44 protein-coding genes and 1 pseudogene are annotated in these 40,701 nt (G+C 74.2%); 34 read left to right on the top strand and 11 right to left on the bottom strand.

Annotation, left to right across the window (positions count from 1 at the left end; translation table 11 throughout):
- Both ACFP3R_RS34620 and ACFP3R_RS34625 read left to right on the top strand, forming a co-directional pair.
- Positions 1-200 (top strand): annotated as a pseudogene (locus ACFP3R_RS34620) (hypothetical protein); the annotation flags it as partial.
- A 6-nt stretch (positions 201-206) separates the two neighbouring features.
- Positions 207-941, top strand: a complete 735-nt coding sequence (locus ACFP3R_RS34625) for an ESX secretion-associated protein EspG (RefSeq protein WP_380642676.1) — start codon at positions 207-209, stop codon at positions 939-941.
- Here ACFP3R_RS34625 and ACFP3R_RS34630 read toward each other — a convergent pair.
- Positions 910-1,524, bottom strand: coding sequence for a TetR family transcriptional regulator (locus ACFP3R_RS34630; RefSeq protein WP_380642678.1), 615 nt, complete (start codon positions 1,522-1,524; stop codon positions 910-912). The two genes, ACFP3R_RS34625 and ACFP3R_RS34630, sit on opposite strands and share 32 nt — an antisense overlap.
- A 77-nt stretch (positions 1,525-1,601) precedes the next feature.
- Here ACFP3R_RS34630 and ACFP3R_RS34635 point away from each other — a divergent pair, with 77 nt between their 5' ends.
- On the top strand, positions 1,602-2,753 hold the full coding sequence (locus tag ACFP3R_RS34635; RefSeq protein ID WP_380642680.1) for an acyl-CoA dehydrogenase family protein: 1,152 nt from the start codon (positions 1,602-1,604) through the stop codon (positions 2,751-2,753).
- Between the two features lie 9 nt (positions 2,754-2,762).
- A complete protein-coding gene (locus ACFP3R_RS34640; RefSeq protein ID WP_380642682.1) occupies positions 2,763-3,932 on the top strand; it encodes an acyl-CoA dehydrogenase family protein in 1,170 nt (389 codons plus the stop codon).
- Positions 3,933-4,241: 309 nt separating this feature from the next.
- Here ACFP3R_RS34640 and ACFP3R_RS34645 read toward each other — a convergent pair whose 3' ends face one another.
- The gene (locus ACFP3R_RS34645; RefSeq protein ID WP_380642684.1) at positions 4,242-4,886 is read right to left on the bottom strand and encodes a GntR family transcriptional regulator; all 645 of its coding nucleotides are present in this window, start codon (positions 4,884-4,886) and stop codon (positions 4,242-4,244) included.
- Between the two features lie 74 nt (positions 4,887-4,960).
- Here ACFP3R_RS34645 and ACFP3R_RS34650 point away from each other — a divergent pair, with 74 nt between their 5' ends.
- The 10 genes from ACFP3R_RS34650 (at position 4,961) to ACFP3R_RS34695 (ending at position 15,722) form a co-directional block, all read left to right on the top strand.
- The gene (locus tag ACFP3R_RS34650; protein WP_380642686.1) at positions 4,961-5,908 is read left to right on the top strand and encodes an asparaginase; all 948 of its coding nucleotides are present in this window, start codon (positions 4,961-4,963) and stop codon (positions 5,906-5,908) included.
- A 36-nt stretch (positions 5,909-5,944) separates the two neighbouring features.
- The gene (locus ACFP3R_RS34655) at positions 5,945-6,271 is read left to right on the top strand and encodes a hypothetical protein (RefSeq protein ID WP_380642688.1); all 327 of its coding nucleotides are present in this window, start codon (positions 5,945-5,947) and stop codon (positions 6,269-6,271) included.
- A gap of 19 nt (positions 6,272-6,290) precedes the next feature.
- Positions 6,291-6,728, top strand: a complete 438-nt coding sequence (gene msrB / locus ACFP3R_RS34660) for a peptide-methionine (R)-S-oxide reductase MsrB (RefSeq protein WP_380642690.1) — start codon at positions 6,291-6,293, stop codon at positions 6,726-6,728.
- Between the two features lie 292 nt (positions 6,729-7,020).
- Positions 7,021-7,944: a TIGR04222 domain-containing membrane protein gene (locus ACFP3R_RS34665; protein WP_380642692.1), complete on the top strand. Its 924-nt coding sequence runs from the start codon at positions 7,021-7,023 to the stop codon at positions 7,942-7,944.
- A gap of 11 nt (positions 7,945-7,955) precedes the next feature.
- Entirely contained in the window at positions 7,956-8,912 is a 957-nt protein-coding gene (locus tag ACFP3R_RS34670; protein ID WP_380642694.1) for a TIGR04222 domain-containing membrane protein, read from the top strand.
- Entirely contained in the window at positions 8,830-9,771 is a 942-nt protein-coding gene (locus tag ACFP3R_RS34675; RefSeq protein WP_380642696.1) for a TIGR04222 domain-containing membrane protein, read from the top strand. The genes ACFP3R_RS34670 and ACFP3R_RS34675 overlap by 83 nt, the downstream gene beginning before the upstream one ends.
- A gap of 407 nt (positions 9,772-10,178) precedes the next feature.
- On the top strand, positions 10,179-10,976 hold the full coding sequence (locus ACFP3R_RS34680) for an MbnB/TglH/ChrH family RiPP precursor modification enzyme (RefSeq protein ID WP_380642698.1): 798 nt from the start codon (positions 10,179-10,181) through the stop codon (positions 10,974-10,976).
- Complete coding sequence (locus ACFP3R_RS34685) at positions 10,973-11,326, top strand: SCO6045 C-terminal-like domain-containing protein (RefSeq protein ID WP_380642700.1); 354 nt, start codon at positions 10,973-10,975, stop codon at positions 11,324-11,326. The genes ACFP3R_RS34680 and ACFP3R_RS34685 overlap by 4 nt, the downstream gene beginning before the upstream one ends.
- Positions 11,327-11,422: 96 nt before the next feature.
- A complete protein-coding gene (locus tag ACFP3R_RS34690; RefSeq protein ID WP_380642702.1) occupies positions 11,423-11,932 on the top strand; it encodes a hypothetical protein in 510 nt (169 codons plus the stop codon).
- A 544-nt stretch (positions 11,933-12,476) separates the two neighbouring features.
- Positions 12,477-15,722, top strand: a complete 3,246-nt coding sequence (locus tag ACFP3R_RS34695; RefSeq protein ID WP_380642704.1) for a S8 family serine peptidase — start codon at positions 12,477-12,479, stop codon at positions 15,720-15,722.
- Between the two features lie 198 nt (positions 15,723-15,920).
- Here the strand turns inward: ACFP3R_RS34695 and ACFP3R_RS34700 are convergent, their stop codons facing one another.
- Complete coding sequence (locus ACFP3R_RS34700) at positions 15,921-16,496, bottom strand: YbaB/EbfC family nucleoid-associated protein (RefSeq protein ID WP_380642706.1); 576 nt, start codon at positions 16,494-16,496, stop codon at positions 15,921-15,923.
- Positions 16,497-16,623: 127 nt separating this feature from the next.
- Here ACFP3R_RS34700 and ACFP3R_RS34705 point away from each other — a divergent pair, with 127 nt between their 5' ends.
- Genes ACFP3R_RS34705 through ACFP3R_RS34715 form a run of 3 tightly spaced genes read left to right on the top strand, consistent with a single transcriptional unit; the run spans position 16,624 to position 18,391 of the window.
- The gene (locus ACFP3R_RS34705) at positions 16,624-16,971 is read left to right on the top strand and encodes a hypothetical protein (protein ID WP_380642708.1); all 348 of its coding nucleotides are present in this window, start codon (positions 16,624-16,626) and stop codon (positions 16,969-16,971) included.
- Positions 16,971-17,795 (top strand): WXG100 family type VII secretion target, encoded by an 825-nt coding sequence (locus tag ACFP3R_RS34710; RefSeq protein ID WP_380642710.1) that lies wholly within the window; start codon positions 16,971-16,973, stop codon positions 17,793-17,795. Before ACFP3R_RS34705 ends, ACFP3R_RS34710 begins: the two co-directional genes overlap by 1 nt.
- Positions 17,795-18,391 carry a hypothetical protein gene (locus tag ACFP3R_RS34715; protein WP_380642712.1) on the top strand — a complete coding sequence of 199 codons (597 nt, stop codon included), beginning with the start codon at positions 17,795-17,797 and terminating at the stop codon, positions 18,389-18,391. The genes ACFP3R_RS34710 and ACFP3R_RS34715 overlap by 1 nt, the downstream gene beginning before the upstream one ends.
- A gap of 111 nt (positions 18,392-18,502) precedes the next feature.
- Here ACFP3R_RS34715 and hemQ read toward each other — a convergent pair whose 3' ends face one another.
- The 3 genes from hemQ to hemE are packed head-to-tail and all read right to left on the bottom strand — an operon-like array spanning position 18,503 to position 21,688.
- Complete coding sequence (gene hemQ / locus ACFP3R_RS34720) at positions 18,503-19,195, bottom strand: hydrogen peroxide-dependent heme synthase (RefSeq protein WP_380642714.1); 693 nt, start codon at positions 19,193-19,195, stop codon at positions 18,503-18,505.
- 25 nt (positions 19,196-19,220) lie between these two features.
- Positions 19,221-20,639, bottom strand: coding sequence for a protoporphyrinogen oxidase (hemG, locus tag ACFP3R_RS34725; RefSeq protein ID WP_380642716.1), 1,419 nt, complete (start codon positions 20,637-20,639; stop codon positions 19,221-19,223).
- Positions 20,636-21,688: a uroporphyrinogen decarboxylase gene (gene hemE / locus ACFP3R_RS34730; RefSeq protein ID WP_380642718.1), complete on the bottom strand. Its 1,053-nt coding sequence runs from the start codon at positions 21,686-21,688 to the stop codon at positions 20,636-20,638. Before hemE ends, hemG begins: the two co-directional genes overlap by 4 nt.
- A gap of 83 nt (positions 21,689-21,771) precedes the next feature.
- On the opposite strand from hemE, the gene ACFP3R_RS34735 reads away from it, so the two are divergent.
- Entirely contained in the window at positions 21,772-22,308 is a 537-nt protein-coding gene (locus tag ACFP3R_RS34735; RefSeq protein ID WP_380642720.1) for a DUF3000 domain-containing protein, read from the top strand.
- Between the two features lie 10 nt (positions 22,309-22,318).
- Here ACFP3R_RS34735 and ACFP3R_RS34740 read toward each other — a convergent pair whose 3' ends face one another.
- Entirely contained in the window at positions 22,319-23,476 is a 1,158-nt protein-coding gene (locus ACFP3R_RS34740) for a dipeptidase (RefSeq protein ID WP_380642722.1), read from the bottom strand.
- A gap of 254 nt (positions 23,477-23,730) precedes the next feature.
- Between ACFP3R_RS34740 and ACFP3R_RS34745 the strand changes: the two genes are divergently transcribed.
- Positions 23,731-24,447 (top strand): response regulator, encoded by a 717-nt coding sequence (locus ACFP3R_RS34745; RefSeq protein WP_015099292.1) that lies wholly within the window; start codon positions 23,731-23,733, stop codon positions 24,445-24,447.
- Positions 24,448-24,515: 68 nt separating this feature from the next.
- A complete protein-coding gene (locus ACFP3R_RS34750) occupies positions 24,516-25,769 on the top strand; it encodes an HRDC domain-containing protein (protein WP_380642724.1) in 1,254 nt (417 codons plus the stop codon).
- A gap of 143 nt (positions 25,770-25,912) precedes the next feature.
- On the opposite strand, the gene ACFP3R_RS34755 is transcribed toward ACFP3R_RS34750, so the two are convergent.
- Positions 25,913-26,548 carry a MerR family transcriptional regulator gene (locus ACFP3R_RS34755; protein ID WP_380642726.1) on the bottom strand — a complete coding sequence of 212 codons (636 nt, stop codon included), beginning with the start codon at positions 26,546-26,548 and terminating at the stop codon, positions 25,913-25,915.
- A 91-nt stretch (positions 26,549-26,639) separates the two neighbouring features.
- Here ACFP3R_RS34755 and ACFP3R_RS34760 point away from each other — a divergent pair, with 91 nt between their 5' ends.
- The 9 genes from ACFP3R_RS34760 to ACFP3R_RS34800 all read left to right on the top strand — a co-directional run bounded on the left by ACFP3R_RS34760 (position 26,640) and on the right by ACFP3R_RS34800 (position 34,577).
- The gene (locus tag ACFP3R_RS34760) at positions 26,640-27,551 is read left to right on the top strand and encodes a hypothetical protein (protein WP_380642728.1); all 912 of its coding nucleotides are present in this window, start codon (positions 26,640-26,642) and stop codon (positions 27,549-27,551) included.
- Entirely contained in the window at positions 27,548-27,997 is a 450-nt protein-coding gene (locus ACFP3R_RS34765) for an ABA4-like family protein (RefSeq protein ID WP_380642730.1), read from the top strand. The genes ACFP3R_RS34760 and ACFP3R_RS34765 overlap by 4 nt, the downstream gene beginning before the upstream one ends.
- A 44-nt stretch (positions 27,998-28,041) precedes the next feature.
- Positions 28,042-29,262 carry a thiolase family protein gene (locus ACFP3R_RS34770; RefSeq protein ID WP_380642732.1) on the top strand — a complete coding sequence of 407 codons (1,221 nt, stop codon included), beginning with the start codon at positions 28,042-28,044 and terminating at the stop codon, positions 29,260-29,262.
- Positions 29,259-31,370, top strand: coding sequence for a 3-hydroxyacyl-CoA dehydrogenase NAD-binding domain-containing protein (locus tag ACFP3R_RS34775; protein ID WP_380642734.1), 2,112 nt, complete (start codon positions 29,259-29,261; stop codon positions 31,368-31,370). Before ACFP3R_RS34770 ends, ACFP3R_RS34775 begins: the two co-directional genes overlap by 4 nt.
- 227 nt (positions 31,371-31,597) lie before the next feature.
- On the top strand, positions 31,598-32,050 hold the full coding sequence (locus ACFP3R_RS34780) for a hypothetical protein (protein ID WP_380642736.1): 453 nt from the start codon (positions 31,598-31,600) through the stop codon (positions 32,048-32,050).
- Positions 32,051-32,115: 65 nt separating this feature from the next.
- Positions 32,116-32,847, top strand: a complete 732-nt coding sequence (locus tag ACFP3R_RS34785) for a DUF72 domain-containing protein (RefSeq protein WP_380642738.1) — start codon at positions 32,116-32,118, stop codon at positions 32,845-32,847.
- A 105-nt stretch (positions 32,848-32,952) separates the two neighbouring features.
- The gene (locus ACFP3R_RS34790; protein ID WP_380642740.1) at positions 32,953-33,777 is read left to right on the top strand and encodes a DUF72 domain-containing protein; all 825 of its coding nucleotides are present in this window, start codon (positions 32,953-32,955) and stop codon (positions 33,775-33,777) included.
- Positions 33,770-34,150 (top strand): HNH endonuclease, encoded by a 381-nt coding sequence (locus tag ACFP3R_RS34795; RefSeq protein WP_380642742.1) that lies wholly within the window; start codon positions 33,770-33,772, stop codon positions 34,148-34,150. Before ACFP3R_RS34790 ends, ACFP3R_RS34795 begins: the two co-directional genes overlap by 8 nt.
- 70 nt (positions 34,151-34,220) lie before the next feature.
- Positions 34,221-34,577 carry a peptidase inhibitor family I36 protein gene (locus ACFP3R_RS34800; protein ID WP_380642743.1) on the top strand — a complete coding sequence of 119 codons (357 nt, stop codon included), beginning with the start codon at positions 34,221-34,223 and terminating at the stop codon, positions 34,575-34,577.
- Between the two features lie 90 nt (positions 34,578-34,667).
- On the opposite strand, the gene ACFP3R_RS34805 is transcribed toward ACFP3R_RS34800, so the two are convergent.
- Complete coding sequence (locus ACFP3R_RS34805) at positions 34,668-35,879, bottom strand: PP2C family protein-serine/threonine phosphatase (RefSeq protein ID WP_380642745.1); 1,212 nt, start codon at positions 35,877-35,879, stop codon at positions 34,668-34,670.
- Positions 35,880-36,052: 173 nt separating this feature from the next.
- On the opposite strand from ACFP3R_RS34805, the gene ACFP3R_RS34810 reads away from it, so the two are divergent.
- From ACFP3R_RS34810 to ACFP3R_RS34820, 3 genes are all read left to right on the top strand, one after another.
- Positions 36,053-36,688: a hypothetical protein gene (locus ACFP3R_RS34810; RefSeq protein ID WP_380642747.1), complete on the top strand. Its 636-nt coding sequence runs from the start codon at positions 36,053-36,055 to the stop codon at positions 36,686-36,688.
- Positions 36,689-36,706: 18 nt separating this feature from the next.
- Positions 36,707-37,795 (top strand): helix-turn-helix domain-containing protein, encoded by a 1,089-nt coding sequence (locus ACFP3R_RS34815; protein WP_380642749.1) that lies wholly within the window; start codon positions 36,707-36,709, stop codon positions 37,793-37,795.
- A gap of 221 nt (positions 37,796-38,016) precedes the next feature.
- Positions 38,017-38,673: a class I SAM-dependent methyltransferase gene (locus tag ACFP3R_RS34820; RefSeq protein ID WP_380642751.1), complete on the top strand. Its 657-nt coding sequence runs from the start codon at positions 38,017-38,019 to the stop codon at positions 38,671-38,673.
- Here ACFP3R_RS34820 and ACFP3R_RS34825 read toward each other — a convergent pair.
- Positions 38,640-38,840, bottom strand: a complete 201-nt coding sequence (locus ACFP3R_RS34825) for a hypothetical protein (protein ID WP_380642753.1) — start codon at positions 38,838-38,840, stop codon at positions 38,640-38,642. The genes ACFP3R_RS34820 and ACFP3R_RS34825 overlap by 34 nt on opposite strands.
- A 139-nt stretch (positions 38,841-38,979) precedes the next feature.
- On the opposite strand from ACFP3R_RS34825, the gene ACFP3R_RS34830 reads away from it, so the two are divergent.
- Positions 38,980-39,321 carry a nucleotide pyrophosphohydrolase gene (locus ACFP3R_RS34830; RefSeq protein WP_380642755.1) on the top strand — a complete coding sequence of 114 codons (342 nt, stop codon included), beginning with the start codon at positions 38,980-38,982 and terminating at the stop codon, positions 39,319-39,321.
- Between the two features lie 59 nt (positions 39,322-39,380).
- Here the strand turns inward: ACFP3R_RS34830 and ACFP3R_RS34835 are convergent, their stop codons facing one another.
- Positions 39,381-39,518: a hypothetical protein gene (locus ACFP3R_RS34835; RefSeq protein ID WP_380642757.1), complete on the bottom strand. Its 138-nt coding sequence runs from the start codon at positions 39,516-39,518 to the stop codon at positions 39,381-39,383.
- A 152-nt stretch (positions 39,519-39,670) separates the two neighbouring features.
- On the opposite strand from ACFP3R_RS34835, the gene ACFP3R_RS34840 reads away from it, so the two are divergent.
- Positions 39,671-40,609, top strand: coding sequence for an NAD(P)/FAD-dependent oxidoreductase (locus tag ACFP3R_RS34840; protein ID WP_380642759.1), 939 nt, complete (start codon positions 39,671-39,673; stop codon positions 40,607-40,609).
- Positions 40,610-40,701 lie beyond the last annotated feature (92 nt).

Below are 40,701 nucleotides of genomic sequence, written 5' to 3' on the forward strand. Positions count from 1 at the left end.
CGGGCGGGCACGGCGGACCGGCGGGCGGTCGCGGGGCGGCCGGGACGCCGGGCGCGGCGGGCGCCGCGGGAGGCGCGGGCGCCGGAGCGGGCGCCGGCCAGGGGGCCGAGGACCAGGAGCACCAGTCCAAGTACCTCATCCCCACCGACGACTACTTCGACGACGAGCGGCTCGTCGCCCCACCCACCATCGGCGAGTAGGGGCGAATGAGCACCATCGCGACGCTGTCCCCGCCCGCGTTCGAGGTCCTCTGGGAGGACCTGCGGGCGGGCTCGGTGCCCTACCCGTTCGACATCCCCCCGCACGGCGCGACCCTGGACGAGCGCGCCCGGATCCGGGCGGACGCGCACACCGACCTCGAACGCCGTGGCCTGGCCCGGCGCGGCCGCCCGGAACCGGACCTGGAGGACGCGCTGCGCCTGCTGGCCGACCCGGAGACCGCGATCACCGTGCTGGGCGTGCCGGACGTGGCGAAGGACGACCTGCTGCGCGCCCTGGTGGCGGCGCGCGGCCGGTACGCGGTGCTCGCCGTCCAGGGACCGGACGGCGTGCGGCTCGACCTGCTGCGCGACGTCGGCCTGGCCCAGGCGGCGGTGAGCGTGCTGCCGCCGCGCCCGCCGGGTCCCGGCCGGCCGGTCACCGTGCCGGCCTCGGCCCTCCAACCCCAGCCGCGGCAGGGCTTCCGGCAGACCGTGCGCGGCGGGAACGACGACGTCCGGGTGCTGCGGGAGATGCTGGCCGGCCCGATCACGGGCACCGGCCACCTCACCGCGACACCCCGGCGCCGACCGGACCGGCCCGCCCCGCCCGCCGTCACCTGGATCGACACGCCGCGCGGCCGGTACGCGAGCATGGGCACCGACTGGCTCACCGTCGCGCCGGCCGACCACGGGGGGCTCGTGCGCAGGCTCAGCCAGGCGCTCGCGCCGACAGCCCGGTGACGAACGACTCCAGCGCCAGCTCGAAGCTGTCGTGGTCCAACTCCTGCGCCACGCCCGGCAGCAGGTGGGCCTTGTCCAGGTTCGGGTACCGGCCCCGGTAGAGGGTCTGGTCCTCGGAGAAACCGCTGGAGAACGTGCTCAGCGCCGCGCCGAACACCAGGTACATCAGCCCGGCGGCGATCATGGTGGCCTCCCGCCGCGACCAGCCGGCCGCCACCAGCCCGCCGTGCACGAGGTCCAGGCGCCGCAGGGACGCCTCGCGGTGCGCGGGTCCGTAGGCGAGGAACGGGACGATGTTGGGGTGCCGGGCCAGCGCCGACCGGTAGGACCACGCGGCGCTGCGCAGGCCACCGCGCCAGTCGCCGCCGTCGAAGCCGGACACGTCGACCTTCTCCAGGATCTCCGCCGCGACCTCGTGCAGCAGGTCGTCCTTCGTGCTCACGTGCCCGTACAGGGACGCCGCCTGGACGCCCAGCTCGCCGGCCAGTTTCCGCATCGACAGGCCGTCCAGCCCGTCACGGTCGATGATGTGCAGGGCGGCGGTCCGGATGCGCGAGGCGCTCAGGATCGGGTTCCTCGGCATGTCGCTCCCCTTGCCCACGGGTCTGGTCCGCGCCTAGGTTAGATAACCTAACACCGTTCGTTTAGGAGGACACCGGGGTGGATCTGCGCATCTCCGACGAGCACCGGCAGCTGCGGGAGCTGGCGCACCGGTTCACCGAGGAGCGCGTCGTCCCGCACGCCGCCCGCTGGGACCGCGACGAGGCGATCGACCGCGACCTGGTGCCGGCGCTCGGCGAGGTGGGCTTCCTGGGCCTGGGCGTGCCCGAGGAGCTCGGCGGCTCGGGCGGCGACCACCTGGCGTACTGCCTGGTCCTGGAGGAGATCGCGCGCGGCGACTCGGCCGTGCGCGGCATCGTCTCGGTCTCCCTCGGCCTGGTCGCCAAGTCCATCGCCGGGTACGGCACCGACGCCCAGCGGCAACGCTGGCTGCCCGACCTGTGCGCGGGCCGCGCCCTGGGCTGCTTCGGCCTCACCGAACCCGGCACGGGCTCCGACGCGGCCTCCCTGACCACCAGGGCCGTGCGGGACGGCGACGACTGGGTCGTCACCGGCCGCAAGGTGTTCATCACCAACGGCACCTGGGCCGACGTGGCGCTCGTCTTCGCCCGGACGGGTGGTCCCGGCGCGCGGGGCATCACCGCCTTCCTCGTGCCGACCGACTCGCCCGGCTTCACCGCCACCGAGATCCGCGGCAAGCTCGGGATGCGCGGCCAGGCCACCGCCGAGCTGGCCCTCGACGGCGTCCGGGTCCCCGACGGGCACCGGCTCGGCGAGGAGGGCCGGGGCTTCCGGATCGCCATGGCGGCGCTGGACCGCGGCCGGATGTCCGTGGCCGCGGGCTGCGTCGGCGCGGCGCGCGGCGCGCTGGAGGCCGCCGTGGGCTACGCCAAGCAGCGCGAGCAGTTCGGCAAGCCCATCGCGAGCTTCCAGCTCGTGCAGGAGCTGCTCGCCGACATGGCCGTGGAGACCGACGCGGCCCGCCTGCTCACCTGGCGCTGCGCCGACCTGGCCGACCGGGGCGAGCCGTTCGGCACCGAGGCGTCCATGGCCAAGCTCTACGCCAGCGAAGCCTCCGTGCGGGTGGCCGACCGGGCGGTCCAGGTCTTCGGCGGCTACGGCTACACCGACGAGTACCCGGTGGGCAAGTACCTGCGGGACACCCGGGTCACGACCCTCTACGAGGGCACCAGCCAGATCCAGAAACTGCTCATCGGCCGGGCGCTGACCGGCATCAACGCGTTCGCCTAGGAGGACGGCATGGATTTCGGGCTCGACGAGGAGCAGCGGGAGATCCGGGAGTGGGTGCGGACCTTCGTGCGCCGGGAGGTGGCGCCCCTGGAACCGGAGGTGCTGCGCCGGGAGCGCGCGGGGCAGCCCGGCCTGACCCGGGACGAGCTGAAGGAGCTCCAGGACAGGGCCAAGGCCGCGGGCTTCTTCGGCCTGCTCACGCCCCAGGAGTACGGCGGCATGGAACTGGGCGCGGTGATGACCGCGCTGGTGGAGGCCGAGCTGGGGCGCACCTTCGTGCCGTTCCGGTTCGGGGGTTACGCGGACAACATCCTGTTCCACGGCAACGAGGAGCAGAAGCGGCGCTACCTGCTGCCCACGATCTCCGGCGAGCGGGTGTCGTGCTTCGCGATCACCGAGCCGGGCGCGGGCTCGGACGCCAAGGCCATCCGCACCTCCGCCCGCCGGGAGGGCGGCGACTGGGTGATCAACGGCGAGAAGACGTTCATCACCCAGGGCAACGAGGCCGACTTCGTGATGGTGTTCGCGGTGACCGACCGGGAGAAGGGCGCGGACGGCGGCGTCACCTGCTTCCTGGTCGACCGGGACATGGGGTGGAAGTCCGAGCCGATCCAGACCATGGGCCAGTGGGGTCCGGCGGCGCTGGTGTTCGACGAGGTGCGCGTGCCCGAGGAGAACGTGCTCGGCGAGGTCGGCAGGGGCTTCGACCTGGCCATGCAGTGGATCGGCCAGGGCCGCTACCTGCTGCCCGCGCGGGCGCTGGGCTCGTGCGAGCGGCTGGTGGAGATGGCGGTCGAGCAGGCCAACAACCGGATGACGTTCGGCCAGCCCATCGCCTCCTACCAGGCGATCCAGTGGATGCTGGCCGACTCGGCGGTGGAGATCGAGGCGCTGCGGTGGCTCGTGCTGCACGCGGCGTGGCTGGTGGACCAGGGCGCCGACTCCCGGCACGCGCAGAGCATGGCCAAGCTCTACGGCGGCATCAAGGCCAACGAGATCGTCGACCGGGTGCTCCAGATCCACGGCGGCATGGGGTACACGCGGGAGCTGCCGGTCGAGCGCTGGTACCGGGAACTGCGGCTGCTGCGGATCTACGAGGGCACGGACGAGATCCAGCGGCGCACGATCGCGCGCAACCTGCTCAAGGGGCACGCGAAGGTGACCGGCAGCCTGGGTTGAGCCGCGGGTGCCCGGCGCGGGTGGTCTCCCCCGCGCCGGGCACCGCGACGGCGGTCACGTGGACGACTCACCGCCGGCGCCCGGGTCCAGGTCGGCGAACCCCGCACGGGTCCGGGTCGAGCGGGTCCGGGTGGACTGGTCCGAGGTGGACAGGTCCCGGTCGGACCGGTCCGGAGTGGACGGACCGGTCGTCGCGGGTCCGGTGTGGTCGGTGTTCGTGGTGGCTCCTCACCGGTCCGGACGAGGACCGGCCTCAACGGCCCGCCCGAGCCCGCCGCGTGAACCGCCGGTGAACCCGCCGGGACGCCGTCAGCCCAGGCTGGTGAGCATCTGCGCGCACACCCGCGCCAGGTGCCGGCGCATCGCGTCCGAGGCGGGCCCCGGCTCCCCCGCCGCCACGGCGGCCACCAGCGCGTCGTGGTCGTCGAGGGAGGCGTGCTGGTGCGGCGGGTCGTCGCGGAGCCCGCTGCGCAGCAGCACCACCCGCTGCTGCACCAACCGCACCTGCTCGGCGATCCGGGGGCTGCGGGCCGCGTCCAGCAACGACTGGTGGAACGCCAGGTCCAGCCGGTAGGGGAAGCGCTCCCCCGCCGAGTAGGCCCGGCGCGACTCCTCGCACACCGCCCGCAGCCGCACCACGTCCGCCTCGGTCCGCCGCGACGCCGCGAGCCCGGCCGCCGCGCACTCCAGCGCCGTGCGCAGCTCGAACAGCGCCCGCACCTCGTCCGCGTCGGCGGTCGGCACGGACGCGCCCCGGTGGGGCACCAGCACCAGCAGCCCCTCCGACGCCAGGTGGCGGATCGCCTCGCGCAACGGCCCGCGCGAGATGCCCAGGCGCTGGGCCAGCTCGACCTCGTTGACCCGCGTCCCGGCCGGGATCTCGCCGGTCAGCACCAGCTCGCGGAGCACTTCCACGGCCTGGCCGGCCAGGCTCAGGTGCAGGGGTGGTGTCACGTACGTCTCCTAGCGCCGACGGACCACCCCCATGTTAACTGTCGACAGTTGGCAGCGGCGCTGTGGAGGGACGCATGGCACACGATCTGGTCGCCGAGGTCTGGCGGAACGGGTTCCTGGAGTCCGTGCACCACGGCTCGGTCATCGCGCTGGACCGGGACGGCCGCGAGGCGCTGGTCGTGGGCCAGCCCCACGACACCGCCTACCCGCGCTCGTCCAACAAGCCGGTCCAGGCGCTCGCCATGCTCCGCCACGGCCTCGACCTCGACGGCGAGCTGCTGGCCCTGGCGTGCGCGAGCCACTCGGGCGAGGACTTCCACGTGGCCGGCGTGCGCCGGGTGCTGCACGCGCACGGCCTCGACGAGGACGCGCTCCAGTGCACCCCCGGCCTGCCCATCGGCGAGGAGGCGCTGCGGGCCCACCTCGCCGCCGGGCGCGGCGCCGCCCCCCTCTACATGAACTGCTCGGGCAAGCACGCCGCCATGCTCGCCACCTGCGTGGTCAACGGCTGGTCCACGCGCGACTACCTCGACCCGGGCCACCCGCTCCAGCGCGCCGTCCGCGACACCCTGGCGGAACTGGCCGGCGAACCCATCGGCGCCGAGGGCGTGGACGGCTGCGGCGCGCCGCTGCTCGGCATCAGCCTCAAGGGCCTGGCCAGGGCGTTCAGCACGATCGCCGGCGCCGCCGAGGGCAGCCACGAGCACCGCGTCGCCCGAGCCATGAGCCGTTACCCGGAGTGGGTCGGCGGCACGGGCCGCGACGTCACCGAGCTCATGCGGGCCGTCCCGGGCGCGGTGGCCAAGGACGGCGCCGAGGGCGTGTACGCGGTGGGCCTGCCCACCGGGGAGGCCGTGGCCTGCAAGATCGCCGACGGCTCCAGCCGCGCGCGGGCCGTGGTCGTGGTGGCCGCGCTGCGCAGGCTGGCCGTGGACGCGCCGGACGGGCTGGCCACGTCCCCGGTGCTCGGCCACGGCCGCGTGGTCGGCGCGGTGCGGCCGTCACCCGTCCTCACCGGCTGACCCGGCACGGGTTGAAACGCCGGCTACCCTGGCTGCATGGCCAGTGCCCGAGCCGCCGACTTCCCCGACGACCGGCCGCGCGACCCGTCCGAGGACCGGTTGGACGACGAGCTGATCGGCTTGGACCCCGACGACCCGGAAACCAGGGCGTTCGCCGACCACCTGGGCCGGATGCAGCGCGTGCAGCCCAACTTCACCGTGGAGGGCTCCCTCGCGGGCGTCTCGGACTTCGCGGACTCCGCCAACCGGGCCGGTGGGCTCCGGCGGCTGATCGCCGTGGTCGTGGTCGGCCTGATGCTGCTCGGGGTGGGTGTGAGCGTCTGGTACTACCTCGGCGACCTGCTCGCCGTCCTGTTCGGCTGACATCGATTAATGTGGAGGTATGGAACCTGTCGTCGGCGCCACCCCGAAGGTGGTTCGCTCCGAACTGGAGTGGCGGGAGATCCTGTCCCCCAAGGAGTACGCGGTGCTGCGCGAGGCGGGCACCGAGCCCGCGTGGACCGGTGAGTACACCGACACCAAGGCCGAGGGCGTCTACGCCTGCCGCGGCTGCGGGACCGAGCTGTTCCGCAGCGAGACCAAGTTCGACTCGCACTGCGGCTGGCCGTCGTTCTACTCGCCGCAGGCCGGTGACGCGGTGATCCTGCGGGAGGACCGGGCCCACGGGATGGTCCGCACCGAGGTCCTGTGCGCCCACTGCCACAGCCACCTCGGGCACGTCTTCGAGGGCGAGGGCTACGCCACGCCGACCGACCAGCGCTACTGCATCAACTCGGTCAGTTTGCGTCTGGTCGAGCACCCCGCCGATCCAGCAGACTGATGGTCCTGCTCGGAACGATGGCGGAAGCCACACTGGGAGGAAACATGCTCATCTTCAAGGGCACGGACGGCGAGGGCTCCGGCGGCGTGGACGGCGCTTCGTCCTCCTGAGATCGATCGAGGCCCCGGGACCCGGACGCCCCGCGGCGTCCCCGGTCCCGGGGCCTTCTCGCGGGTCGGGCTGTCAACCCTAAGGCTTGCTCAAGCACTCTTGATGGCGTGTGGTCTTGAGCACACCATTACCTCCTGGCTGGTGGACCCCTGGTTCCACCAAGGCCCACAGGGGGTGGACCGTGGAGCGACCGTGGGGCTTGTCCGGCCCGGAGTTCCTGGAGTGGTACTGGATCGCGCTGGCGGTGTCGTCGGCGTTCGCGGTCCTCGTGCGGGTGTTCCTGAGGGGGACGCGGGGAGGCTTCTCCGCGCACGTGCCCGACCTGCTCGACATCGCCTACCTGACCGGCGGTCCGCGCCGGGTGGTGGAGGCGTCGGTGGCGCGGCTGATCGCGTCGGGCGCGCTGGTGCCGGCCCGGAGCGGGGCCGTGCGGATCGCGGGTGCGCCGGGGGCCGGGCACCCGGTCGACCGGGCCGTGCTGGCGGACGTGGCGCACTACCGCAAGAGGACGCTGCACCTGCTGTTCGAGTCGGCGTCGGAGCTCGCGGCGGCGCGGGCGGTGGGGAGCCGGCTGGTCCACGAGGGATTCCTGGTGGAGCCGGGTCGGGCCAGGTGGGCGGTGCGCCTGGGGGCGGTGCCCGCGGTGCTGGTCTTCGCGGTCGGCGTGGTGCGCTGGTCGACCGAGCTGGCCGCGGGCCTGGCGGTGTGGGGGTTGACGTTGTCGCTGCCGGTGGGCGGGTTGCTGGTGCTCCTGGTGGCGAGGGTCCGGGTGCCGATGCGCACCGCGCGCGGTGGTGCCGCGGTGTCGAGGGCTCGCGCGGGGGAGGTCGGCGGGGGGTGGGACTCGGCGGGGGAGGCCGAGGTGGTCGCCCTCAAGGGTTTCGACGCCCACCCCAACGTCGTGCTGCGCGTCGCGGCCCGCACGCACCCGTTCGCCGCGGCCCGGGTGTCGGTGGGCTCGCGCCCGGGGCGGTCGCGGTCGTCGGCGTCCGGTTCGGCGGTGCTGGGCACCAGCGGTTGCGGTGGGGGCGGCAGCAGTTGCGGCGGCGGTGGTAGCAGCTGCGGCGGTGGGGGCGGCTGTGGTGGCGGTGGCGGCGGCTGCTGAGAGGGTAGGCCGTGGGCTTCCCGTGGTGGTACGGCGCGGCGTTGGCCGTCGCGCTGGTGGTCGGGCTGCGGCTCAAGCGGGTCACCGGTGCCGCGCCCGGCCGGGTGCTCGGGTTCGAGGAGGTCGGGTACCTCGGGGGCGGGCCGGTGCGGGCGGTCGAGGTGGCCGTGGCGGGGTTGGTCGCCGACAACCGGGCGCGGGTCTCGGGCTCGGTGGTGACCGCGGTCCCGGCCGTGGCCGGTGACGGGAGCGGTCCGACGACGGCGTTGCAGGCGGCGGTGCTGGCCCGGCTGCCGCGGGACCTGGACGACCTGGTGGTCGGTGCGGCCACCAGCGGCCCGGCGCGGCGGATCGGCGCGCGCCTGGTCGCGGAGGGCCTGCTGGTGGCGCCCCGTCGCCGCCTGGTCCGGGCGGTGTCGGCCGTGCTGCCGCTCGGGCTGGTGGCGGTGGTGGAGGTGCTCGCCGGTCCCGGCGGTTGGCCGACGGTGACCGCGCTGTCCGTCACCGGTGTGCTGGCGGTCGTGCTGCTGTTGGGCCCGCCACCCGTGCTGACCAGGCACGGAGCGCGGGCGTTCGCCCAGGCCACGGCAGGTCTGGCCCCGGTCGACCCGGCCGAGGTGACGGCCCGTTACGGCCTGCCGCGAACCACCGCCCCGTCCGTGCCGCACAGGGGGTCGGCACGGACGGGGACGGTGGGTCACGACGTGGTGTTCGACGGGGAACGGGCGGAACCGATCACCCGTCCGGACGCGTCTGACGCACCGCGTCCGCGGCGCGGACGTGCGTCGGCGGTGGAACCGCGGCGCTGGAGCCGCCGCAACGGGTGGTTGGTCGCGGGTGGGTGGTTCGCGGGCGGGTGGTTGGCCGGCGAGTACCTGACGGGTGATGGGTGGGAGGGCGGCGACGGTGGTGGATTCGTGGATCCCGGCTCCGGCGGGTTCGACGGGGGTGGGGGGTTCGGCGCCTGAGCCGGGGGTGGAGGAGCAGGCGCTCCTGATGGCCGGCCCGGGACGCGCGGCGGAGGTCGCGCTGGTGTCGCTGGTCGAGGCGGGCGCGGCGCGGATCTCGCGCGACGGCAAGGTCAGCGCGGTGCACGTGCCCGGTCGGGCGTGGAGCCCGTTGCAGGCGCGGGTGCTGCGGACGCTGCCGCAGTCGATGGGCGCGACCGTCGCCGCGGTGGCGGCCGGCGAGGAGGCCCGGGTCATGTGGCAGGGCCTCGTGGCCCGCGGCTACCTGACCCCGCCGGGGCGACGGGCTGCGGTGCGGTGGCTGCGGCGGTCGCTGCTGCTGGCGGCGATCGTGCTGCTGGTGCTCAACTTCGTGCTGGACGTGCCGTTCGTCGTGGTCGCGGCGGGGCTGGTGGGCGCGCTGATCGCCTCGATCGTGGTCGGCCGGTCCGGGCGGCCGCTGACGGGGGCGGGGCAGGAGGTGGCGCGCCGGCTGCGGCTGGCGGCGGCGGCAGCGGCGGACCGGCAGGTGGGGTCACCCGGGCGGCCGAAGTCGGCTCCGGACTGGATGGCGTCCCCGGAGTGGACCGCGGCCGACCGGCTGGTGCTGGTGGCCTGCCACGGGCTGCTGGGTCGGATCGGGTCGCGGTACGTGTGGCAGGTGCTGCGCATCGAGGCGAGGGCGGCCGCGACGCTGCGCCGGCGACGGCGGGGGCAGGGCGGTGACGGCGGGGGATCCTCGTGCGGTGGTGGGTGCGGCAGTTGTTCGGGTGGTAGCAGTGGCGGCGGTTGTGGTGGTGGGGGTGACAGCGGGTCGAGCAGTGGTGGGTCGTCCTGCGGCGGCGGTGGGGGCTGTGGTGGCGGTGGTGGGGGCGACTGATCCGGCCGGGCCGGGCTGGCTGGGCGGCGGGGCTTGGCGGCAGGGCTTGGCAGCTGGCGGCGGGTTGGTCGGTTGGGGTTCGGCTGGCCGGTGGCCGGTCGGCGGGTGGTGAGATGGCCGGCCGGCGGGGCTTGGCAGTTGGCGGGGTGGTCGGCCGGCCGGGTGTGGTCGATTGGCAAGGCGGTCGGTCGGCGGCGAGGGTGGGTCGGCGGAGCGGGCGGTCGGGGTGGGGTGATTGATCGCGTGCGGGTCGGGTCCAGGTCGCGTGCGGGTCGGGTCGGGTCGGGTGGTGCGGTGGTTGGCGGGGGTTCCTTCATATTTAACCGAGTGGCTTGACCCCCGTTTCCGTACATCGATCACTCGATCGTGTAGCAAGAAGCACATAACAGCAGGTCAGGGAGGCAACCGTGCAGAGGCTGGGTGTGGGCATCGGGTGGCGGCCCGAGATCGACCTGACCGTTGAGCGCCTCCCCGGCGTGGATTTCGTCGAGGTGGTCGCCGAGAACCTCCACGTCGGCCACCTCCCCGAGTCCGTCCTGCTCCTGCGCGAGCGCGGCCTCCCCGTCCTCCCCCACGCGGTCTCCCTCTCGCTGGGCGGGGCCGACCCCGTGGACGCCGACCGGGTCGCCCACCTCGCCTCCCTCGCCGAGGCCCTGGACGCCCCGCTGGTCAGCGACCACGTCTGCTTCGTGCGCGCGGGCGGCCTGGACTCCGGCCACCTCATGCCCCTCCCCCGCACCCGCGACGCCCTCGACGTCCTGGTCGCGAACGTCACCGCGGTCCAGCGCGACCTGCCCGTCCCGCTCGCCCTGGAGAACGTGGCCGCCCTCCTTGAGTGGCCCGACGGGGAGCTGACCGAGGGCCAGTTCCTCGCCGACCTGGTCGAGCGGACCGGGTGCCACCTCCTGATCGACGTGGCGAACCTCTACGCCAACGCCCGCAACCTGGGCACCGACGTGGACCGCTTCCTCGACGAGATCCCGCTGGAGCGCCTCGCCTACGTCCACGTCGCGGGCGGTGCGGAGCACGCCGGGCTCTACCACGACACCCACGCCCACGCGGTCCCGCCGGAGGTCCTGGACGTGCTCGCCCGCCTCCGCGCCCGCGTCGACCCGCCGGGTGTGCTGCTGGAGCGCGACGACGACTACCCGTCCGACGCGGAGCTGGCCGGCGAGCTCGCCGCGATCCGGGCGGTGCTGGGGTGACCCGGCCCCAGCGCGACCGGCTGGCCGCCGCCCAGGCCGAGTTGCTCCGAGCCCTGCTGGCGGGTGGTTCCGCCCCGCCGGGGTTCGCCGCCGACCGCGTCGAGGTCGAGCGGCGGGCGCTGCTCAACAAGCGCCGCGGCATCGTGGCCTCGTTGCGGCCCGAGGTGGCCGCGGAGCTGGGGAACCGGTTCCGGCCGCTGTTCGACGAGTACGCGGGACTACACCCCAGGCGGGTGGGCACCCGGTTCCGGGAGGACGCCGCCGCGTTCGCCGAGTGGGCCGCCGCACGGGGTGAGCTGTCGCCCCCTCCGAGGAAGCGGTGGTGGCGGATCGGGAGCCGGGCCACCTGAAGCCGGGCCACCTGGGCGAGACCGCGCAACCTGGGCGAGGCCGCGTTCCGTCCTGCGGGTGTGTCCAAGCGAAGCTCGGGACGTAAGGCGGGCCAGGTGCCGGGGCGCACGGGAAACCGCCTGCCGAAGCCGGTCGCGGTGACGGCGCTGGCGCTGGCGCTCGCCTCGGGGTGCGGCGGGGAAGCCGCCCACGACTGCACGTTGATCGGCACGGCGGTGGGCATCGCGATCGACGTCCGCCACCCCGGTGTGGGGGACGTGGCCATCGAGGTCTGCCGGGACGGCTCGTGCGCTACCCCGGTCGTGGTGCTGCACCCGTCCGACCGGGTCGGCGAGACGACGTGCTCCGGCACCGCCCCGGACGACACGTGCGGCGCGCGGTCGGAGCCCACCGGTGAGCGGAGCGGTTTCGCGCAGGTGCCCGACCTGCCCGCCGAGCCGGTGCGCGTCCGCCTGTCGCTGACGGACCGATCCGGTTCTCCGCTGCCGGCGCGCGAGATCGTGGTGACGCCCGAAATGGCCTACCCCAACGGTCCGAACTGCCCAGCAGGTGGGCCACAGGCACGTATCTCCCTCGGGCCCGACGGCTCAGTCACCGAGCGGTAGGTAACCGGTTGCCGCGCTGAACCGGCCGGCCCTTCCGGCAGCTGGCGAACGCTCGCGTCGGGGACGGGCGTGCGCAAGGTGTGGCTGGACGGCGTGCGCAGGCGGGGCGGGCGGCAGGCGACCCGATGACCCCGGAGGGCGTCGGCGGCCGGGCGTGGACCGCGGCGCCGGTGTCGGGCGGGGTGGCGCAGGTCGCCAACCCCGGACGCGGCCGGGTACGGGTCGGTGCGGGTGAAGGCGACCGACAGCGCCGGGAACACCCTGGAGCACACCGTGGTCCGCGCCCACCGGATTCGGCCGGCGGGGAGGGGCGTGCCGGGAGGGCGGGGGTCCTCCCGGCACGCCGCCCACCACGCAACGCGACCACCGGTGGTGCGTTCGGGTGACCGAACACCCCTCCAAGAGACGCTGACCTCACCCTGACGGGTGGATAGCGTCGAGGGCCGTTGGGGGGCTCCGCCACTTCCGGTACACCGCCACCGCGGGTCTGCGGCGCCTCCCGATCGCGCGATCACCAGCGCACCACCGGATTCGGGAGACACCTGTGTTCAGACCACGAAAGCGCGGTAAAGCCCCCTGCGCGGCCGTCCTGGCGGCCGTGCTCGCCGCCGGCGCCGCCACCGCCACGACCGCGACCGCGACCGGCACCGGGGCCGCTCCCGGCGCGCAACCGTCGGGGGCGCCGCCGCAGCAGCACACCGTCACCCTGGTCACCGGCGACCGGGTCGTGGTGACCGGCGAGGCGATCGGCGCGTTCCGGCCGGGCCCCGGCCGCGGCTCGGTCGGCTTCCACTCGCTGCACCGCGACGGCCGGTTGCACGTCGTCCCGGACGACGTCGCGAAGGACCTCGCCCGGGGCAGGCTCGACCCGCGGCTGTTCGACGTCACCGGCCTGGTCGAGGCCGGCTACGACGACTCCCGGCGCGACACCGTGCCGCTGATCGTCACCGGCGACGCCGCCGGTCCCCTCGCCGCGACCGCCGCCGGCTCCCCCGCCGCCCTGGCGCTGCCCGCCGCCGACGCGGTGGCCGTGCAGGTGGCCAAGACCAGCGCGGTGTTCCGGGACCTGCTCGACGACCCGGGCGTGCGCAAGATCTGGCTGGACGGCGTGCTGCGCCCCACCCTGGACCGCTCCACCGCCCAGATCGGCGCGCCCACCGCGTGGCGGGCCGGCCTGACCGGCGAGGGCGTGAAGGTCGCCGTGCTCGACGGCGGCGTGGACGGCGACCACCCCGACCTCCGGGGCCGGGAGGTCGCCCAGCGGAACTTCACCGACCACCCGGACAGCGCCGACCTCGACGGCCACGGCACGCACGTCGCGGCCACCATCGCCAGTCGTGACCGCCGGTACCGGGGCGTGGCCCCCGACGCGCGCATCCTGGACGGCAAGGTCTGCGTCGACAACGGCTGCCCCGAGTCCTGGGTGCTGGCCGGGATGCAGTGGGCCGTCGAGCAGGGCGCGGACATCGTGAACCTCAGCCTCGGCGGCTACGACTCGCCCGGCGTGGACCCGCTGGAGGAGGCGGTCAACCGCCTGAGCGAGGAGACCGGGACGCTGTTCGTCGTCGCGGCGGGCAACTCCGGCCGGCGCGGCTCGATCAACTCGCCGGGCAGCGCGGACGCCGCCCTCACCGTCGGCGCGGTCCGACACGACGACGACCTGGCCCACTTCTCCAGCCGCGGCCCCCGCAACGGCGACGGCGCGGTCAAGCCCGACCTCACCGCGCCCGGCCTGAACATCGTCGCCGCCCGCGCCGCCGGGGCCACCATCGGCACCCCGGTCGGCCGGCGGCACCTGTCCCTGTCCGGCACCTCGATGGCCACCCCGCACGTCGCGGGCGCGGCCGCGCTGCTGGCCCAGCAGCACCCCGACTGGACCGGCGCGCAGCTCAAGTCCGTGCTGATGTCCTCCGCCAAGCCCCACCCGGACCTGACCGTGTTCGACCAGGGCACCGGCCGGGTCGACCTGACCCGCGCCATCTCCGCCACCGTCGGCGCCGCGCCGGTCGGCGTCACCTTCCCCGAGCAGCAGTGGCCGCACCACGACGACGCACCCGCCACCAGGACCGTCACCTACCGCAACAGCGGTGACCGGCCGGTCACCCTCGACCTCTCGGTCGACCTGCGCGGCCCCGACGGCCGGCCCGCGCCCGAGGGCCTGCTGACCGTCAGCCCGACCACGCTCACCGTGCCCGCCGGCGGCGAGGCCGCCACGACCGTCACCGCGGACACCCGCGTGGGCGCGGTCGACGGCGTGTTCTCCGGCGTCGTGGTCGGCGGGCCCACCCGCACCCCGGTGAGCCTGGCCCGGGAGGTCGAGAGCTACGACGTGTCGATCTCGCACGTCGACGCCGAAGGCAACCCCGCGGTGGACCACACGACCGCGATCGTCGGCATGGACAACGACGTCTACGAGACCCTGTACGACTTCGACGGCACGCCCACCGTGCGCGTGCCCAAGGGCGAGTACCTGGCGCGTTCGGTCGTGCGCACCGGGGACCGGGTCGCGGTGCTCGGCCGGCCGGTGCTGACCGTCGACGGCGGGCACACCTCGTTCGGCTTCGACGCGGGCGTGGCGCGGCCGATCCACGTCGCGCCGCCCGCGCCGGGGGCGGTGGCGGCGATCAGCGACATCAACCTCTCCCGGGTGTACCGGGGCCGGCGCGTCACCCTCAACACCGCGTTCCTGTCCGGCTTCGACGGCATGTCGCTGGGCCACGTCGGTCAAACGCTGCCCCCGGACGAGCTGACCGTCTCGGTCGGCGCGCAGTTCAGCACCCCGCCGGTCGACGGCACGCCGGTGCACTACCGGTTCCGCTGGGTCGAGCAGGGCGCGGTGCCCACCGGCTACACCCGCACGCCCACCGAGGACGAGCTGGTCGAGGTGCGCACCGACTTCGCGCCCGCCCCCGCCGACCGCCTGCACCTGCACAGCGGCAGCGCCGGTCCCCTGGACGGCTCGGGCGGCTGGTCGGCGCTGCTGCCCGTGCCCGCGGGCGGCGAGGTGGTCGACCGCGTCACGCCGGAGGGGCTGACGTGGGGCTGGTCCTACCTGAGGCAGGCCCCCGACTACCGGACCGAGGCCGACTACTCCGGGCCGAACCGCGCCTACCGGGCGGGCGGCGACTACGCGGAGCGGTTCCTGCACCCGGTGCTCGGCCCCGGCCTGTCCGCGTTCCCGGCCACCTACCTGGGCCTGCACGAGGACCGCATCACCTCGCAGGTGCCGCTGTTCAACGACCGCGACGGCAACCTGGGCCGCGCCAACGGCACCTCGGCGCGCACCGCCCTGTACCGGGACGGGCGGCTGGTCGGGCTGGCCAAGGCCCCGGTGGCCGAGTTCAGCGTGCCGGCGGGCGAGGCCCGCTACCGGGTGGAGCACGAGATCACCCGGGACCCCGCGGCGTTCGAGCTGAGCACGCGGGTCGACGGCGCGTGGACGTTCCGCACGGACGTGCTGCCCGACGGCCAGGGCCGCAGGCTGCCGCTGTCGGTGGTCAGGTTCACCCCGGAGCTGGACGACACCGGCGGCGCGCCCGCCGGGCGCGTGCTGCGGGTGCTGCTGACCGTGGAGCAGCAGGACGGCGCGGACAACGGCGAGGTGCGCCGGGTCCGGGTCGAGGTGTCCTTCGACGACGGCGGGAGCTGGTCGACGGTGCCCGTGGTGGGCGACGCCGCCCTGGTCCGGCACCCGCACCGGGCCGGCTACGCCTCGTTGCGCGCCAGTGGCTCCGACAGCGACGGCAACACCTTCGAGCACACCGTGATCCGCGCCTACCGGATCGGCTGACCGGCACGGGGGCGCTCGCCGCACGGTGGGCGCCCCCACCCCGGGAACGGCGTGCCGGTCACCGCCTCCCCGCGCGGACCACCGTGCCCGGCGGCGCGGCGGTTGGCCGGTCTGCCGGCTCGGCGACACCTCCGGGCACACCGCGGTCCGCGCCCGCCGGATCAGCCGCCGGGAGGCGTCACCACGTGCCCCGGGGGATCACCACGTGTCCCGGCGGAAGATCGAACCGGTGCCCTCGTCCGGGTCCTCCTCCGCCGGCCGCCGCGCGGGCCGCGCCTGCGGGGCCGGGGGCTGCGGGGCGGGCGGCTGCTGCACCGGGGGCTGGGCGGGCGGCGGGTAGGCGGCCTGCTGCGGCGAGGCCGACTGGAGGAACTGGCCCTGCTGTTGCGGCTGCTGCGGCGGCGGGAACCCCGGCGGCGGGGCCTGCACCGGCGGCGTGGCGGAGACGCCCAGCTGCGACGGGTCGATCGAGCTGTCCTCCAGCAGCGGCGCGGCCAGGCCCTGGACCTGCTGGGCCGCCGCCGACGACGCCTGGAAGACCAGGTTCAGCAGGGTCGAGGCGAGCTGGCGGCCGCCGGCGCGCAGCGCCCGGTCGTCGATGCGCAGGTCGACGAGCTGGCCGTTGGCGGTCACGGTCGCGGTCAGCGTCCCGTCGGGCGACTGCCGGGTGACCCGCAGGTCGGCCAGCTGCCCCCGCAGGTCGTCGGCCTGCTGCTGCTTCTGCGCGGCGAGCCGGGTCAGCCGGTCCAGCTTCTGCTCCAGGTCTTCCCGCATCGCACCCTCGCTCCGTGGTCGGTGTCGGGTGGCAGGCTAGTGCACCGAACGGTGGATGATTTCCGGATCCGGTGGAACCGGCGCGGGCCTCCCGCCGTCGGAGCAACCGCAGCCGAAAGGGGGCGTGATGACGGCGAAGTTCGACGTCAGGCTTGAGGGCATCCTCGATTTCGCGGGCACGTCGGACCAGCGCGGGGACCGGTTCGACCAGGTCGTGGCCGCGCTGGAGGCGGCCCGGGTGGGGCGCGAGTCGTTCGGGAAGATGCCGTCCAGCGGCGAGATCTACGCGACCTACGAGGAGCGGGTGAACTCCACGCTGGCCGACCTCAGGGAGTGCGCCGAGGCGATGCGCGACATCGCCGAGTCGGTGCGCGACACCCACCAGGAGTACGTCAACCACGACACCGGCCTGGGCGCGCTCATGGACCAGGTCGCGCAGGGCCTGTCCGGCATCACCGTCCCGAAGGTGGGTTGATGAGCCCCAGCACGACCGTCGAGGTCAACAACAAGATCGAGACCTTCCTCAACGGCTGCCCCGGCCCCGTCCAGGGCATCATCCGGCCGCTGCTCACGCCGTTCCTGGAGGCGATCGACTGGGTCGCCGGCGACCCGGACGACCTGATCCGCGCCGCGGACGCGTGGGAGAAGGCCGCCACCGACATCCGCGCGATCGTGTCCGACGAGGCGAGCGCCCGGCAGGCCGTCACCGGTGTGTGGCAGGGCCCGGCGGCGGACAGCTTCAACACCAGGCTCACCGAGATCGAGGAGCAGGTCGACCAGCTCGCCCAGAACGTGCAGGACACGTCCGGGATGCTGGTGGAGGCCGCCAAGGGCTGCGTCGACGCGGCCAACCTGATCATCGACCTGGTGATCGACCTGATCATGATGCTGGTGACCGACCTGCTGGTCAGCCTCTCGCTGTCGGTGATCAGCTTCGGCGCCTCGCTGGCCGCCGGCGCCGCCGCGGCCGCCGCGAAGGCCGCCGCCACGCTGGGCAAGGTCATGAAGATCGTGAAGAAGCTGGCCGACCTGCTGATGAAGCTGTCGAACCTGCTGCGCAAGCTCGCCGACGCCGCCAAGGCGTACAAGGAGGGCCTGAAGGCGATCAAGGCCCTGAAGAAGGCCGCGGGCACCTTCAGCAAGGAGGGCATCGCCCTCGGCGTGATGAAGTCGGTCTACACCGCGCCGGTGCGCATCCCGCTCGGCCAGGCGATCGGCGAGCCCGTGCCCGGCGGCCCCGCGGGCGGCCTGCTCAACATGGGCAAGGAAGTCTACGACTACGCCACGGACGACAACTGATGCCGTTGGTCGACGACCTGGAGGTGTGGGGCGAGGACGCGCGGGCGGCGCTGCCGCCCGGCGAGGCCCTGCTCGCCCTCGCCTCGGTCGGCGTGGCCTACGGGGCGCGAGGCGGGGCCGAGCCGGACTTCTGGACCACCCCGGTGGGCCGGGCGACCGACCGGCTGGCCCGCGCGGTGCCCACCGAGGGCTGGGTCGGCAAGGCAGTGTCCGGCATCGGCGGCGTGGCCTTCGCCGCGCCGTCGCTGGACCTGCCCGCCGACTTCCCGGAGCGCTGGATCGGCGGGCGCACCTGCTTCGGGCCCGCCGGGTCCCTGGCCAGGCGGGTCGAGGCCGCCGCCACCGGGCACAGCTTCCTGGCCGTGACCGCGCGGCGGGTGGTGGTGCTGGTCAAGGACGACGAGCGGCTGCGGGAGGTGTGGAGCGCGCCGCGCGGGGACGTGGTGGCCGCCGAGCGCCGCCCCCGGCTGCTCGCGCGGGGGCGGTTCGGCCTGGTCTTCCGGGACGGCTCGTGGCTGGTGCTCGGCACGTTCGGCGCGCACGTCGGCAGCGCCCACGCCCGGAGGGTCGTCGCCGCGCTCGGCGGGGCCGCGTAGCCGGTCGCGCTCGGCGGGGCCGCGTAGCCTGCCGCGCTCGGCGGGGCCACGTAGCCTGCCACGCTCGGGCCGCGTGATCCGGCCGCGCTCGGCACCGCGGCCCAGCCCGCCCTACGGCAGGTTCGTGACCAGCTCGGCGGCCGGCACCCGCGTGCCCGTGTAGAACGGGATCTCCTCGCGCACGTGGCGGCGCGCCTCGGTGCCGCGCAGGTGCCGCATCAGGTCCACGATCCGGTGCAGCTCGTCGGCCTCGAACGCGAGGATCCACTCGTAGTCGCCCAGCGCGAACGACGCGACCGTGTTCGCCCGCACGTCCGGGTAGTCCCGCGCCTCCTTGCCGTGGTCGGCGAGCATCTTGCGGCGGTCCTCGTCGGGCAGCAGGTACCACTCGTAGGACCGCACGAACGGGTACACGCAGATGTACTTGCGCGCCTCCTCGCCGGCCAGGAACGCCGGGATGTGGCTGCGGTTGAACTCCGCGGGCCGGTGCAGCGCGACCTGGCTCCACACCGGCGTCGAGGCGCGGCCCACCGCGGTGCGGCGGAACCCGGTGTAGGCGTGCTGGACCTGCTCGACCTCCTCGGCGTGCCACCAGATCATGAAGTCGGCGTCCGCGCGCAGGCCCGCCACGTCGTACACCCCGCGCACCACCACGCCCTTGGCGGCCAGGCCGTCCAGGTACTCCTGGGCCTCCGCGGCGGCCGGGCCGCGGTCGTCGGGCAGCCGGCCGGGCTCGACCCGGAAGACGGACCACATGGTGTAGCGGATGGTGTCGTTGAGCTCGTTGTAGTTCAGGCGGGCCATGGCCCCATCCTCCCACTCGGGGTGTTCACCGGATCCGGCCCAGCACGTGAGAGGCGACACGGGCGGCCGCGGCGTCGCCGGTGGCGATGCAGGCGGGGATGCCGACGCCGTGCAGCGTCGCGCCCGCCACGGCCAGGCCGGGCACCGCGGCCACCGCGTCCTCGATGTCGCGCACCAGGTCCAGGTGGCCCACCCCGTACTGGGGCAGGCCGCCGCCCCACCGGGTGACGACCACGTCGACCGGCCGCGCCTCCACGCCGGTCAGCCGCGCCAGGTCGTGCCGGACCGCCGCGACCAGCTCGTCGTCGTCGCGCTGGAGCAGGTGGGCCTCGCCGTGCCGGCCGACGCTGCCGCGCACCAGCACCGGCTCGCCCGCCAGGTGGTCCCACTTGCGGCCGGAGAAGGTGAACGCCTTGGCGGTGAACGGGACGCCGTCCGCGTCGCGCTCGCCCTCGGCCAGCAGCACGCCGGAGCGCTCGGGCAGCCCGGTGCCGGGCGGCAGGGCCAGCGCCACCACCGCCATGGACGCCAGCTCGACCTCGCCGTAGCGGCGGGACGCGGCGGGCGCGACGTCGGCGAGCAGCCGGCGCGCGGCGGGCGCGGGCACGGCCAGCACCACGCCGTCGACGTCCAGGTGCTCGGGGGCGGCGGCCGAACCGATCTCCAGCCGCCAGCCGTGCCCGGCGCGGGCCAGGGCGCGCACCGGCAGGCCCAGCCGCAGCCGCGCGCCGGACACCTCGGCCAGCCGGTCGACCAGGGTCGACAGGCCGTCGCGCAGCGTGCCGAAGACCGGCGGCCGGGGGACCCCCGACCGGGGTGGCGCGGGGATCGCGGTGGCGGCGGCCGCCAGCAGCGAGCCGACGCCCGAGTCCAGCGCGGAGGCCAGCTGCGGCATGGTGGCGCGCAGGCCCAGGTGCTCGGTGCGGCCCGCGTACACGCCGCCCAGCAGCGGCCCGACCAGGCGTTCGCCCACCTCGGGGCCGAAGCGCTCGGTCAGCAGCGTGCCCACCGCGACGTCACCGCCGTCGAGTCGGATCGGCGGCAGGGTCGGCTCGGCCGCGACGCGCCGCACGCCCTCCGGCGACAGCACGTGCCGCACGGCCTCCACCGACGCGGGGACACCCATCAGGGTGTGGGCGGGCACGGACCGGGTGGCGCCGCCCGCGTGGATGCTCGCCGCCGCGCGGCCCGGGTGCACCAGCCGGTCGCCCAGGCCCAGCTCGGCCACCAGCTCGGCGGCCTCGGGGCGGCGGTGCAGGAACGCCTCCGCGCCCACGTCGTAGGCGCGCCCGCCGACCTCGGCGGTGCGCAGCTTGCCGCCCAGCCGGTGGGCCTGCTCGACCACGGTGATCTCCACGGCGGGACCGAGCAGGTGGCGCAGGCGGTGCGCCGCGGCCAGGCCCGAGACCCCGCCGCCGACCACCGCGACGCGCAACGCCCTCACCCCGTCCGGTGCACCAGCTCGACGGCCCGGGTGATCACGTCCGGGTCGGTGTCGGGCAGCACGCCGTGGCCGAGGTTGAAGATGTGGCCGGCCGCGGCCTCACCCTCGCGCTTGATCCGCTCGACCTCGCGCTCCAGCGCGGGCAGGCCCGCGAACAGCAGCGCCGGGTCGAGGTTGCCCTGGACCACCGGCTTGGGCAGGTGCGGCGCGGCGGCCTCCAGCCGCCCGACCGCCACGTCCAGCGGGGTGCGCCAGTCGACGCCGACGACGTCCGCGCCGGCCTCGCGCATCGCGGGCAGCAGCTCGGAGGTGCCGACGCCGAAGTGGATGCGCGGCACGCCGGTGATCCCGCCCAGCACCCGGGTGGAGTGCGGGAGGACGAACTCGCGGTAGTCGCGCTCGGACAGCGCGCCCGCCCACGAGTCGAACAGCTGCACCACCTTGACGCCCGCCGCGACCTGCACCCGCAGGAACTCGGCGGTGATGCCGGCGAGCTTGTCCAGCAGCGCGTGCCACAGCCCCGGGTCGCCGTGCATGAGCGCCTTGGTGCGCTCGTGGTGCTTGCTGGGCCCGCCCTCGACCAGGTAGGAGGCGAGGGTGAACGGGGCGCCCGCGAAGCCGATCAGCGGCACGTCGCCCAGCTCGGCGTTGAGCAGCCGGATCGCCTCGACCACCGGCCGCACCTGCTCCTCGTGCAGCTCGGGCAGCCGGTCGACGTCGGCGCGGGTGGCCACCGGCTCGGCGACCACGGGGCCGGTGCCCGGCACGATGTCGAGGTCGACGCCGGCGGCCTTGAGCGGCACGACGATGTCGGAGAACAGGATCGCGCCGTCCACGTCGTGCCTGCGCACGGGCTGGAGGGTGATCTCGCAGACCAGCTCCGGGTCCAGGCAGGCGTCCAGCATCGCGGTGCCCTCGCGCAGCTTGCGGTACTCGGGCAGTGAGCGGCCCGCCTGGCGCATGAACCAGACCGGCGTCCGGGACGGCCGGCCGCCGCGCGCGGCCACGAGCAACGGGGCTTCGGTGATGTCGTTCATCTCGCCCGACATCGTCCCACGGGTTGGTCGGCGGGCCGGCCGGGGTCCGGCGTGCCGCGCCCGCGCGGCGCCGCGCGGGGCCTACAGTCCGTGGTGTGACGGAGCCCGAACTGTTCCGGCGTGCGGTGGCGACGCTCAGGTCGGTGCGGACCCGGCCGGAGCTGGAGCTGACCGAGGTGCGCCCGCCGCAGCGGCTGGCGCCCTGGGCCTTCGCGCTCACCGCGGAGGTGACCGGGCCCGGCGACGAGCTGTCCACCGGGCGGCTGGTGCTGCTGCACGACCCGGAGGGCGTCGAGGCGTGGTCGGGGGTGTTCCGGCTGGTCGCCTACGTGCGGGTGGAGCTGGACGCCGAGCTGGCCGCCGACCCGCTGCTGCCGGAGGTCGGCTGGTCGTGGCTGGCCGAGGCGCTGGAGGTGGCGGGCGCGGGGTTCCTGGCGCTGGGCGGCACGGTGACCCAGACGTCCTCGGCCCGGTTCGGCGACATCGCGGGCCCGGCGCGCACCGACGACCTGGAGCTGCGGGCGTCGTGGACGGCCCGCACGGAGGACCTGTCGGCGCACGGCACGGCGTTCTACGACCTGATGGCCACCGCCGTCGGCCTCCCGCCGATCGGCGTGACCTCGCTGCGGTAGCCCGGCCGCCTCACTCGTTGTCGCGCAGCACCCGCAGGGCGTTGCGGCCGGCGAGCCCGGCGCAGTCGTCCTCGCTCCACCCCCGGTCGAGCAGCGCCGCGAACAGGTCGGGGTAGCCGGAGACGTCCGCCAGGCCCTCGGGCTGCGCGGGCACGCCGTCGTAGTCGCCGCCGAGCCCGATGTGGTCGACGCCCGCCACCTCGCGGGCGTGCTCCAGGTGCGCCACCACGTCGTCGATCGTCACGCGGGGCGTGGGCTCGGGCCACCCCGCGGCGAACCGGTTGCGGGCGACCAGGTCGTTGTGGCGCTCCCCGGCCGCGTCCATGGCCTCCTTGAGGCGGGCGTCCCAGGCCGCGTAGGCGGGGGAGACGAACTGCGGGACGAAGGTGATCATGCAGACGCCGCCGTTGGCCGCCAGCCGCGCCAGGACGTCGTCGGGGACGTTGCGGGGGTGGTCGGCCACGGCCCGGCAGGACGAGTGGCTGAACACGACCGGCCGCGAGGTGGTGTCCAGCGCGTCGCGCATGGTGGTCGCGGCGACGTGGGACAGGTCGACCAGCATCCCGAGGCGGTTCATCTCCCGCACCACCTCGCGCCCGAAGGCGGTCAGGCCGCCGTGGACGGGCTCGTCGGTGGCCGAGTCGGCCCACGGGGTGTTCTCGTTGTGGGTGAGGGTCAGGTAGCGCACGCCGAGCCTGCGCAACGCCCGCAGCACGCCCGGGGAGCCGTTGATGGAGTGCCCGCCCTCCGCGCCGATCAGCGAGGCCGTCCGCCCGTCCGCGAACGCCCGTTCGGCCTCGTCGGCGGTCGTGGCCAGGCGGAGGTGGTCGGGGTAGCGGGCGACGAGCTCGTGGACCAGTTCCACCTGCTCCAGCACGGCGGTGACCGCTGCGTCGCCCGCCGGTCGGCAGGGGACCCAGACGGACCAGAACTGCATCCCCAACCGGCCCTCGCGGGCCCGGACCAGGTCGGTCTGCAACGCCGGCTGACGCGTCGTCAGGTCGACGACCGAGGCGTTCGTGGTGGGATCACCGGGCGTTGACTTTTCACTCAACGACCCCGCGGCGGCGAGCTCGCGCAGCGCCCACGGGAGGTCGTTGTGGCCGTCGACGAGGGGCACCCGGGCCAGCAGTTCCTCGGCCCGGCCCCGACCCGCGCTGCTCGGCACGCCCAACTCCTTGATGTCGTCGTGAGAACGGTTCGCGTTACGCGACCGTTCGAGTTGTCCACCGATCGTGTGACAACGAGAGCCATCAGTGACAACTCATTCGGGATAGATACCCGATTGATCGTCCCGTAGACCCGCTTGGGCGGCTACGCTGCCCCAGACGACACCACTTTCGGTCGATCAGTGGCGCGGCTGATTGGACGAAAGTCCCGGTGCCGGTCGGGGGGCACGACCGACTCCAGGGAGGTAGTGACGTGGCTGCCGTCGGCTTAGGTCAGGCCGTTCGTACCACGCCAGCCGGCTCGTTGCCGGCGAACATGGTCCCGCACCCGCGGGAGGAGCTTTTTTCGGTGTTGGTGGTCGACGACCACCCGCTGCTGAGGGAGGCGATAAGCGCCCGGCTCACCCAGATGGGAGCCGGGACAGTGCATGAGGCGGCTTCGGTCGCGGAGGCTCGGGCGCGGGCACTCGCAACCGGACCGTGTGATCTCGCGATCCTCGATCTGGGTCTGCCGGACGGCACCGGCATCGACCTGGTCACGGAACTCCGTGCCCAGGGCTGGCCCCGCATCGTGGTCCTCGCGTCCTCCGACGACCCCTACGCGGTCAGGTCGGCCTTCCAGGCGGGCGCCCAGGCGTACCTGCTGAAGTCCGCCTCGCCGATGGTGGTCACCGACGGGGTGCGCAGGGTCCTCGACGGCGGCGTCTACGCAGACCCGAGCGTCGCGCCCGTGCTCGCCGCGGGCACGAGGGTGCCGGGCACCGACAACACGCCGCGGGAACTCTCCGCGCGTGAGGTCGAGGTCCTCCAGCTGGTCGCCGATGGCCAGAGCAACAAGGAGATCGGCGAAGCACTCAGCCTTTCCGCGCTGACGGTGAAGTCCCACCTGTCGCGGATCGGGCGCAAGCTGGGCACCGGGGATCGGGCTCAGATGGTCGCGCTGGCCATGCGTGCCGGCGTGATCCGCTGAGGCGGGTTACCGCACTGAACCGGCCGAACACACCCGCGAGTGGTGCGTTCGTCGTAGGGTCTTCCGCCGTGGACGTACCCTCCGACGAGCCAACCGAACCAACCGGGGCTGATCCGGTGCCGCTGGTGGAACCCGCTGACGGGGTGCCACCGGTGGTCGCCGACGCTCCGTCGCTCCGGCGTGCCGCTGAGGCGCTCGCCGGAGCGACGGGTCCGGTCGCGGTGGACACCGAGCGAGCCTCGGGCTACCGCTACTCGCAACGGGCCTACCTGGTGCAGTTGCGCCGGGCAGGCGCCGGGACCGTGCTGGTCGACCCGATCGCCCTGGGCGGTCGGCTCGACCCGCTGGTCGAGGCGCTGGACGGGACGGAGTGGGTGTTGCACGCGGCGTCCCAGGACCTGCCGTGCCTCGCCGAACTCGGGTTGCGTCCGAGCGCGTTGTTCGACACCGAGCTGGCGGGCAGGCTGGCCGGTTTCGAGCGGGTGGCGCTGGGCACGCTCGTCGAGCGGCTGTTGGGCTTTCGGTTGGAGAAGGGGCACGGTGCGGCCGACTGGTCGCGCCGGCCCCTGCCCGCCGACTGGCTCAACTACGCCGCACTCGACGTCGAACTGCTGGTCGAGCTGCGTGATGTGCTCGAACAGGAGCTCAAGCGGCAGGGGAAGCTCGGGTGGGCGCTCGAGGAGTTCGAGGCCGCCCGCACGGCTCCCCTGCCGCGCCCGCGCGCGGAGCCGTGGCGCCGCACGTCGGGCATCCACCGGATCCGCAGCCCGAGGCAGCTGGCCGCGGTGCGCTCCCTCTGGGAGGCCCGCGACGCCCTCGCCCGGGAGCGCGACATCGCGCCGGGCCGGGTGCTGCCGGACTCGGCGCTGGTCGAGGCCGCCTCCCGCAACCCCGCGGACGAGCCGGCCCTCCTCGCCCTGCCCGTCTTCCGGGGCCGGGCGCAACGACGCATGGCCGGGGTGTGGATGGGGGCGCTCCAGCGCGCCGCGGCCCTGCCCCGGACCGAACTCCCCGAGGCGTCCCAGCAGCACGACGGCCCTCCCCCGCCCAACCGGTGGGCGGACAAGGACCCGGCCGCCGCGGCCCGCCTGGCCGCCGCCCGCGCGGCGCTGACCGCCATCGCGGAGGCCAACACCCTGCCCGTGGAGAACCTGCTGCTCCCGGACCTGGTGCGGCGCACCTGCTGGCAACCGCCGGCCGACGCCACGCCCGCCGGCGTGGCCGAGACCCTGCGCGAGGCCGGCGCCCGCACCTGGCAGGTCGACCTGACCGCCACGGCCCTCTCGGAAGCCCTGAACACCCCGACACCCCCCGAACGCTGAACTCGGGGGTCCTGGACGTACGACTCACCGGTCACGAACGTACGACTCGCCGAAGCTTCCCCCCAAGCCCGGCGAGTCGTACGTTCCGGCCGGGCGAGTCGTACGTTCGCGACCCCCGAGTTCAACGTTCGCGACCCCCGAGTTCAGCCTTCAGGATCGGCCTCGGGGTCCTGCCGGCGCTCGGAGACCTCGTGGCGGGCCATCGCGCGCAGGGCGGCCACGGCCGCGTCACCCAGGACGGTGCCCACGACGACGCCCTCCAGCGCCTCGTCCTTCGAGTCCATCCGCAGCACGTAGTCCAGGTCGACCTCGGCGAGCTGGAGGCAGGCCCGCGCGTAGTCGTCCAGCAGGTCGACGAACCGGCGCTGCCCGACCTCGCGCGCCGTGGCCAGCACGTCGACCAGCGCCGTGAACGCGAACGAGTCCTGCGCGCACTCCCAGCCCTGCCGCTCGACGAACGCCAGCGCCTGCTCGTGCGCCACCTCGTCGGTCACGTCGGGGTCCGGTGACGCCACCGCGGCCGTGACCGTGCCCATGGCCTTGTGCAGCGACATCTCGGGGTCGTCCAGCGTCCCGAGCACGTCGCGGACCGCCGCGATCGACAGCCCGCCCATCTCGACCATCGCCCGCACGAGCCGCAGCCGGTGCAGGTGGGCGTCGGCGTAGCGCGCCTGGTTGGGACTGGTCAGCTCCCCGGCCGGGAGCAACCCCTCCCGCAGGTAGTACTTGATCGTCGGCACGGGCACACCGCTGCGCCGGCTCAACTCCGCGATGCGCATGGGCCCGCGTCCCTTCCCCTGAGGACTTCCGATATGGATACTGGTGCTATCCACTAATGGACAGTATCACTATCTGTTTTAGGAGTACGAGATGGTCCGCTTACTCCGGTGGCACCCGCCGTTGATCCTGTTCTCCCTGCTCATGACCGCCCTGGTGCTCGTCTCGTCGATCGGCATGGTGGTGGACGACCGGGTCCTGGTCGGGTCACCCATCTGGTTCAAGCCGTTCAAGTTCAGCGTGTCCCTCGCCCTGTACGGGGTCACGCTGGCCTGGATGCTCACCTTCGTCACCCGCTTCCGCCGCACCGCCCGGTGGGCGGGCACCGTCATCGCCGTCGCCCTCACCGCCGAGATGGCGGTCATCATCGTCCAGGTGCTGCGGGGCGAGCGGAGCCACTTCAACACCGCCACCCCGTTCGACCAGCTCATGTGGAACGTCATGACGGTCACCATCCTCACCATGTGGATCATGCACGCGGTGATCTCGGCGGTGCTGGCCCGCACCCGCTTCACCGACCGCGCGGCGGGCGCCGCGATCCGACTCGGCCTGGCGCTGGCCCTGGTCGGCCTGGCCCTGGGTCTGCTGATGACCGCCAACGTGGATTCCGCGGAGGTCGCCGCGGGCATCGTCGGCTCGCACAGCGTCGGCGTGCCCTCCGGCGGCGAGCAGATGCCGCTGACCGGCTGGAACACCACGGGCGGCGACCTGCGCGTCCCCCACTTCGTCGGCATCCACGCCCTCCAGGTGCTCCCGCTGGCCGTGATCCTGTTCCGCCGCCGCGCGACGGTCTCGTTCGCCTGGGCGGTCGCGATCGGCTACGCGGGCCTGATGGCCCTGGTGACCTGGCAGGCGCTGCGCGGCCAGCCGCTGCTGCGGCCGGACCTGTTCACCGCCCTGGGCGCGCTGGTCGTGGCGACCTGGACCGTCGGCGCCTCGGCGCTGGCGCTGCGGGCGCGGCAGCCGGAGCGGGTCCGGGTCGAGCGAGAGGCGGTGTCGGTGTGACCGGGTTCCTGTTCCAGCTCACGTTCTGGCTCACCGCCCCGTTCTGGGCCCTGATGATCTTCGCCCCGACGTGGTCGTGGACCGCGCGGATCGTGTCCTCGCCGCTGATCGCGGTACCGCCGGTGGCGATCTACGCGGTCCTGGTCGCCGGGCACGTGCCCGAGCTGCTGACGGCGGTGAGCAGCCCGGAACTGGGCTCGATGCGGGAACTGGCGGCCTCGGCGTGGGGCACGTCGGCGTTCTGGGCGCACGTGATCGCCTGGGACCTGCTGGTCGGCGCGTGGATGTACCGGGAGGGCCGCAGGCTGGGCGTGCACCCGCTGCTCATGGGCCCCCTCCTGGTGGCCACGATCCTCGTCGCGCCGCTCGGTTTCGCGGTCTTCCTCGTCGTCCGGCGCCTCTGTGACACACCCGACAGGGCCACCAGTGTGGTTACCCATGAGTAACTGGGGCTAGAGTTGTGTTACCGATCGGTAGGAGAGGAGACGCCGTGGCCGCACCAGTAGCGCCGGCACGCGTTCGCAACGTGGTCTTCGTGGACGGTGTGCGCACGCCGTTCGGCAAGGCCGGACCCAAGGGGATCTTCGCGGAGACCCGTGCCGACGACCTGGTCGTCAAGGTGATCCGCGAGCTGCTGCGCCGCCACCCCGAGCTGCCCCCGGAGCGGGTCGACGAGGTGGCCATCGCCGCCACCACGCAGACCGGCGACCAGGGCCTGACCATCGGCCGCACCGCGGCGCTGCTCGCGGGCCTGCCGAAGTCCGTGCCCGGGTACGCGATCGACCGCATGTGCGCGGGCGCCATGACCGCCGTGACCACCTCGGCCAGCGGCATCGCGTTCGGCGCCTACGACGTGGTGATCGCGGGCGGCGTCGAGCACATGGGCCGCCACCCGATGGGCGAGGGCGTCGACCCCAACCCGCGGTTCCTGTCCGACAAGATCGTCGACCCCTCGGCCCTGGTGATGGGCTCCACCGCGGAGAACCTGCACGACCGGTTCCCCGCCATCACCAAGGAGCGCGCCGACGCCTACGCCGCCGCCTCCCAGGCCAAGTACGCCGACGCGGTGAAGAACGGCAAGATCGGCCCCGAGCTCGTCCCGGTCGCCACCCGCTCCGCCGAGCACGGCTGGGGCCTGGCCACCGCCGACGAGCCGCCGCGCCCCGGCACCACGGTCGAGGACCTGGCCCGGCTCAAGACCCCGTTCCGCCCGCACGGCCGCGTCACCGCGGGCAACGCGGCGGGCCTCAACGACGGCGCCACCGGCTGCATCCTGGCCGAGGAGGAGACCGCGCGGGAGCTGGGCCTGCCGGTCGGGATGCGCCTGGTCGGCTACTCGTTCCTGGGCGTCGAGCCCGAGGTCATGGGCGTCGGCCCGGTGCCCGCCACCGAGAAGGCCCTCCGGCGCGCCGGCCTGTCCATCGAGGACATCGGCCTGTTCGAGATCAACGAGGCGTTCGCCGTGCAGGTGCTCGCCTTCCTCGACCACTTCGGCATCGCCGAGGACGACCCGCGGGTCAACCAGTGGGGCGGCGCGATCGCCGTGGGCCACCCGCTCGCCTCCTCGGGCGTGCGCCTGATGACGCAGCTGTCGCGGCAGTTCGCCGAGCGCCCGGACGTGCGCTACGGCATCACCACGATGTGCATCGGCATCGGCATGGGCGGCACCGTGATCTGGGAGAACCCGCACTGGAACGGAGAAGCCAAGTGACCGCGTTGACCGCCGACGAGGCCAGGGCCCTGTTCCCCGACGAGGTCGTCACCACCGCCCGGACCCGGTTGCTGACCGTGCCGGGACTGACCGGCCAGGTCGCCCTCATCACCATCGACAACGGCCACGACCACACCCGGCCGTCCACGTTCGGCCCGCAGTCCCTGGTGAGCCTCGGCCAGGCGTTCGACGAGGCCGCCGCGGCGAACCCGGTGGCCATCGCGGTGACCGGCAAGCCGTTCGTCTTCGCCGTCGGCGCGGACCTGACCGCCGTCGAGGGCGCGTCGGAGCGCGAGCAGGCGCTGACCACCGGCCGGCTCGGGCACGACGTGTTCCGCAGGTTCACCGAGTCGGAGATCCCCACCTTCGCCTTCGTCAACGGCGCGGTCATGGGCGGCGGCCTGGAGCTGGCGCTGTCCTGCCACTACCGGACCCTGGCGTCCAACGCGGCGGCCATCGCGCTGCCCGAGGTGTTCCTGGGCCTGTTCCCGGGCTGGGGCGGCACGCAGCTGCTGCCCAACCTGATCGGCCCGAACGACGCGGTCACCGTGATCTTCGAGAACGCGTTGAACCAGAACAAGGTGCTGCGGCCCGAGCAGGCGCTGGAGCTGGGCATCGCCGACGTGCTGTTCGACTCCGCGGACTACCTGGAGCAGTCGCTGCTGTGGCTGGCCTCCGTGGTGCGCGGCGAGACCACCCCCGCCCGCCGGGAGATCGACCGCGGCGAGGGCTGGGACGCGGCCGTGGCCCGCGCCCGCGCCATCGTCGAGGGCCGGACCAAGGGCGCGTCGCCGGGCGCGCTCAAGGCCCTGGAGCTGCTGGAGCTGGCGCGCGAGAACGACCTCGACCGCGGTTACGCGGCCGAGACCGAGGCGCTGGCCGACGTCGTGATGAGCGACGAGCTGCGGGCCGGGCTGTACTCGTTCAACCTGGTGCAGAAGCGGGCCAAGCGGCCCGCGGGCGCGCCGGACCGGTCGCTGGCGCGCAAGGTGACCAAGGTCGGCATCGTCGGCGCGGGCCTGATGGCCTCGCAGATGGCGCTGCTGTTCGCGCGGCGGCTGGAGGTGCCCGTCGTGCTGACGGACGTCGACCAGGCGCGCGTGGACAAGGGCGTCGGGTACGTGCACGGCGAGGTCGACAAGCTGCTGGGCAAGAAGCGCGTGTCCCCCGACCAGGCCAACCGCCTCAAGGCGCTGGTGACCGGCTCGCTGGACAAGGCCGCGTTCGCCGACGCGGACTTCGTCATCGAGGCCGTGTTCGAGGACCTGGGCGTCAAGCGGCAGGTGTTCGCCGAGGTCGAGGAGCACGTCTCGCCCGAGACCGTGCTGGCCACCAACACCTCGTCGCTGTCGATCACCGAGATGGCCTCGGGCCTCAAGCACCCGGAGCGGGTCGTCGGGTTCCACTTCTTCAACCCGGTGGCGGTCATGCCGCTGCTGGAGATCGTGCGCGCCGACCGGACCGACGACGCCACCCTGGCCACCGCGTTCGCGGTCGGCAAGCAGCTGAAGAAGTCCTCGGTGCTGGTCAAGGACGCGCCCGCGTTCGTGGTGAACCGGCTGCTGACCCGGTTCATGGGCGAGGTCGTCAAGTCCATCGACGAGGGCACGCCGTTCGAGGTGGCGGACCGGGCCACCGAGCCGCTGGGCCTGCCGATGTCCCCGCTGGTGCTGCTCCAGCTCGTCGGCCCGCCCGTGGCCCTGCACGTGGCCGAGACGATGCACCGCGCGTTCCCCGACCGCTTCGGCGTGTCGGCGAACATGGCGCGGTTCGTCGAGGCCGGCAAGGCCGCGGTGTGGCAGTGGGACTCGACGGGCCGGCAGACCGTCGACCCCGAGGTGCAGGCGCTGTGGCAGTTCGGCGACCAGCCCGCCACCGGCGAGGAGGTCTTCTCCCGGGCGCTGGAGGCCATGGCCGAGGAGATCCGCGTCATGCTCGACGAGGGCGTGGTGGCCGAGGCGCAGGACATCGACCTGTGCATGATCCTCGGCGCGGGCTGGCCGTTCTGGCTGGGCGGCATCACCCCGTACCTGGACCGCTCGGGCATCTCGGAGAAGGTGACGGGCAAGCGGTTCCTCGCCCCCGGCGTCGCCTCCGTCCCGGCGTAGCGGACCCCACCGCCGAGCCCGGGCGCACCTCGCGGCCGGGCTCGGCGGCGTCGACGGCGCGTGTCGGGGCGCCCGGTCCTCGGCAGCGCCGGCGCCCTGACACCCGGCGCCCTGACACCCGGCGCCCTGACACCCGGTGTCCGTCCGCTGGTGCGTCCGGCTGGAGCCGGGCGCGCAGGCGGGTGAAGCCCTCGCGGGGCCCTGTACCCGCCCCGATGTTGGGTGGCATGAGCCCCCACCGCCTCAGGTCACGTGCCCGCCGCCCGCGCCCCGACCCCGTGCGGGTGGAGGAGCTGGTCGCCTTCCTGCGCTCGGACCGCGGGTGGCGCGACGAGGTGGCCCGGCGGCTCGTCGCCAAGCTGGACCAGCGGCTCGTGCGCTCGGCGCGGGCCGGCGGGTGCCGCCCCCTCGCACACGTGGCCGAGGAGCTGGACAGCCAGGCGTGCGTCGACCTGGGGCCCGGCGCGCCGTACCAGCTGGCGAAGGCCGTGTACGGGCAGGTGCGGTTGCGTGGCGCGGCGCGGTTGCGGCAGACGGCCCGGAGCCTGCGGGTGCTGGGGGTGTACCTGTGCGGCAGCGACCTGGCGGGGTGCCCGTGCGCCGAGGCGCTGGCCCGGGACCCGCGGCAGGCGCGGGTGGACCGGGTGGTGACGGGGGCGCTGGACGGGGCCGGGTTCTGACGGTTGGTTCCCGGCGGCCGGTCCGGGGTGTTTCGCCCGCGCGGGATTCGGGCACCTCGGTCCGCGTGGGCACGATCAGGGTGGGCACGTCGGGCTGGCACTTCCCCGAGTGGCGCGGCGACTTCTACCCGCGCGGCCTGCCGCAGCGCACCGAGCTCCAGTTCCTGGCGAACCGGCTCGACACCGTGGAGATCAACGGCACGTTCTACGGCCTGCGCAAGCCCGCCGACTACAAGTCGTGGTTCGAGCGCGTGCCGGAGGACTTCGTGTTCGCGGTCAAGGGCCACCGCGAGGTGACCCACCACAAGCGCCTGGAGGACATCGACCGGGACGTCGCGGAGTTCTACGAGTCCGGGGTGCTCGACCTGGGGACCAAGCTCGGGCCGGTGCTGTGGCAGCTGCCGCCGACCCTGCCGTGGCGGGCCGAGCGGCTGGCCGCGTTCCTCGACCTGCTGCCCGGCCCGCCCGTGCGGCACGCGCTGGAGATCAGGCACCCCGGCTGGGACCACCCCGAGCTGGTCCGGATGCTGACCGAGCGCGGTGTGGCGCTGTGCGTGGCCGAGTCGGCGGGCCGGTTCCCGCAGCCGGTGGAGGTGGGCGCGGCGGACTTCGTGTACGTGCGGCTGCACGGCGACCAGGAGCTGTACGCCAGCGCCTACACCGACTCGGCGCTGGACCGGTGGGCGCGGCGGGTGCGGGAGTGGGCGCGGGACCGCGACGTGTACGTGTACTTCGACAACACGATGCGCGGCGCCGCGCCGCACGACGCCCAGGCGTTGGCGGAACGGGTCGGCTGAGCCCGGGGTCCGGCTCGACGTACGGGGTGCCCGGCGCGGGCGTCGGTCGCGCGGCCGACCTCCGACACCGGGTGCGGTGGGGGCCGGGCGGGGTACCCGCGTGCCATGGCCGGACAGGTGCGGATCGGGACGTCGGGGTGGGTGTACCCCCACTGGCGGCGTGGCGCGTTCTACCCGGAGGGGCTGGTGCGGCGCCGGGAGCTGGAGCACCTCTCGCGACTGGTGGGCTCGGTCGAGCTGAACGGCTCGTTCTACTCGCTGCAACGGCCGTCCAGCTACCTGGCGTGGGCGGCGCAGACCCCGGCCGACTTCGTGTTCGCGGTCAAGGGCGGGCGCTTCATCACGCACCTCAAGCAACTGCGCGACGTGGAGACGCCCCTGGCGAACTTCTTCGCGTCCGGGATCCTGGCCCTGGAGGAGAAGCTGGGGCCGTTCCTGTGGCAGCTGCCCCCTCGGACGGCCCACGACCCGGACCGCCTGGCGACGTTCTTCGACCTGCTCCCCCGCACCACGCGGGAGGCCGCCAAGCTGGCCGAGCACCACGACGAGCGCCTGCCGGAGGAGCGGTCGTGGACCACCACCGAGGCGGACCGGCCGCTGCGGCACGCCCTGGAGGTCCGGCACCCCTCGTTCGCGCGCCCGGAGTTCCTCGACCTGCTCCGCGCGCACGGCATCGGCCTGGTCGTGTCCCACTCGGCGGGCACCTACCCGTACCTGGAGGACGTGACGGCCGACTTCGCCTACCTGCGCCTGCACGGCAACCAGGCGCTCTACCACGGCAGCTACACCGACGCCGGGCTGGACGCGTGGGCGCGGAAGGTGCGCGGGTGGTCGGCGGACCACGACGTGTACGCGTACTTCGACAACGACACGGACGCGGCCGCCCCGCACGACGCCATCAGGCTCGCCGCCCGCCTGGCCGATGGCTGACCCGCTGCTGGACCGCGCCGCCCGCCTGACGCTGGCCATCGCCCGCGACGGCGACGACTGCGCCTGGTGCCGCCGCCCGTTCACCGGCCAGGTCACCCCCACCACCGACCACCTGGTCCCCCGCGTCAAGGGCGGCCCGTCGTGGCTGGAGAACGAGGTGGCGGCCTGCCGGCGCTGCAACCGCGCGCGGGGCCACCTGTCGCCCTCCGACTGGCTGGCCGAGTGCGAGCGGCGCGGCTGGCACCCGGACACCGACCGCGTGACCCGGGTCCTGACCGCGCTGGCCGGGGCCATCACCGTCCGGGGCGGCCAACGCCGGGCGAGGCCGTACCTGGAGGGGCAACTGCGCAGGTTGAGGCGCCGCGCCGCCTGAAAACGACACGAACCGGTGAACCGGCGCCCAAGATCGCGACAAGGTGCCCGGGTTTGTGGAACCTGGAGCCATGAAGACGATCACGGCCCTCATCGCCACCACCCTCCTGACCAGCGGCACCGCGTCCGCGCAGATCACGCGGGCCGTCCCCGAGTGCGACCGCGGCGAGTTCTGCGCGTGGTCCGGGGCCGACTACGCGGGTCAGGCGCACCGCCTCGACCTGGAGACAGCCAACCCCGGCGAGTGCATACCCCTGCCCGACGGGTTCGTGGCCAGGTCGTTCGTCAACCACCTGACCCGGGACACGTCGGTGTACCAGGGGGCGGGGTGTTCGACGGAGGCGGAGTTCACGACCTACCCGGGCAAGGGCACGTACGTGCCGGACGCGCCTTTCGTGGTGAGAGCCGTGCAGGTGTGGGAGTCGTGATGCTCCCGCCCTGAACGGCGGTGGCGCGGTGGGGGACCGACTCTCCACCGCGCCCGGTGTGGCACGCCCCACGAGCACCGATCCCGACCCTCACCCCCGGCGCGGCACCCCCACCGCCAGCACCGCCGTGTCGTCGTCGACGCCCTCGCCGAGCCGCGCGAGCAGACCCCGGATCGCCTCCACCGCACCCGCCGCCGTGGTGGGGGCGAGGTCGGCCGCGAACTCCAGCAGCGCCTCCTCCTCGTAGCGGGTGTCCGGCCCGGTCCTGGCCTCGGTGAGGCCGTCCGAGTACAGGACGAACGTGTCGCCCTCACCCAGGCGCACCTCGGTCTCCGCCATCACCGCGTCGGGCAGGGCGCCGACCAGCTGGCCACCCGGCATGTCCACGTACCCGGCGCCGCCGTCGGCCCTCAGCAGCAGGCCCGGCGGGTGGCCGCCGGTGGCCAGGGTGAGCACCCCGCCTCCCGGTTCGACCGCCAGCACGCCGAAGGTGACCGTGCAGAAGCGCGAGACCGCCTGGTCCTGCTCCTGGTTGAGCACGGTGTTGAGGTTGTCCAGCACGGTGACCGGGTCCGGGTCGTACACGGCCGCCGACCGCAGCGCGTAGCGGGTCAGGGACGTCACCGCCGCCGCCTTGGCGCCCTTGCCGCACACGTCGCCCAGGAACAGCCCCCACCGGCCGTCGGCCAGGGGGAACACGTCGTAGAAGTCGCCGCCGACCTGGTAGTGGGACGCGTGGTGGTAGTGGGCGGCCAGCTCGATGCCCGGGATGTCCGGCAGGACCGGCGGCAGCAGGGTGCGCTGGAGGGTCGTCGCGAGCTCCCGGACCTCGTCGCGCTCCTTCTCGGCCTGCCGCCGGGCGCGCAGCAGCTCCTTCTCGTACGCCCGGCGGTCACCGGCGTCGAACACCGTGGTGCGGATCAGCACCGGCTGTCCCCCGGCACCCGTCCGGACCGTGGAGCTGACCAGGACCGGCAGCCGGGTGCCGTCGGCGGCGACCATCTCCAGCGCCACGCCCCGCACCTCGCCGTGCATCCGCAGCAGCGGCGCGAAGTGGGTCTCGTGGTAGAGCCGGCCGCCGACGTTGAGCAGGTCCGCGAACCGCCGCCGCCCCACCAGCTCCTCCCGCTCGTAACCGAGCCAGCGCAGCAGGGTGTCGTTCACCTTCGCGATCCGCCCGTCCAGCATCGTGGACAGGTAACCGCACGGCGCGTTGTCGTAGAGGTCTTCCGCGTCGTCCTCCAGGAGGGCCGAGAAAGCCGCGTGGTCGTGGTCCGGGTGGCTCCCGGCACCGCAGATCACGCCGTGACCACCACGGAGCCCGCGCGGCACGTCGCGGGAGCCGTGCCGGTCACGACCACGTCGTCGCCGTCGCGCGCGTCCATGGACCCATCTTCTCACCCGGACCGCGACCCGGCGGGACCACGAGCCCGCCCACCCGGAAATTGTCGGTGCCCGCGGCTACCGTGCAAGTCATGCAGATGTCGAACGCCGCCGAGCTGACCGCGGACCACCACGCGCGGCTCGCCGAACTCGGCCTGCGCGTCGACCACCTGGACGAGGCGATCTGGGCGGGCGTGGACGCGCGGGCCTCCGCGCCTCCCCTCGGCCCGACCAACGGCGCCGGGCTGCTCGACTGGATCCACCGCGTCGGCAAGCTGCGGGAGATCCTCGTCGACGAGGGCTGGACCAGGGTCGACAAGTGGAACGCGGGCCTGGTGCAGCACCCGACCAAACCGGTCGTGCTGGGCACCCTCCAGGGCAACCGGCACACCGGCACGGACGGCGCCCCGCTGCGCAGCGACTACGCCAAGGGCCCGGCGATCGCGGCGATGATGCGCGGCAACGACCGCGACCAGTTCACGCTGTTCGACTCGCTGCACACCCACGAGCAGAAGCTGTGGTTCCTGGTCACCTACCCGCACCAGCGGGGCGACCGGCTGGTCGTGCTCCGCGAGGTCGCCCAGCCGGAACCCACCCCGCAGGGCCAGGTCGTCGACCGCTGGGCCAGCCGCATCACGCTGCCGCCGCTGGTGTTCGGGCCGCTGCCGACACCGCGGGGCGCCGACGGGCCCGACGACGTGGAGGTAAGCGTCACGCTGAAGCGGTAGTGCGAGAATGGCGCGATCATGCTCACGCCGTCGCGCCTCGCCCTGGCCCGCACCCGGCGCGGTCTCACCGCGGCGGAGCTGGCGCACAAGGCCGGCACGAGCCCGGCGAGCATCGGCGACTACGAGCACGGCCGCCGCCGACCCCGACCCGGGACCACCGCCCGGCTGGCCGCCGCCCTCGGCTTCCCGCCCGCCTTCCTGGAGGCCGGGGACGTGCCCGAGGTCGAGGTCGCGTTCAGCCGACCGGCCGCGCGGCGGCAGCGGGACGCGGCGACCGGCGCGGCACGCCTGGCGATCGGCTTCGCCGGCTGGCTTGCCGGCGCGTTCACCCTGCCGGACCCGGACGTGCCGACGTGGGAGCAGCCCGACCCGGAGACCGCGGCCGGGATGCTGCGCGCCCGCTGGGGCATCCCCCACCGCCCGGCGCCGAACATGGTCCACCTGCTGGAGGCGCACGGGGTGCGGGTGTTCTCGCTGCCCCCGGACTGCACCGCGGCGGGTCCGTTCTCCTGCCGCCACGACGGCACCCCGTACGTCTTCCTCGACCCGACCGCCGCGCCCGCGCGGACCCGCGTCGACGCCGCGCGCGAGCTGGGCAGGCTCGTCGGCGCCGACGACGTGGACGCGTTCGCCACCGCCTTCCTGCTGCCCCGCGCCGGCGTCCTGGCCGCGGTGCCCAGGGGCGCGCTGACCGAACAGGTCGTCGCCCACGCCGCCACCTGGCACGTCGACCCGCTCACCCTGGTCCACCGCCTGCGCGACCTCGGGCTGCTCACCCCCGTCCAGTACGCGGCCGTGTGCCGGCACCTGGCCCGCCGCCCGGCCGACGCGCCCCGCCGCGAGACGTCCCAGCTGCTGGCCAAGGTGTTCCGCGCGTTGCGCGAGCAGGGCACGACACCGCACCGCGTGGCCCGTGACCTGCTGCTCGACGTGGAGGAGCTGAACGGTCTGGTGTTCGGCCTCGTGCTCACCGCCCTGCCCGGTGAGGGCGCCGGCGCGGACCACCCCCGGCCGCGCCTCGCCCTGGTCCGGGGAGCGGGGTCGGGTGCGGGCTCGGGTGCGGGCGGGGTGCCCGGACCGGCGCCGGGGGTTCCGACCGGGGACTAGGCGTTCCGGGGCAGGCGGCGGACTTGCCAACTCGGGACCAGGGGCCGGACCGACGGCGAGGTCCGGGCAGGCGCCAGGTGTTTCGCCCGGCGCCGGGGTCCCGACCCGGCGCCAGGGTTCCGGGCAGGCGCCAGGGTTCCCACTCGGCGCTAGGCGTTCCGACCCGCGACCAGCAGAATTCCACGGGGCGCGGCCCGACCGCGCCCGGACGGAGGACCATCGTGAACCAGCCGCTCACCGCCGCCCAGCTGTTCGACGCCGTCGGACGCGGGTACGAGGACGCGTTCGGGCGCCCGCCCGCCGTGGACGAGGCGGTCCGCCTCCTGCTCGAACGCCTGCCCGAGCGGGCCCGCGTCCTCGACATCGGCAGCGGCACCGGCCGTCCCGCCGCCGAGGACCTCGCCGCCGCCGGGCACCGGGTGCTCGGCATCGACGTGTCGGGCACCATGGTCGAGATCGCCACCGAGCAGGTGCCCGGCGCCGAGTTCGTCCAGGCCGACGTCCGCGACTGGGAACCGCCGCACCGGTGGGACGCCGTCTGCGCGTTCTTCCCCTTCCTCCAGATGACACGCGACGAGGTCGAGGCCGTGCTGGGCCGGATCGCCCGCTGGCTGGAGCCGGGCGGGCTGCTGGCCCTGGTCACCGTCCCGATGGACGTCGAGGAGGTGGAGGTCCCGTTCCTCGGCCACACCGTGCGCCTGACCAGCTTCGCCGCTCCCGACCTCCTGCGCCGCGTCGAACGCGCCGGGCTGGTGGTCGTCGAGTCCCGCACCACCGCCTTCTCCCCCGACCGCGAGGGCCAGCCCGACGAGGAGCACCTGCTGGTGCTCGCCCAGGCCCGGGTTCAGGCCCAGGCCGCGGACGCGCCCCTGGCGTAGTCCGCGAACGACCGCCCGCCGTGGCCCAGGACGGCGGGCACCCCGTCGGACAGGTGCGCGTCGTGCCCGTCGCGGATCGCGGTCAACGAGCCGGTCAACAGCTCGGCGCAGTCGGGCGCCCTGCCCCCGTCGACGACTCGGTGTCGTCCATGCCGCTCGGTGTCCACGCGCCGTGGTCGCCGGCGTTCACGGCCGCCGCTGGTGCCGGGAGCTGGGCGACGACGTCGTGGGGCCCGCGTTCGGCATGGCGTTCAAGTGGGTGCGCGGTGTGCGGCCCAGCGACCACCGTGTGGTAGCTCTGCGGGCATGAACAACCTGGAAGACCTGCGGGACGCCCTGCGCCGGTTCGCCGCCGCGCGCGACTGGGACCGGTACCACACGCCGAAGAACCTCGTGATGGCCCTGTCCGGGGAGGTGGGCGAGCTGACCGACCTGTTCCAGTGGCTCACCCCCGAGGAGGCCGCCCGCGCCATGGAGGACCCCGAGCTGGCCTGGAACGTGCGGGACGAGCTGGCCGACGTCGTGCACTACCTGGTGCGCCTGGCCGACAAGCTCGACGTGGACCTGGTGGAGGCCGCGTTCGCCAAGATCGAGCGCAACGAGCGCCGGTTCCCGGCGGGCAACGGGTCGCTGGAGCCGGTGGAGTGACGGCGGGCCGGTGAAAAAGGCGGGGCTCACCGAATCACGCCGGTCACACGGTCACACGGTCACACGTAGGTGAGCAGGAGCAGGACCAGCGCGACCAGCAGCACCAGGGCGAGCACCGCCGGCGTCCACATCGGTGGCGGTGAACCTCGCGGGGCACGTGAGTGCCTGCCCCGTCGTCCCTGCGATCGCCACGGCACTGGAGACCTCCCCGTCCACGGATCGGTGCTCGTGCGGTTACCGTAGGGACGGATTCCGGGCGGGGGCGTCCCGTCACCCGCTCGCCTCGGGCACGTCGCCCGGTCAGCGGTCCTGCCCACCAGAACGTGACGACTCTTCAGGGGGCCCGGCGGTGCGGGTTGTGGTGGTGGGCGCGGGAATCGCGGGCCTGGCGTGCGCGCGTGCGCTGCTCGACGCGGGTCTGGACGTCGGCGTCGTCGAACGGTCCCGCGTCGTCGGCGGCCGGATGGCGACCAAGCGCTACGACGGACGTCGGGCCGATATCGGTGCCGGGTACTTCACCGTGTCGGACCCCCGGTTCGCCGCCGTCGCGCGGCGGTGGCGGGAGGCCGGGTTGGCCCGGGAGTGGACGGACACCTTCACCGTGCACTCCGGGGGCGAGGTCTCGCGGACCACCGGGCCCGTGCGGTGGTCGGCTCCGGGTGGGCTCCGGTCGCTGGTCGAGGAGCTGGCTTCAGGACTGGACGTGGTGACGTCCCGTGCCGTCGAGTGGATCGAACCCGGACCGCGCGTGGACGGCACGGCGGTGGACGCCGTCGCCCTGGCCATGCCGGGTCCCCAGGCGGCGCGCCTGCTCGATCCGCGCCTGCGTGAGACCTGGGCGGTGGCCGACGGGCAGGTGTGGTTGCCCTCGCTGGTCGCCACGCTGGTGTACGAGGAGCGGACCTGGACGGAGTTCCACGGGGCGTTCGTCAACGACCACCCGGTCCTGACCACCCTGTTCGACGACGGCAGTCGGCGCGGGGACGGTGCTCCGGTGCTCGTCGCGCACACCCGGGACGCCTTTGCGGAGCGGTACGTGGCCGATGCCCTGGCCGCTGGTGAGGAGATCGAGGCGGCGGTGCGGGAATTGCTGGGGCTGCCTGCCGCTGTGGGGGTTCACGTGCACCGGTGGACGTTCGCCCGGCCGAGCGAGGAGGGGCAGGCGCCGTTCCACCTCGATGACGGGATGGTGGGCATCGCCGGTGACGCGTGGGGCGTGCCGAGGGTCCAGACGGCGTGGCTCTCGGGGACCGCGCTGGGCGAGGCCATCGCCGCTCGGCTGTCCTGAGGGTTGGTGGTGTTGAACGCAAAAAGCCCTCAGGGGCACCCGTGATCACGGGTGCCCCTGAGGGAAAGAATGTTCGGCGGCGTCCTACTCTC

Source organism: Saccharothrix lopnurensis (assembly GCF_042658445.1).
Classification (GTDB): Bacteria; Actinomycetota; Actinomycetes; order Mycobacteriales; family Pseudonocardiaceae; genus Actinosynnema; species Actinosynnema lopnurensis.

What these genes read in the sequence shown, in the direction of transcription:
- ACFP3R_RS34760 (WP_380642728.1), top strand. Translation starts at nt 26,640, where the DNA reads ATGGTCCGCTTACTCCGGTGGCACCCGCCGTTGATCCTGTTCTCCCTG.
- ACFP3R_RS34710 (WP_380642710.1), top strand. Translation starts at nt 16,971, where the DNA reads ATGAGCCCCAGCACGACCGTCGAGGTCAACAACAAGATCGAGACCTTC.
- ACFP3R_RS34640 (WP_380642682.1), top strand. Translation starts at nt 2,763, where the DNA reads ATGGATTTCGGGCTCGACGAGGAGCAGCGGGAGATCCGGGAGTGGGTG.
- ACFP3R_RS34705 (WP_380642708.1), top strand. Translation starts at nt 16,624, where the DNA reads ATGACGGCGAAGTTCGACGTCAGGCTTGAGGGCATCCTCGATTTCGCG.
- msrB (WP_380642690.1), top strand. Translation starts at nt 6,291, where the DNA reads ATGGAACCTGTCGTCGGCGCCACCCCGAAGGTGGTTCGCTCCGAACTG.
- ACFP3R_RS34630 (WP_380642678.1), bottom strand. Translation starts at nt 1,524, where the DNA reads ATGCCGAGGAACCCGATCCTGAGCGCCTCGCGCATCCGGACCGCCGCC.
- ACFP3R_RS34675 (WP_380642696.1), top strand. Translation starts at nt 8,830, where the DNA reads ATGGGTGGGAGGGCGGCGACGGTGGTGGATTCGTGGATCCCGGCTCCG.
- ACFP3R_RS34650 (WP_380642686.1), top strand. Translation starts at nt 4,961, where the DNA reads ATGGCACACGATCTGGTCGCCGAGGTCTGGCGGAACGGGTTCCTGGAG.
- ACFP3R_RS34780 (WP_380642736.1), top strand. Translation starts at nt 31,598, where the DNA reads ATGAGCCCCCACCGCCTCAGGTCACGTGCCCGCCGCCCGCGCCCCGAC.
- ACFP3R_RS34715 (WP_380642712.1), top strand. Translation starts at nt 17,795, where the DNA reads ATGCCGTTGGTCGACGACCTGGAGGTGTGGGGCGAGGACGCGCGGGCG.
- ACFP3R_RS34655 (WP_380642688.1), top strand. Translation starts at nt 5,945, where the DNA reads ATGGCCAGTGCCCGAGCCGCCGACTTCCCCGACGACCGGCCGCGCGAC.
- ACFP3R_RS34790 (WP_380642740.1), top strand. Translation starts at nt 32,953, where the DNA reads ATGGCCGGACAGGTGCGGATCGGGACGTCGGGGTGGGTGTACCCCCAC.
- ACFP3R_RS34625 (WP_380642676.1), top strand. Translation starts at nt 207, where the DNA reads ATGAGCACCATCGCGACGCTGTCCCCGCCCGCGTTCGAGGTCCTCTGG.
- ACFP3R_RS34795 (WP_380642742.1), top strand. Translation starts at nt 33,770, where the DNA reads ATGGCTGACCCGCTGCTGGACCGCGCCGCCCGCCTGACGCTGGCCATC.
- hemE (WP_380642718.1), bottom strand. Translation starts at nt 21,688, where the DNA reads ATGTCGGGCGAGATGAACGACATCACCGAAGCCCCGTTGCTCGTGGCC.
- ACFP3R_RS34830 (WP_380642755.1), top strand. Translation starts at nt 38,980, where the DNA reads ATGAACAACCTGGAAGACCTGCGGGACGCCCTGCGCCGGTTCGCCGCC.
- ACFP3R_RS34815 (WP_380642749.1), top strand. Translation starts at nt 36,707, where the DNA reads ATGCTCACGCCGTCGCGCCTCGCCCTGGCCCGCACCCGGCGCGGTCTC.
- ACFP3R_RS34755 (WP_380642726.1), bottom strand. Translation starts at nt 26,548, where the DNA reads ATGCGCATCGCGGAGTTGAGCCGGCGCAGCGGTGTGCCCGTGCCGACG.
- ACFP3R_RS34810 (WP_380642747.1), top strand. Translation starts at nt 36,053, where the DNA reads ATGCAGATGTCGAACGCCGCCGAGCTGACCGCGGACCACCACGCGCGG.
- hemQ (WP_380642714.1), bottom strand. Translation starts at nt 19,195, where the DNA reads ATGGCCCGCCTGAACTACAACGAGCTCAACGACACCATCCGCTACACC.
- ACFP3R_RS34800 (WP_380642743.1), top strand. Translation starts at nt 34,221, where the DNA reads ATGAAGACGATCACGGCCCTCATCGCCACCACCCTCCTGACCAGCGGC.
- ACFP3R_RS34700 (WP_380642706.1), bottom strand. Translation starts at nt 16,496, where the DNA reads ATGCGGGAAGACCTGGAGCAGAAGCTGGACCGGCTGACCCGGCTCGCC.